This is a genomic window from Nonomuraea glycinis (genome assembly GCF_014646515.1).
Taxonomy (GTDB): Bacteria; Actinomycetota; Actinomycetes; order Streptosporangiales; family Streptosporangiaceae; genus Nonomuraea; species Nonomuraea glycinis.
The window spans coordinates 198,303-254,362 of sequence record NZ_BMNK01000011.1 but is presented as its reverse complement, the minus strand read 5'-3'; the positions used below and the strand labels follow the sequence as shown (position 1 = coordinate 254,362).

Below are 56,060 nucleotides of genomic sequence, written 5' to 3'. Positions count from 1 at the left end.
TCCCGCCCGTCTGGTGAAATATCTGGATAAGGCGCCCGAGCCTAAGGTGGTGCACGTCACGACCGGGCTCATCGAGCACGGCTTCATCACCCCCGGCCTGGCCGTGCTCACCCACCTCGACCTGGTCGGCCAGAAGGCGTCCACCAAGGACATGCGCCGCCTGCCGTCGCGCCGCCGCAACATGGTCGACCCGCTGCAGCTCAAGGTCGGCGACCACGTCGTGCACGAGCAGCACGGCGTCGGCCGCTACATCGAGATGGTGCAGCGCACCGTCCAGGGCGCCACTCGCGAATACCTGGTCATCGAGTACGCCAAGGGCGACCGGCTCTACGTGCCCACCGACCAGCTCGACGAGGTCACCCGCTACGTCGGCGGCGAGGCGCCCTCGCTCAACCGGATGGGCGGCGGCGACTGGGCCAAGGCCAAGTCCCGGGCGAAGAAGGCGGTCAAGGAGATCGCCGGCGAGCTCATCCGCCTCTACTCGGCGCGGATGGCCTCACCCGGCCACGCCTTCGCCGCCGACTCGCCGTGGCAGCGCGAGATGGAGGACGCCTTCCCCTACGCCGAGACGGGCGACCAGCTCGAAGCCATCGACGAGGTCAAGCGCGACATGGAGCGCGGCGTCCCGATGGACCGGCTGATCTGCGGCGACGTCGGCTACGGCAAGACCGAGATCGCGGTGCGGGCGGCGTTCAAGGCGGTGCAGGACGGCAAGCAGGTGGCCGTGCTGGTGCCGACCACCCTGCTGGTGCAGCAGCACCTGTCCACCTTCGCCGAGCGGTTCTCCAGCTTCCCCGTCGCGGTCCACCCGGTGTCGCGCTTCCAGAGCGACGGCGAGGTCAAGGGCACTCTCGAAGGGCTGCGCACCGGCGCCGTGGACCTGGTGATCGGCACCCACCGGCTGCTCAGCCCCGAGGTCAGGTTCAAGGATCTGGGCCTGATCATCATCGACGAGGAGCAGCGGTTCGGGGTCGAGCACAAAGAGGCCATGAAGCACCTGCGCACCCAGGTCGACGTGCTGGCCATGTCGGCCACGCCGATCCCGCGCACGCTGGAGATGGGGCTGACCGGCATCCGGGAGATGTCGACGATCCTCACCCCGCCGGAGGAGCGCCACCCCATCCTCACCTTCGTCGGGCCGTACGACGAGAAGCAGATCACCGCCGCCATCAGGCGCGAGCTGATGCGGGACGGGCAGACCTTCTTCGTGCACAACCGGGTGGCCTCGATCAACCGGGTGGCCGCCCGGCTGCGCGAGCTCGTCCCTGAGGCCCGGGTGGCGGTCGCGCACGGGCAGATGAACGAGCAGCAGCTCGAAAAGATCATGGTCGGGTTCTGGGAGCGCGAGTACGACCTGCTGGTCTGCACCACGATCGTGGAGTCGGGCCTCGACGTGCCCAACGCCAACACGCTGATCGTCGACCGGGCCGACAACTACGGGTTGTCGCAGCTCCACCAGATCAGAGGCCGCGTCGGGCGGGGCAGGGAGCGGGGCTACGCCTACTTCCTCTACCCGCCGGAGAAGCCGCTCACCGAGACCGCGCACGAGCGGCTGGCGACGATCGCCCAGCACACCGAGATGGGCGCGGGCATGTACGTCGCGATGAAGGACCTGGAGATCCGCGGCGCCGGCAACGTGCTGGGCGCCGAGCAGTCGGGCTTCATCGCGGGCGTCGGCTTCGACCTCTATGTGCGGCTCATGTCCGAGGCGGTCCAGGAGCAGAAGGCCAAGCTGTCGGGCGAGCCCGTGCAGGAGGAGCAGCACGACGTCAAGGTCGAGCTGCCGATCAACGCGCACATCCCGCACGACTACGTCACCTCCGAGCGACTGCGGCTGGAGGCGTACAAGCGCATCGCCGCGATCTCCAGCGCCGACCACATCGGCGAGGTCCGCGACGAGCTGACCGACCGGTACGGCAAGCCGCCCGCCGAGGTGGAGAATCTGCTGGAGGTCGCGCGGTTCCGGATCATGGCCAGGCGGGCCGGGCTGACGGATGTCACGCTGCAGGGCCAGAACATCAAGTTCGGTCCCGCGAGCCTGCGCGAGTCGCAGCAGGTCCGGCTGGACCGGCTCTACAAGAAGGCCATCTACAAGCAGGCGGCGCAGACGCTGCTGGTGCCGGTGCCCAAGACCAAGCCGCTGGGCGGCCGGCCTTTGCGAGACCTGGAGTTGCTGACATGGTGTGGCGATCTGGTCGAGGCGATGTTCCTCGAGCCGGCACGGGTAAGCTAGCGGCGATTTTTGGCGGAAAGGGAAGCATGTGAAGTCGATTCGAGTGGCTCTGGCCGCTACCGCCGCGGGGGCGAGCCTGTTCGCGCTGACGGCCTGCGGGACGGCTGTCGAGGCCGGTGCCGCGGCGGTCGTCGGGGACCAGCGCGTCTCCGCCCAGGATCTGAAGACCAACGTTCAGGAGTTCGAGGCCGCACTGCGCAAGGCCCAGATCGATCCGGGGCAGCTCGGCGTGCCGATCTCCCAGTTCGTCCTGTTCCGGATGACGAACCAGATCCGCTACCAGCAGATCGCCGACAAGCACGGCGTCACGGTGAGCGAGACGGAGATCGACCAGGCGCTCAAGCAGCCGGGCCAGCAGCAGTCGCCCGAGATGAACCTGCTGACCAAGGGCGTCTCGCCGGCCAACCCGCGCCCCTACCTGCGGGCCGAGCTCGGCGCCGCCAAGGTGATCGAGAAGTGGGGCGGCACCCAGAGCCAGGCCGCCGCGGCGAAGTGGAACGAGGAGTACAACGCGGTCAAGCCCGTCTTCAGCCCCCGCTACGGCACCTTCACGCCGGACCAGGGCTTCGTCGACGCGGGCCGGTTCGGCACGCCCGCGCAGCCGCCACAGCAACAGCAGCCGCCACAGCAACAGCAGCAGCAGTAGGGCCGGGCATGCCGCTCGTCGTCGTCACCACCTCGCCGCGCGTCCCGCCGGGCCTGCTGAGCCACCAGGCCTGGCAGGCGTTGCGGTCCGGCCAGGTGCTGACCGGCTCACCCGCGCACCCGCAGCTGCCCTACCTGGCGGAGGCGGGCGTCGAGGTCACCGTCGTGACCCCGGACGCGGGGGAGCTGGCCGGCCGGGCGGTGCGGGAGACCGTGGTCTGGCTCGCCGCCGGCGACGACGCGGACTTCATGCGCGCGCTCGGCCACGCCGCCGTCGCGCTCGCGGACCCGCCGCTGATCGAGGTGGTGCCCGGCTCCTACGACCTGCCGGGCGCCCGGGTGCTCGACCTGGTGGCGGTGATGGACCGGCTGCGCACCGAATGCCCGTGGGACCGTAAGCAGACGCACGAGTCGCTCGTGCCGTACCTGCTCGAAGAGGCCTACGAGGTGCTGGAGACCATCGAGGACGGTGACTATCCGGCGCTTCGTGAGGAGCTCGGTGACCTGCTGCTCCAGGTGGTGTTCCACGCCCGGGTGGCCGACGACTTCGACATGGACGACGTGGCCGCCGGGATCGTCGAGAAGCTGGTGCGCCGCCACCCGCACGTGTTCGGCTCGGTCCGGGCGGAGACGGCCGACGAGGTGAACGACAACTGGGAGACGATCAAGGCGGCCGAGCGGGCGGCCAAGGGCAGCCGGTCGCTGCTCGACGGCGTGCCGATGGGGCAGCCGGCGCTCTCTCTGGCCGCCCAGCTCGTACGACGGGCCGAGCGGGCTGGAGTGCCCCCCGGGCTCGCGTCGGCGATCGGCCAGGGGATCGCCCGGGAGCTGTTCGACCTGGTCCGTCGCGCCCAGGAGGCGGGCTTGGACGCCGAGGCGGAGTTGCGCGCGGCCGCCCGCTCCTACCGCGATCGGGTGCACGCCTGGGAGTCCCGGCAGTCCTGAGTCGGTAGCGCCACGCATCCCGAAATGCCAGGATTTACCCGTTACGGGGGAGGTCTCTGATGTCTCGGTTACGCCAGTTGCACCATGGCGAGCTGCGCGAGGTCGCGGGCTATCGCATCCTGCACGGCCTGGGGGACGGCGGGCAGGGATCGGTCTACCTCGGCGAGGACCACGGCGGGCGGCAGGTGGCCGTCAAGATCCTGCACGCCAGACTGCTCGACGACCGGCGGGCGACCCGCAGGTTCCTCCAGGAATGCGAGCTGGCCGAGAAGGTCGCCGCCTTCTGCACGGCCAAGGTGATCGGCTCCGGCCTCGTGGCCGGCCGGCCGTTCATCGTGAGCGAGTACGTCCCCGGCCCCTCGCTGCACGAGGCGGTGGCCAAGGACGGCGCCAGGGCGGGCGGCGCGCTGGAACGGCTGGCCGTCGGCACCGCCGCCGCGCTGAACGCCATCCACCGCGCGGGCATCGTGCACCGCGACTTCAAACCGGCCAACATCCTGCTGAGCCCCGACGGTCCGAGGGTGATCGACTTCGGCATCGCCAAGGCCATGGAGGCGGGCACCACCGCCAGCAGCGTGGTCGGCACCCCCGGCTACATGTCGCCCGAGCAGATCGCCGGGAAGGCGGCCACCGCCGCCTCCGACATGTTCAGCTGGGCCTCCACCATGGCGTACGCGGCCACCGGCAGAGCCCTGTTCGCCGGCGAGTCGATTCCGGCGGTCATGCACCGCATCCTGACCGAAGAGCCCGACCTGCCGGAGGTGGCCGAGCCGCTCCGCTCGTTGCTGGCCGGCTGCCTGGACAAGCGGCCCGCCGCCCGCCCGACGGCCGCCGACGTCCTGCACACGCTCATGGAAGGCGACGAGGGCCTGCGCCGGTACGGCGGCGGGCTCCCCGGCGCGGCGACCCGCCGCCCCGCCCGCGCCCGCCGCCTCGCGACGGGCGCACGAGCCGAGATCCGGCCGGTACGCACAAAGCCGCCCCAGCGGCGTCGGCCCGCGACCGGCGAGGTGCCGAAACCGTCCCAGGGGGCGCGGCCCGCCTCCCCGGTGCGCCGCAGGCGGGCCAAGGCGGCGGGGGCCGTGGCGGTCACGCTGGTCGGCGGTGTGACGGTGGGCCTGCTGTGGCGCGGGTCGGTCAGTCCTCCTGCCAACACGTCTCCTTCCAACGCCGCCGTGGCCGAGCAGTACGGCAGGCCGTTCGGCCTCGGCAAGCTCGTCGACGCGCTGGCGGTCGGCGTGCTGGACGGCAGGACCGTGGTGGCCGCCGCCGCTCCCCAGGCGCGCAACGTCCAGCTCTGGGACCCCGCCACGGGTGAGCGGCTGGCCGTCTCGCCGTCGTCGACCGCCGCCTCGGGCGTCACGGCTCTGGAGTTCGTCCAGGTCGGCGGGGTTCCCTCGGTCGCCTGGTCCAGCGCGGACGGATCCGTCTCGCACTGGGCGCCCGGCTCCGCGGTGGTGACCGCCAAGGTGTGCGGCAGCGACGCCGTGCTGGCCGTCGTGCCGGGGCAGGACGACCCGGTCGTCGCCGTCGGCTGCGCCGATGGCCGCCTGCAGGGCTGGGACCTGCGTACCGGAGAGAAGGCCGGCCCGTCGCGTGCCTCGAAGGAGCCCGTCTCCCAGCTCGCCTGGACGGGGGAGGGGGACCTGGTGGCTTTCAGCTCTCGGTGGAACGGCCTGCGGCTGGCCCCGTTGCGAGGCGGCGCCAAGGAGGTGACGGGTGACGTGACGGGCGACGTGCCGGGTGACGTGACGGGCGAGGTGACGGCGATCGCCGCCGCCGCCGGACAGCCGGTGGCGGTCGGCGTCCGCGGCCGGGGCGCCGACCTCTTCGACCACCGTACGGGCCGGCGGACGTGCGCCGTCAGCGCGCCGGAGCTGACCAGGCTGGCCATGACCGGCCGTGGGCTGCTGTTCGGGGGCGGCGGTGCCGTGCTGCAGGTGTGGGACACCGCCTCCTGCGCGCCACTGGCCTCCCTGCCCGTGCCGGACCAGGTCACCGCCCTGGCCACAGGGGTGATCGGCGGTCGTCAGGCGGTGGTGGCGGCCGCCGGGGGCATGATGCGCGCGTGGACCGTGCAGGGTGGACGCTGAGCGTACCGATAGGCTCAGAACGCATATTGCCTTTCGAATTAGGAGCGCATCCCGTGGCTACCATCGAGGTCGTTTACGCTCGCGAGATCCTCGACTCCCGGGGCAACCCCACGGTTGAGGTCGAGGTGATTCTCGACGACGGCAGCACCGGCCGTGCGGCGGTGCCCAGCGGCGCGTCCACCGGCCAGTTCGAGGCCGTCGAGTTGCGTGACGGCGACGCGCGTTACGGCGGCAAGGGCGTGCAGAAGGCCGTGCTGGCCATCACCGACGAGATCTTCGACGAGGTGCACGGCGTCGAGGCCGAGGACCAGCGCATCGTCGACCAGATCATGATCGACCTGGACCGGACGCCCAACAAGGCCAAGCTCGGCGCCAACGCCATCCTGGGCGTCTCGCTGGCCGTGGCCAAGGCCGCCGCCGACAGCGCCGACCTGCCGCTCTTCCGATACGTCGGCGGTCCCAACGCCCACGTGCTGCCCGTGCCGATGATGAACATCCTCAACGGCGGCGCGCACGCCGACACCAACGTCGACATCCAGGAGTTCATGATCGCGCCGATCGGGGCGGAGACGTTCCGTGAGGCCGTGCGCATGGGCACCGAGGTCTATCACGCGCTCAAGGGCGTGCTGAAGGAGAAGGGCTACGCGACCGGCCTGGGCGACGAGGGCGGTTTCGCCCCCAACCTGCCCTCCAACCGCGACGCGCTGGACCTGATCCTGGTCGCCATCGAGCGGGCCGGCTACACCCCCGGCACGGACATCGGCCTGGCGCTGGACGTGGCCGCCTCCGAGTTCCACAAGGACGGCGTCTACACCATCGACGGCAAGGGCCTGTCGGCCCAGGAGCTCATCGCCTTCTACGCCGACCTCGTCGACAACTACCCGCTGGTCTCCATCGAGGACCCGCTGGACGAGAACGACTGGGAGGGCTGGCACGCGATCACCGAGGCGCTCGGCAGCAAGGTCCAGCTCGTCGGCGACGACCTGTTCGTGACCAACCCGGAGCGGCTGGCGCGCGGCATCAAGGAGGGCACCGCCAACTCCCTGCTGGTCAAGGTCAACCAGATCGGCACGCTGTCGGAGACGCTCGACGCGGTCGCCCTGGCCCACCGCAGCGGCTACACCTGCATGATGAGCCACCGCTCCGGCGAGACCGAGGACACGACGATCGCCGACCTGGCCGTCGCGGTCAACTGCGGGCAGATCAAGACCGGCGCCCCGGCCCGGTCCGACCGGGTCGCCAAGTACAACCAGCTGCTGCGCATCGAGGAAATCCTCGACGACGCCGCACGCTACGCGGGTCGCGGGGCTTTCCCGCGTTTCCAGCGCTAGTTTCGGGTACGGCCCGCGGCGGGGCGACATGCCCGGCCGCGGGCCGCGCCGGAGCCGTACGACGGATTGGGGGGTGCTCAGCATGGCGAAGAGGCCGCAGCTGACCGGCAGGGCCGCCATCCTCGCGATCGTGGTCTGCGCGATCGCGATGAGTCTCGCCTACCCCGTGCGCGAATACATCGCCCAGCGCCGCAACATCGCCGAACTTCGCGAGGAGAAGGCCAAGGTCGAGGCGGAGCGGCAGAAGCTGGTCGCCGAGAGCGAGCAGATCCGCGATCCCAACTGGATCAAGCGCACGGCCAAGGAGCGGCTGCACTACTGCGGGCCGGGCGAGAAGTGTTACGTGGTGATGGACGCGACGCCGGGCAAGGGCGAGACGGCCGTGAAGCAGGCCGCCGTGCTCCCGCCGTGGTATCAGACGCTGTGGGAGTCGGTCGAGGCGGCCGACACCGGCAAGGGACGCAGAGCGGGAGCAGAGGAGAAGGCAGGCGTTGGAGAGCAGTGACGTGGAGGCGGTCGAGCGGCAGCTCGGGCGGCCGCCCAGAGGGCTGCGCGGCGTGGCGCACCGCTGTCCGTGCGGAAATCCGGACGTGGTCGAGACCGCGCCGCGGCTGGCGGACGGCTCGCCCTTCCCGACCCTCTACTACCTGACCTGCCCCAAGGCGGCCTCCGCGATCGGCACCCTGGAGAGCTCGGGGCTGATGCGGGAGATGCAGGCCAGGCTGGCCACCGACGACGAGCTGGCGGCGGACTACGAGGCCGCGCACCACGACTATGTCGCCAGGCGCGACAAGGTCGCCGAGGAGGCGGGCCTGGAGCCGCTCCCGCGCGACATGCAGAGCACCGGCGGCATGCCGAAGCGGGTCAAGTGCCTGCACGCGCTCGTCGCGCACGAGCTGGCGGTGCCGGGCGCCAACCCGTTCGGCCGGGAGGCGCTGGACGCCCTCCCCGACTGGTGGAGTGACGGACCATGCGTGTAGCGGCCATCGACTGCGGCACCAATTCGGTGCGCCTGCTCGTCGCCGACGTCGAGGACGACACGCTGACCGAGGTCGAGCGGCGGATGGAGATCGTACGACTGGGTCAGGGGGTCGATGAGACCGGCCGGCTGGCGCCTGAGGCGCTGGAGCGGACGTTCGGCGCGATGCGCGGCTACCGCAAGCTGATCGACCAGCACCGCGCGACGGTCACCAGGGTGGTCGCGACCAGCGCCACCCGCGACGCGGCCAACCGGCAGGAGTTCGCCGACGGGGTGCGGGCGATCTTCGGGGTCGAGCCGGAGGTGGTCTCAGGGGCGGAGGAGGCCGAGTTGTCGTTCACCGGCGCGACCAGGGGCCTGGTGCGGCTGTCGCCGGAGACGGAGGTGCCGCAGGGACCGCTGCCCCCCTACCTCGTCGTGGACATCGGCGGCGGTTCGACCGAGTTCGTGGTCGGCTCCGCGCACGCCGAGGCGGCAGTCTCGGTCGACATCGGGTGCGTCCGGCTGACCGAGCGGCATCTGCGCGCCGCCGGGGATCCGCCCTCGGCCACGGCGCTGGAGGCCGTGGTGGCCGACATCGAGGCGGCCCTCGACCGGGTGGAGGCCGAGGTGCCCGTACGGCGGGCGCACACGCTGGTGGGGCTGGCCGGTTCGGTGACGACGGTCGCGGGCATCGCGCTCGACCTGCCCGCCTACGATCCGGAGCGCATCCATCACTCCCGGATATCGGCCGAGCAGGTGCACGAGGTGACGCGCAGGCTGCTGTCGATGACCCATGGTGAGCGAGCGGCCGTCCCGGTCATGCATCCCGGACGAATTGACGTGATCGGCGTCGGTTCCCTGATTCTTGACCGCGTTGTGCGACGCTTCGAGTTTCCGCAGGTAGTAGTCAGTGAACATGACATTCTTGATGGAATTGCCTGGTCTATAACTTAAGAAAAGCGGCTAAATCGGGACATATCCCCTTAGGGGGATGTGTTGAGTATGCAATCCGTTTTGTGCTTTAGTGAGCGCGTGCATTGCGGGGGCTTTGCCATATTGTCGGACACTGATGATGTCGACGTGGCAACCGTTCCCGGGTGCGTCCTCCCCTCCACGGAACGGAGCACTCCTGTCATGAAGTCCTCTGCGTTAGCGCGGAAGGCGGCGGCGTTCGGCGCCTCCACCGCCATGCTCGCCGGTCTGGTGGCCGGCCTGGCGGTCAGCCCCGCCCAGGCGGCCACGGCCGGGCCGGCGGCCAAGCCCGCCACCGGCGCCAAGGTGTCGGTCTCCAAGCCCAAGGTGTCGACCGGCGACTACCAGGGCTCCTGTCCCGTCGACGTGAAGTTCACTTCGACGATCAAGGTCAAGCCCGGCAGCAAGAGAACGACGGTGGCCTACCGCTGGCTGCACGGCGACGGTTCCAAGGGCAAGGTCAAGACCGTCACCTTCAAGGGCACTCGCACCAAGTCCGTCACGGTGAGCGAGCGCGCCACCATCGGTGACGAGCTCAAGGGCTGGCAGGCCCTGCAGGTGCTGAGCCCGCGTAAGGCGACCTCCAAGAAGAGCTACTTCTCGGTGTCCTGCCTCAAGCTGGACGCCAAGAAGCCCGAGGCGCGGGTCTCGGCCCGGGCCTGGGCGAGCCCGGCTCACTACGCGGGCGCCTGCACCCCCGGCACGAAGATCGACATCGTCGGCAGGATCACGGTCGACCGTCCGTCGTGGGTTCGCTACCGCTGGCTCGTCAACGGTGAGGTCGCGGACTACGGCAAGATCAGAGTCCGGGACTCGCGTACCGTCAGTGTCGGCGTCTCGCCCCGCCACAGCCAGCGCGGCTCGGCGGTCCTCGAGGTGCTCAGCCCTGACCGCACCACCTCCAACCGGGCCTACTACAAGGTCTGGTGCAAGGACTACACCCCGCACCCCGTTCCGTCCGCGAAGGTGGGCGTCAGTGGTCTGGCCACCTCGACCGACCGGAACGCCTGCGAGGTCGGTGCGAGCGCGACCATCCACAGCACCGGTTCCGCCCGCGTCCAGTACACCTGGTCGCTGAACGGCCGGACCGTCTCCAGCGGCCAGAGCTTCTTCCACCGCCGTGGCTCCGAGAGCGTCGCGCTGCCCAAGCAGGCGCTGAGGGGTCCGGCGAAGGACGGCGGCGCCATCATGCTGTCGGTGCAGGGTCCGAACAACAGCGACTCGATCCTGCAGCGCTACGAGGCGTGCGCCAAGCCGGTGCCCGTGGCCACGGCCTCGGCGACTCCCTCGGCGACTCCCTCTGCGTCGCCTACGGCGTCCGGGCTTCCTTCCGACGCGCCGACCAAGTAGATGTGCCACGGCTGATCGACGTCTCCGGCAAGGTCACGACGATCCGCTTCGGCAGCCCCTGCCGACAGGGGTGAGCGGTTTCCGACCGGGTGGTGCCCCGTGCGCCACCCGGTCTTCCCTGTCCGGCGGTTCCCCTCATCGGGCACCATCGGTGTCATGAGTTTCGCGGGCGGCTCCCCCGATCGGGCACCATCGGTGTCATGAGTTTCGTTCCGCCCGGCACCGGCTGGCCCGACGATCCGGCGACCGCCGACACCCCGATCGCGCACGACCCGGCGGACGTGCGCCGGCTCGCGGCCGGCAGCGACTCCCTCGCGGAGCTCACGGCCAGGCAGTCGGTCTGCCGGGCCTGCCCCCGCCTGGTGACCTGGCGCGAGGACGTGGCGGTGGCCAAACGGCGGGCGTTCGCCGAGGAGACCTACTGGGGCCGGCCCGTCGCCGGCTGGGGCGACGAACGTCCCCGCATCCTGATCGTGGGGCTGGCCCCGGCCGCGCACGGCGGCAACAGGACCGGGCGGATCTTCACCGGCGACCGCAGCGGTGACTGGCTGTTCGCCTCGCTGCACCGCACCGGTCTGGCCACGCAGGAGACCAGCACGTACGCCGGCGACGGGCAGCGCCTGATCGGCGCCAGGATGCTCGCGTCGGTGCGCTGCGCTCCGCCCGCCAACAAGCCGCTCCCGCAGGAGAAGGCGACCTGCCTGCCGTGGATGGCGCGCGAGATCACGCTGGTCGCGCCCACCGTCCGGGTGATCGTGGCGCTGGGCGGCTACGCCTGGCAGGCCATGTGGCCGGCGCTCAAGGACGCCGGCTACGCCCTGCCGCGTAGCAGGCCGCCGTTCGGGCATGGGGTAGAGGTCCCGATACGGCACGGGGAGGCGAGGGTCACGCTGCTGAGCTGCTATCACCCCAGCCAGCAGAACACCTTCACCGGCAGGGTCACCGCCGCGATGCTCGACGAGGTCTTCACCAGAGCGGGGGAGCTGGCAGTGTGACGCGTTGCATCATCCCGGCATTGGCCTTTTGCCCGACGGAGACGTAGTCTGCTTGTGAAAGCTTTCACAAGCCTTTCGGATGGGGCCTCAGGATGAGTCAGCACATTTTGATCGTCGGCGGCGGCTACGTCGGCCTCTACACAGCACTGCGCCTGCAGCGCAAGCTCGCCAAGGAGTTGCGCAGCGGCGAGGTGCGCATCACGATCATCGACCCCCAGTCCTACATGACCTACCAGCCGTTCCTGCCAGAGGCCGCCGCGGGCAACCTCTCGCCCCGGCATCTGGTCGCCCCGCTCCGGCGGATCCTGCCCAAGGTGCAGATTCTCAACGGTCTGGTCACCAAGGTGAACCACGCGGGGCACACCGTCACCTTCCAGCCCGCGGAGGGCGCGGCGCGCGACATCGCCTACGACGTGATCGTCATGGCGGCCGGCTCGATCTCCCGTACGCTGCCGATCCCCGGTCTCACGGACATCGGCATCGGCTTCAAGACCGTGGGCGAGGCCATCGCGCTGCGCAACCGCGTGCTGCACCTGCTGGACGTGGCCGAGTCGACCGACGACCTGGAGGTGCGCCGCAGGGCGCTGACCTTCGTCGTGGTCGGCGCGGGCTTCGCCGGCGTGGAGGCGCTGGCCGAGCTCGAGGACATGGCCAAGGACTCCACGCGCTACTACCGCAACCTCACGCCGGCCGACGTCCGCTGGGTGCTGGTCGAGGCCACCGACCGGGTGCTGCCCGAGGTGGGGCCGGAGATGGGCAAGTGGACGCTGGAGCAGCTGCGCGAGCGCGGCATCGACGTCAAGCTGAACACCCGGCTGGAGTCGTGCGAGGGCGGCCATGTGGTGCTCTCCGACGGCTCGGAGTTCGAGGCCGAGACGCTGGTGTGGACCGCGGGCGTCAAGCCCAGCCCGGTCGTCGCCGACAGCGACCTGCCGCTCGACGAGCGCGGCCGGCTCAAGGCCACGACCAAGCTCACCCTCGCGGGCACCCGCGACGCCTTCGCCGCCGGTGACGCGGCAGGGGTGCCCGACGTGACCAACCCGGGCCAATACTGCGCGCCCAACGCCCAGCACGCGGTCCGCCAGGCCAAGGTGCTGGCCGACAACATCATCCGGTACCTGCGCGGGCAGGAACTGGTCGATTACCGCCACAAGTATGTCGGGTCGGTCGCCGGTCTCGGCCTGCACCAAGGCGTCGCCAACGTCTACGGGGTCAAGCTTCGCGGATTCCCTGCATGGTTCATGCACCGCACCTACCATCTGTCGCGGGTGCCGACGCTGAACCGCAAGGTTCGTGTCGTCGTCGACTGGACCCTGGCTCTGTTCTTCAAGCGGGAGACCATCTCGCTCGGCGAGATGGAGCACCCTCGCGAAGGATTCAGGGCCGCGGTCAAGACGATGCGTCGCTAGCCCCTCGCGTGCAGCGCCCCGGCGATCGCTCACGCCGGGGCGCTTTCGGCACCCACCGAACCGATCGGAAGGGGATCCACCGGTGGGGCTATCAGCGGTGACCGTGCTAGGGGTGGACAGGCCGGGTGTGATCGCCGCGGTCACCGGTTCGCTCGCCGACTGCGGGGCCAACATCCAGGACTCGACGATGACGTTGCTCGGCGGCCATGTGGCGATGATGCTGCTGGTCTCGGGCGATCTGAGCCCCGACGAGCTGATGAAACGGCTCTGCGCCCCCGATCTGGTGGTGACGGCCTCCGCCGTGCAGGTCCACCGCCACTTCCGCGGGCACAGCGACGGCCTCGGCTACGTGCTGACCGTCCACGGCCCCGACCGGCCGGGCATCATCTCCGGCATCAGCGCCGTGCTCGCCGCCGACGGCGGCAACATCGCCGGCATGAGCACCCGCCTCACCGGCCGCCTGTACGTCCTCATCGCCGACGTCGAGCTGCCCGAGAACGTCGACGTGGCCGCGCTCATGCGCAGGCTGGCGGCCGTCGGCACCGGGCTCGACTCCGAGATCACCTTTCGCCCGGTCGAGCCGGACGTGCTCTGAGCCCACCGGGGGACCGTGTCACCGACACCGTCAGGAGGATCGACGTGCCCGACCGTCCAGCTCCCCCCAGCGTCGGGAACGCCCGGTGAACGGCCCGCCAGGGACGGTCCGTCAGGTGCTGGGCGCCCCCGACCCTGTCCTGTCCACCCCGGCCGAGCGGGTGGACCCGACGGCCCCCGAGGTGGTGGCCGCCGCGGCCGATCTCCTGGCCACCCTCCGCGCCGAACCGGCGAGAACCGGCCTGGCAGCCCCCCAGATCGGCCTGAGCTGGCGTCTCATCGCCTTTGACGCCGGTCGCCACCCCCGGAGCCGCTCCTGGGCCGGAGAGCTCGTCGTGGTCAATCCTCGCCTCACGGAGGCCTCCCGCTGGCACTGCGGCCGCGAGAGCTGCACGTCCGTGGAGGGGCTTATGGCAGATGTACGCCGAGCGTCCCGTATCACGCTGGATGGGCGTTTGCCAGGAACCGGGAAGCCCGTCACCATCGAAGCTGATGCTTTCGAAGCTCGGTGTATTCAGCACCAACTGGACCATCTGGACGGCGTACTCTTCCTGGACAGAGTGTCTGGAGCCCTATCACTTCATCGCAGACTTCACAGTTGTGACGCCTGATACGAAGTTGTGCTCCTCGGAAGCATGGTCCGTTTCGTATGATTGCGGCGCCCCCGTAGCCCAATGGCAGAGGCAAACCCCTTAAAAGGGTTGCGGTGCGGGTTCGAATCCCGCCGGGGGCACCGACCATCTACCATCGGAAATGCTCTCGAATTGGCCCCGTTGACCTTGGGAACTTCCCGGCGGGCACGTTCGTTGACCACCTGCTTGGAGTCTCGAAACCACATAGATCATGAGTGCGAGTTGACCTAGGTGCCGTCCGGTCCCATAGGCTCGGCGCACAGGAGGCAGCGATGCAGAGCAGAAACCCCGTTTTCAGTAGGTCACGGCAGTCGGCGGGCTGGGGCGCCCCGTCTCCGACCCCCGACCAACTGCGGAACATGTACGACGCCCCTTCCTACGCCCCGCCGACCGAGCCCGCCTTCCGGGCCATGACGCTGGACGACGTCGTCGTCCGCAGCTTCATGACGCTGGGCACCCTGGTCGTGGCCGCGGCCGCCGCCTGGTATCTCGATGTGTCCCCCGGTGTGGCCATCGGCGCCGCCATCGTGGCGCTGATCCTCGGTTTGATCGTGTCCTTCACGCAGAGCAGCAACCCGGCTCTGATCCTGGGCTACGCCGCCTTCGAAGGCGTCTTCCTGGGCACCATCAGCAGCCTGTTCGAGGGCCAGATCAGCGGCATCGTGATCCAGGCGGTCCTCGGCACCGCCATGGCGTTCGGCGGCGTGCTGGCCGTTTACACCCTGAGGATCGTCCGCGTCACCCCGAAGATGGTCAGGTACGTCATCGCGGCGGCCATCGCGGCGCTCGGCCTGATCCTCGTCAACCTGGTGGCCGGCTTCTTCGTCCCCGGCGGGCTCGGCCTGCGCGACGGGGGCACGCTCGCCATCGTGTTCAGCGCCGCGATGATCCTGCTCGGCTGCTTCTTCCTGCTCCTCGACTTCGACTCGATCGAGCAGGGCGTCAAGCAGGGCGCCCCGGCCAAGTTCGCCTGGCAGTGCGCCTTCGGGCTCACCCTGAGCCTGGTCTGGATCTACCTTGAGGTGCTCCGCCTGCTCAGCTACTTCACCAGTAGCGACTGATCCCGCGTCACGACGACGACAGGGCCCCGCCACACTTGGCGGGGCCCTCTCGCTGTGCTAGTGGAAATTTACCTGCATAACGAAATGATCACAGCTTGGGGCCTTGTCATTCGGCAACCGGTGTTGCAGGGTCAAGCAAAGGACCTTATTCCGCGGAGGTGCCCATGTCCTTGAACCACTCAATGGAGACGCAGACGAAGCTCATCGCAAGGGTCCCGACCATAACGGGACGCGAACTCCCCGAGTGGTTCCTAGCCATCGACAACGGTCCATCCTTCCTGAGGTGTGACGAGCGGGCCAACTGGCTCGCCGACGAGCACGGCCTGACCCACGGGTACGCGGCCGCGATCGTGCACGAACACGAGCGGTTCCGCCGTAACCGCATGGGCTTCATCTAAGCCCACGGCCGTCCTGCGCCCGTGTCGCCCGGCACGGGCGCAGCGCCATGACTACGGCCGACCGCCGCAGATGACCGTCACGTACGGAAGAGTCGGCCCCCACGTACAGCAGCACCGGCCCCGGCCGCCACGGATGACCGTACGTGCGGCGGGGCCGGTGCGCTGGTCAGCTCAGGCGCTCCAGGATCATCGCCATGCCCTGGCCACCGCCCACGCACATCGTCTCCAGCCCGATGCTCTTGTCGTGGTGCTGCAGGCTGTTGATCAGGGTGGAAGTGATGCGGGCGCCCGTCATGCCGAACGGGTGGCCGACCGCGATGGCGCCCCCGTTGACGTTGAGGCGGTCGAGGTCGATGCCGAGGTCCTGGTAGGACGGGATGACCTGGGCGGCGAACGCCTCGTTGATCTCCACGAGGTCGATGTCCTCGATCGCCATCCCGGCGCGGGACAGCGCCTGCCGGCTCGCGCCGACCGGGCCGAGGCCCATGATCTCGGGCGACAGGCCGGTGACGCCGGTCGAGACGATCCGGGCCAGTGGCGTGATGCCCAGCTCCGCGGCCTTCACATCGCTCATGATGACGACCGCCGCGGCGCCGTCGTTGAGCGCGCAGCAGTTGCCCGCCGTCACGGTGCCGTCGGGGCGGAAGACCGGCTTGAGCGCGGACACTTTCTCGTAGGTGGTGCCGGCGCGCGGCCCGTCGTCCTTGCTGACCACGGTGCCGTCGGGCAGCGTGACCGGGGTGATGTCCTTCTGCCAGAAGCCGTCGGCCAGCGCCTTCTCGGCCAGGTTCTGTGAGCGTACGCCGAACTCGTCCTGCTCCTCACGGCTGACGCCCTTGAGCTGGGCGAGGTTCTCGGCCGTCTGGCCCATCGCGATGTAGATGTCGGGCACCGTGTCGTCCTCGCGCGGGTCGTGCCAGCTGTGGCCGCCCTGCCCGGCCGTCTTGGTCCTGGTCATGGCCTCGCTGAAGACCGGGTTCATGGTGTCGGGCCAGCTGTCGGAGCTGCCCTTGGCCAGCCGGGACACCGTCTCCACCCCGGCCGACACGAACACGTCGCCCTCGCCCGCCTTGATCGCGTGGAACGCCATCCTGGTGGTCTGCAGCGACGAGGAGCAGTAGCGGGTGATCGTGGTGCCGGGCACGTCGTCGAGGCCCAGCATCACCGCCACCACGCGGGCCATGTTGAAGCCCTGCTCGCCGCCGGGCAGGCCGCAGCCCAGCATGAGATCGTCGATCGTGTGCGGATCCAGCTGGGGCACCTTGGCCAGCGCCGCCTGGATCATCTGCACGGTCAGGTCGTCGGGGCGGATCTCCTTGAGCGACCCCTTGCCTGCCCGCCCAATGGGCGAGCGGGCGGTTGCGACGATGACTGCCTCGGGCATGGCCCCTCCTTTGTCAGCACAGCACTAGAACTATATTCCGATATCCCTTCTGTCATGACATCCGCGCGATGGTTTTTCGGTAGCGGGGCGTCAGCCGTACATGCCGGGGGCGGTGGCGGTGCGGTCGTTGGTGGCGTGCACCCCGCCCTTCTCGTCGCGCCACAGCCGCCAGCCGAGCTGGCTGCCGGTGAACCACGACGGTGGGGCGGCGGCGTCGGCGATCCGCTTGCCGGTGGCGAGGTCGTACTCGCACAGGGCCGCGGTGGAGTAGAAGCCGGGGGCCTGGCCGCGCAGGGGGAGAGGCTTGGGGTCGGTCACGCAGAAGGACCATCCCCGCTGCTCCTCGACCGGCACCGGCTTGCCGGTGGCGAGGTCGAAGGTGCTGCCCTGGTGGTCGTGCTTGAGGAAGCCGAGCTTGTCCATGCGGTTGGGGAAGGCGAGCCACCAGCCGGAGCCGGGGACGTCGGCGGCGGTGATCTGACCCACCACGCGGCCGGTCCCGGAGTCGAGCCTGGCGAAGCCGCCGTAGGCGCCCTGCCGGTCGACCGGGCGGACGACGGGGGCGAAGCCGGGGCTGCCGCTGGGGTAGACGCGCACCACCGAGGGGCGCATCCAGTTGATCGTGCCGTCGCCGATCTTGACGGAGAACAGGCCGAAGGTGGAGACCTTCTTGGTCTTCGGGTTGGTGTACGGGGCGACGTAACCGATGAGGTCGTCGCCGGTGGCGCCGAAGGCCCAGCCGCCGGACATATCGATGCCGGGGCCGAGCGCCTGCTCGATGGGCTGCTGCCACTGGAGCTTGCCGGTCTTGAGGTCGTAGGACTCGATCATCGGGTTCTTGGCCAGGCGCAGCATCAGGACCCGTTCGCGGTCGGACCACTCGACCTCGGCGATGCCGGGCAGCTTCCACTTGAGCTCGCCGGTGTCCGGGTCGAGCACGACCACGCGGGCGCCCGCCGTGGCGGTGTGCTCCGACAGGCAGACGTACGGGCCGCAGCGCTGGGGGCCGAAGGTCGAATGGATCGGCCTGGTCCACTTCTGCTTGCCGGTGCGGGCCTCGCGGGCGACGAGGGTGGCGTTCCAGCGGCCCTTCCTGGCCGGGTCGAGGGCGACGATCGTCGATCCCTTGGCCGTCTCGACGAGGGCGGGGGCCGAGACGCCCATGCCGGGCAGGCGGCCCGCCATGGTGGCGGGGTGGGCCCAGAGTTTCTTGCCGCCCGCGAGGTCGAGCGAGATGGTCTCCAGTGCGCCGTCGGGCTTCATGGCGGTGGTGGTCACCACTCCGCCGGCCGCAGCCATCCGGCTGACGGCGTTGATCTCGGTGTTGTGCCAGGTCGGATAGGTGGCGGTGGCTGCGTCGCTGTTGGAACAGCCGGCCAGGGCCAAGGTCCCGGCGAGTGCGAGGGCCGGTTTCGCGAGAGGCCGGAGCACGGGCAATTCACTCCAAACTGGGGAACACGAGTGACGGCTCCAGCGCGGAGGGTGACCGGTTTCAGGCGTCGTTGAGCCCCTCCCCGAGTCGCCGGCGGAACAACGTCGCCCACTTTCCGTGGGTGCCGCTGGTCCGCCCGGCGACCCGGGTCGCGGACACCTCGGTGCCGGGCTCCTCCGCGGCTGTCGCCGCCGCGAGGTAGATCGGTTGCAGTCCTTCGCCGCGCGCGGGTCGCGGCTCGGGCCACAACGCCAACGCAGCGCACACCGAAGGTAGCACCGCGTAAGCGGCCTGTGCGTAACCTCGGGCAGATGGATGGAAACGATCCGGTCCGAACATTTCGCCCGGGTTTGTGTGGAATTCCGGTCCAAGAAGGTCGGCGAACGCCACCGTGCGGCCGCCCGCGTCGACCACCGCGACCGTCTGCGCGGCGGCGATCTGGCGGCTCCAGCGCCGGGCCACCCAGCGCAGCGGCTGGGCGAGCGGCCGGACCGTGCCCAGGTCGGGGCAGGTGCCGACGATCACCTCGGCGCCCGCCTCCCGCAGCCGCCGGACCGCTTTGCTCAGATGCCGGACGGCGGTGGCGGGCGAGGTCGCGGTGATGACGTCGTTGGCGCCGACGAAGAGCACGGCCACGTCCGGCTCCATCGCCAGCGCGGTGTCCACCTGCTCGTCCAGCTCGGCGGAGGGCGCCCCCGACTTGCCGACGACGCAGAGCCGGACCGGGCGCTCGGCGACCGCGGCCAGCCCGTGGGCGAGCATGACCGCCGGAGTCTTGGCGGCATCTGTCATGCCGAGCCCGATAGAGGTGGAATCGCCCAGCATGGCCAGTTTGATGGGCGTACCAGGGTAGTCCCCGTAGTCGCCGTCGGCCGGCGGGCCGTCCAAGCCGTGCGGGCGCCCGATGGTCTTCCTCGCCAGCAGGCTCTCGGCGAGCAGCAGTCCGTAGGCGGTGGCGCCGAGCGCCGTGAGGCCGCCGCCACCCAGCGCGGCGGCCGTGGCGATGCGTCGTGCCGCGCGTGCCGTACCCGCTGCCCAGACCACGTGTGCCCTCCTAGCCGAACACGGCGGTAGCGTTTGCATGAAACTAGCCGAGGGCCTGCCACCTGCACGGGATCTCGGCCTCTGATCTGCTGACAAAGCTTTGGCAAAGAAGGTGAACACCTCGGTGCGCGTTTATGATTCCCTGGTCGAGTTGATGGGCAACACCCCACTCGTCCGGTTGCACAAGGTTTCGGCGGGATTGCCGGCCCAGGTGCTCGCCAAAGTCGAGTACTTCAACCCCGGCGGGTCGGTCAAGGACCGCATCGCCGTCCGCATGATCGACGCCGCCGAGGCCTCGGGCGAGCTGCGGCCCGGTGGCGTCATCGTCGAGCCGACGTCCGGCAACACCGGCGTCGGCCTGGCCATCGTGGCTCAGCAGAGGGGCTACCGGTGCCTGTTCGTGGTGCCGGACAAGGTCGCCCAGGACAAGATCTCGGTGCTGCGCGCGTACGGCGCGGAGGTGGTGGTCTGCCCGAGCGCCGTCGCGCCCGAGCACCCGGAGTCCTATTACTCGGTCTCCGACCGGCTGGCCCGCGAGATCCCCAACGCCTGGAAGCCGGACCAATACTCCAACGTCAACAACCCCGACTCCCACTACCACTCCACCGGGCCGGAGATCTGGGAGCAGACCGAGGGCAGGATCACCCACTTCGTCGCGGGCATCGGCACCGGCGGCACGATCAGCGGCACCGGCCGTTACCTCAAGGAGGTCTCCGGCGGCAGCGTGAAGATCATCGGCGCTGACCCGGAGGGCTCCGTCTACTCGGGCGGCTCCGGCAGGCCGTACCTCGTGGAGGGGGTCGGCGAGGACATCTGGCCGGCCACGTACGACACCAAGATCTGCGACGAGATCATCGCGGTGTCCGACAAGGACTCCTTCAACATGACCCGCAAGCTGGCCCGCGAGGAGGCGCTGCTGGTCGGCGGCTCCTGCGGGATGGCCGTGGTGGCGGCGCTCCAGGTGGCGGCCACGGCCGGACCGGACGCCGTGGTCGTGGTGCTGCTGCCCGACGGCGGCCGCGGCTACCTGTCCAAGATCTTCAATGACGACTGGATGGCCGACTACGGCTTCCTGACCACCTCCTCGGATGAGGGCCTGGTCCGCGACGTGCTCGCCCGCAAGGGGGAGAGCCTGCCCAACTTCGTGCACGCGCACCCGCACGAGTCGGTGGGCACGGCCATCGCCACCATGCGCGAATACTCGGTGTCCCAGCTTCCGGTGATGAACGAGGAGCCGCCGGTGATGGCGGCCGAGGTGGTCGGCTCGATCGTCGAGCGCGACCTGCTCGACGCCCTCTACCACGGCAAGCTCACCTCCGACGACCTGGTCTCGCAGCACATGTCCGCGCCGCTGCCCATGATCGGCAGTGGCGAGCCGGTGGCGATGGCGGTCGAGGCGCTGAAGTCGGCGGACGCCGCGGTGGTGCTCGAAGACGGTAAACCCGCCGGCCTGCTCACCCGCCAGGACCTGCTCGCGTTCCTGGCCGACCACTAGCGGTGATGTCCCCCGCCCGGCCCGGGCGGGGGAGTCAGTGGAGGAAGCGTCCCCCTCGCGGTCAGTGGAGGGGGAATTCGGCGCGGATCTCCCAGGCGCCTTCGGGGGTGAGGCCGGCGTCGAGGTGGCCGCCGAGCGCCTCGACCCGCTCCGCCATGCCCACGAGACCGAAACCGCCGCCTAAGCGGGCGACCCTGGGGTCCGAGGCCGAGTCGAAGTTGCGCACCCGCAGGACCACGGTGGCGTCGTAGCGGCGCAGGTCGGCTTCCACCCAGCCGGCGCGCGGCGCGTGCTTGCGTACGTTGGTGAGCGCCTCCAGCAGCACCCGGTGCAGGGTCGTCAGCACCTCGGGGGCGAGCGTCCGGCCGTCGATGCCCTGGCCGATCTCGAACGCCACCTTCGGGCCCTCCGCGGAGAACCGGTCGGTGAGCAGCCGCAGGTCGGCGAGCGAGGTGCCGGGGCTGCGGGACGCCTCGTCGGCTCTCAGCACGGTGACCATCCGGCGCATCGAGGTGAGCGCCTCGCTGCCGGCCGTGGCGATGGCGTCGAGCGCGGGCACCACGGCCGTCGGGCTGGTCTCGGCGACGGTGCGGGCGGCCTGAGCCTGTACGACGATGCCGGTGATGTGGTGGGCGACCAGGTCGTGCAGCTCCCTGGCCAGCTCCAGTCGCTCGGTGCGCCGTACGGAACGGACCGCCTCGTTGCGGCGCTCCTGCTGGAAGCGGAGGTAGCCGCCGACGCCGGCGATCGTCGACCAGGCGGCGAACAGCAGGAACGCGAAGGCGAGGGCTTCGACGCTCTCGGCGCGGGCGAAGGCTTCGGCCATCAGCACGATGAGGCCGGCGCAGGCGAGGATCGCCGCCGTCCGGACCGGCTCCACGTGCCTGATCACGCCGAGGACGAGGACGAGCAGGGCCCCCGTCTCCGCCGCGCCCGGAATGCCGGTGGTGCCCGTGCTCGTCATGACCACCGAGGTGAGCATGGAGAGGCCGGCCAGGATGACGAAGCTCTCCACCCGGTAGCGGCGGCGCAGGGCCATGGCCACGATCCCGGCGATCCCACAGGCGAACACCATGAACTGGAGCGGAGGGGAGCTGGCGGCGACGGTCAGGTCGGCCAGGAGCATCAGGCCGAGCCAGCCGAACATGGCGATCTCGCTCAGCCGGCGGATCCAGTAGACGACGCGTTTGGAGTCCCGCACGGCTCCGAGCCTAAGCCGCAAGTCCTATAGGTCGGATCGGCCATTCGGCCGAGCACGGCGGACCGGGACCGGCTCTTCAGCCGAGGCGGAGACAGGAGCCCCGGGCCGATCCTGGATAGGCCGGAAGGGGGCGACGATGATGGTCATCGGATTCGTACTGCTGGGTGTCGGACTGGTCATCGGGGTGCTGCTGGCGCTGACCGACCCGGTGTTGCTCTCGCGCATCAACGGGGAACCCGCCGAGGGGGCCAGCGGGCGGCACATCAGGGTGCGCGAGGCGAAGGTCGTACGACTGCACGGCAGGGCCGATGACCGCCGGGGGGCCACCGCCGCCTGAGGCCGGCTCGCGCGGTATGGCGCGTGAGCTGCGGGGCATCGCGGGGGATGGTGCCCCGGCGCGGCCCGCACTCCGTTGGGGAACGGAGTGCGGGCCACGTCAGTTACGGTGGCGGTATGACCAACGGTTTCGAAACCCTGGCGATCCACGCAGGTCAGGAGCCTGATCCTGTGACCGGCGCGGTCGTGCCGCCGATATATGCGACCTCCACCTACAAGCAGGACGGTGTGGGCGGTCTGCGTTCCGGATATGAGTACAGTCGCTCGGCCAATCCCACGCGGACGGCGCTCGAAGAGGCGCTGGCGGCGGTGGAGGGCGGGGCGCGCGGACTCGCGTTCGCCTCCGGGCTGGCCGCCGAGGACGCCCTGCTCCGCACGGTCTGCGCGCCGCAAGACCACATCGTCATCCCGAACGACGCCTACGGCGGCACCTACCGGCTGTTCGCCAAGGTGCACCAGCGCTGGGGCCTGCACTACGACCCGGTGCCGCTCGGCGACCTGGACGCGGTGGCGTCGGCGCTGACCCAGAAGACGAAGATCATTTGGGTGGAGACGCCCACCAACCCGCTGCTCGGCATCGCCGACATCGCGGCGCTGGCCCAGCTCGCCCATGACAACGGCTCGCTGCTGGTCGTCGACAACACCTTCGCCTCGCCGTACCTCCAGCAGCCGCTGGCGCTGGGCGCGGACGTCGTCGTGCACTCGACGACCAAATACGTCGGCGGCCACTCCGACGTGGTCGGCGGCGCGCTCGTCGCGGCCGACCGGGGGCTCGGCGAGGAGCTCGCCTACCACCAGAACGCGATGGGCGCGGTCGCGGGGCCGTTCGACGCGTGGCTGACGCTGCGCGGGCTCAAGACGCTCGGCGTACGCATGGACCGTCACTGCGACAACGCCGAACGCGTCGTAGACCTGCTGCTGGCGCACCCGAGAGTGACCCAGGTGCTCTACCCGGGGCTCGGCGAGCACGCCGGCCACGAGGTGGCCGCCAAGCAGATGAAGAGGTTCGGCGGCATGGTGTCGTTCCGGGTGGCCGGCGGCGAGGACGAGGCGGTCGAGGTGTGCAACCGGACCAAGCTGTTCACCCTCGGCGAGTCACTCGGCGGCGTCGAGTCGCTCATCGAGCATCCGGGCAGGATGACGCACGCCTCCGCGGCGGGCTCGCCGCTGGAGGTTCCCGGTGACCTGGTGCGCCTGTCGGTCGGCATCGAGACGATCGACGACCTGCTCGCCGACCTGACGCGGGCACTCGCCCGGTAGTCCACGGCACCCGAACGCGTCCGCCCGTCACTTCGCCGGCTTGACGGGCGGACGTGGGTCGTCGGCTGCCGCTGACCTGCGTCCGCGATAGAGCACCGTCATGATGGCCGGGATGTGCTTGGCATCGGCCTTGTCCAGGGCCTTCGAGGCCAGACGGAGCAGGACCAGTTGCCTACATATGTAGGCCAGAAGCCAGGCGACGCCGCCGATGAGGTAGCCCCACCACGGCACGCCCGACAACAGTGCGCTGCTCATCATGTGTCCTCTTCCACGGGCATGACCTTGTAGTGGCTGGTGTAGGTGGTGCGGTAGGCCATGGCCAGCCGCCTGACGGCCGGCACGATGCCGCCGGCGCAGATGCACAGCGAGATCAGGCCGACAGGCCCGTGCGCCAGGGTCATCACCAGGGCGCAGACCGCCGCGGCGCCGGTCAGCGTGCCACCCAGGGCCGCACGGACGACGGTGTCGTCGGTGGTCGTGTCGAGCAGCTCGCCGATGACCACCTTTCCGGCGCCGCCGAAGTAGAGGCCGCCGGCGATCCCGAGCAGCACCGACGCCACCAGGCCCACGGCAGCCGATTTGACCACCATGCCGATGAAGACGCCGACGGCGAAGCCCGCGCCCGTGGCGAGGACGGTGATGACGCCCGCGCCCACGCCGCCGACGGTGCCGAGGACGAAGGCGATGGCGGTCAGGCCGATGAGCAGGCTTCGCGAGCTACGCCTGCGGCTGCCCTGGGGAGCCAGCTTGCGCACGCTTCGGTGCTGGTCGAGCGCGAAGGTGAGCGCCCGGAGCATGCGTATCGAAGGGCTCCGGACCTCGTGATCCTCCAGGATGGCCGGCAGCTCCGCCGTCCACTCCCGGTAGTAGCTCGGCGCGATGTCGATCGGCAGCTTGAGGCAGGCGCTGCGGATGAGGCGCTTGGCCTGCCTTAACGTACGGGGATGGAGTGGTGCCATCACGCCGCCCCTTGCGGCGAGGGCCTGGACGGCTGGAAGCCGCTACCGGTGGCGTCCAGGGATGCCCGGGCCAGCTCCTCCCGGGCGATGCGAATGCCGTCCCCCGTCAGGCGGTAATACTTTCGCGGCGGCCGTCCCGCCTCGTCGGCCGGCTGCGACTCCCACTCGGCGGTCACCAGCCCCTCGTCCATGAGTCTGGCGAGCATGGGATAGAGCGTGCCGCTGGCCAGCCGGGCGGCCTTCATCAGGTCGTAGCCGTAGCGTTGTTCCGTGGGGTCTGCCAGGAAGGCCGCCAGCACCCGTGCCAGGGGCCCGGTTAGCTTCATGTTTTGGAAACTACCTATGTAGGCTACATATGTCGAGGTTACATTTCCCTACCGAAAGACGGCACCCGTCGGGAAGGGGTGACCGTCGCCTGGCGCACGATCACAGGTGCCTAGCCGGGCACCACCATCAGGAAAAGGATCACCAGCCAGATCACGGTGAGCAGCCCGCTGATGGCGGCGATCCGGCCGTTCTGCACCTTCGCGTCGTCCTCCTTCTCCTCGCTCTGGAGGGCCTGAACGGCGCCGCGCAGGTCGCGGTCGATGATGAAGAGCAGCACGATGCCGACGATGAACAGCGTCATCGACGCCGTCATGTACCACTTGCCGAGCACGCCGCCGCCCAGCACCACGCCGAGCACCACCCCGAACACGAACACGCCCAGGGACGCCACGCTGTAGATGCGGGTCGTGCGCTGGATGTTGCGGAGCACGGGCAGGTTGGTGTCGCGGATAGCGCGCGGCGCGGCCATGGTGGCGGCGGTGAGCGGCCCGATGGTGAAGACCGCGAAGGCGATGTGCAGCCAGAGAAACAGGGACGACATGCGGGAGAGACTAGTCCCCGGCGATCTCGGCCGGGGACTCGACACTCTCTTCGCTTACGGCGGAGCAGCGCATGATCAGCTCGCTGGTGACAATGGCGACGATCATCAGTGCGACCAGAATGATGGCGATCATAAACACCACCTCCTTCCCCGTGGCGGGCGGAAATACCGTCCGTAATGACTAGACGCTTGGGCTTCGGCATGAGTTCAGCCCAGGTATCGTTACTCACCGCTGGATTTTCCTAACCTTCTGGGCACAAGGGGGTGCCGTCCGTGACCATCAGGCACGTCGAGCCGTATTCCGATGAGTGGCTGCAGCAGCCGGTCTGCTACGTGCGGCTAGTCGTCGAGCTGCTCGGAGCCGAGGTCGCCGACTGGTGGGAGGGCCCCTGCGATCCGCGTGAGGCGACCGTTCGCCTGGCGGACGGGGCCGCGCTGGTGTGGGACGAGGAGAGCGGATGGCGGCTGGGCCGCTTCGTCTCCGGCGGTTCCGGCGAGCGCACCGAGCTGACCGGGTCCCGCTATCTGGGCGGCGGGCTGCTGCCCAGGCCGGAGCGGGTGCCCGCGGCGCTGGCCGACGCCCGCGCGGGCGTCGGCGCCTGCAGCGCGTGGCGTCCCTGTTATCGCTCCCACCGCAGCTGCCACGACGGCTTCGACGTGGCGCTCGACTTCTACCGCCGCCTCATCGACGCCTGACCGCCGGCCATCGGGCCCGGCATCGACCTTGACCGCCGGTCAGCGTGCCTGGCATCGACGCCTGACCGCCGGCCATCGGGCCCGGCATCGACCTTGAGCGCCGGCCATCGGGCCCGTGATCGACGCCTGAGCGCCGGTCAGCGTGCCTGGCATCGATGCCTGTGCGCAGGTCAGCGGGCCCGGCGTACGCGCAGGAAGTCACTCACCACATATTCGCCCAGCCGGTCGGCGTCGGGCGAGAAGACGCGCCCGCCGTTGCGCCGGGCGACCTCGTCGACGAACTCCTTGAGCCGGTCGTCGCCCGCCAGCATGAAGACGTTGAGCGTGGCGCGGCGGCGGGTCATCTTGTCCACTTCCGCCAGCGTCAGCTCCAGCGTCTCCGACGACGGCGGCCATTCGAAGGCGGAGCGGCCGTTGCGCATCAGGTGCGCGGTGGGCTCGCCGTCGGTGACGACGAGCACCACCGGCTCGAAGTCGGGGTGGCGGTCCAGGTGCCGTCCCGCGATCAGCAGCGCGTGGTGCAGGTTGGTGCCCTGCACCATGTCCCAGTCGAGGCCGGCGAGCTCGTCCGGCTGCAGGACCCGCGCATAGTTGGAGAAGCCGATGATCTGTACGGCGTCCTGCGGGAACTTGGCGGCCACCAGCGCCTGCAAGGCCAGCGCCGTCTGCTTGGCCGCGGCCCAGGTGCCCCGCAGGGCCATCGAGTAGGACAGGTCCACCAGCAGGCAGATGGCCGCGGCGCTGCGCCGCTCGGTCTCGGCCACCTCGAAGTCGTCCACGGACAGGCGTACGGACGTGCCGGCGCCCGCCTCGGTGCGCAGGCCACCGCCGCGCACGCCGTTGACCAGGGTGCGGACCACGTCGATCGGCTGCTCGTCGCCGAACCGCCAGGGGCGTGAGGAGCCGGTGAGCTCGCCGGCCGAGCCCGCGTCGTGCTGGTCGTGGTCGCCGCGCCGTCCGGCGTCCAGCGAGGTGAACACCCGGCGCAGCGCGGTCTCGCCGAGCCGCCGCACGGCCTTGGGGGTGAGCTCCAGCTTGCCGCGGCGGCGCAGCAGATAGCCCTGCTCCTCCAGCTCCCGCTCGATCCGCTTGAGCCCCTCCAGGTCGTCGACGGCCGAGCGGCCGAGGGCGCGGCGGACCGCGGCCTCGTCGATGTCGTCCAGCCTGGCCCCTGGGTAGTCCTGGCGCAGCGCGGTCTCCAACTGGGAGAGGTCGGCCAGCTCCTCCAGGGCGGTGACGGCGTCGCCCATGCCGAGCGGCTGCTCGCCGGTCATCCGCTCGTCCGCGTCCCAGGCGAGGTCGGGGCGGCGGGCGGCGAGGGCCTCGCCGAGGCGGCGCATCTGGTCGGCGAGCCCGGACTGGTCGAGGGTCTCGTTGATCAGATTGCCGAGCTCCTCGCGCTGGCGCGGGGTCATCGAGGCGAGCATGCGCTGGGTGGCGGCGGCGCGGCGGGCGAGAGTGTCGACGAGCTCCTCGAGGTTCCGCGGCTTCTCCGGAAACATGTCGCCATATTTCGCCATAAAAGCGTCGAAGTCGGCTTGCTGGTGCTCGCCTCGGGCGTCCCTGTCCAGCATGTCGTTCAAGTCCGACATCATCTGGCGGACTCGCTCCATCGCCTCCGGGTCAGGGTGGGCCAGCGCGTCGCGCAGCCCCTTGAACTGGCTGTCGAGCACCTCCCGCCGCAGCAGGTCACGCAGCTCCTCGAAGGTCTGCCTGGCCGCGGCCGAGCGCCATTCGTAGGGCGTCAGCGCCTGGATGGCGCCGGCGGTGTCGTCAGGCAGCGTGTCGAGCTCGGCCTCACGCAGCCGGGCGTCGTCGGACGGGTCCGGGAACAGCTCGGCCCGCTCCTGCCCGATCGCCTTGTCCAGCAGCGCCCGTGCCCGCTCCAGGGTGCCGTCGAGCCGGCCGCTCTCTCGCAGCTCGCGGCGGCGTCGGCGTACCTCTCTGAGCATGTCGTCGAGACCTCGGCGGTCCTGCGCGCCCGGCAGGCCGCGCTTGAGCAGGTCGCGCAGGGCGTGCACGGGCGTGGAACCGGACAGGATGGCGTCGCCCATCTCGTCGAGAGCCGCACGCACGTCGTACGGCGGGGCGAGGGGGTCCGGGCCATCGTGGAACTCGCCATAGCGGTAGGCCATCACGAACCCACGCTAACCCCAGATGCACCACTATGCGGACGCTGAGCCCGTACGGGTGGCTCCGCCTGTGGTGAAACAGCACCGAGGCGACCCCGCTGACGCCCCGAACCGCTGGTCCGTACAGGAGCAGAGACCGAGGGCAGGTCTCCCGGAAGAGGCCCGCCGGAGCAGGCCCTTCCGGGGAGACCTCCGCCGGGGTCAGGTCCGGTAGACGGCGACTCCGTCCAGGTCATCCTTCGACAGCCGGCGCATGAGGTAGAGGCCCTCCAGAGCGAACTCCAGGGCCGCCGCCGCGTGCCCCGGGGACTCCTCGCCCGCGCCCATGCCCAGCGCGGTCATGATCTTGGCGAGGCCGTTGACCGGGCCGATCCGGTGCAGCAGCTCGCCCGCGCCGATCAGCTCGCCCGACTCCACCTGGTTGCCCTCGGCGAACTTGTCGGTGAGCGGGGACAGGTCCATGCCGCCCAGCCGGCTCCTGAACGTCTCGGCCGTGGCCCGGCGCAGCAGGTGGGCCAGGATCTCGGTCTCCCTGCCCTCCTCGCTGACCTCGAACTCGACCTTGCCGCGCAGGCTGTGCACGACCGGGGCCAGGTCGCACACCCGGGTCACCGCCTGCTCCTCGCCGGCGATGGCGGCCCTGCGCACGGCCGAGGCCGAGGCGGTCTCGGCGGCCGCGATGGAGAAGCGCGCCGACACGCCGGAGCGGGCGTCGACGGCCGTGGACTCGCGGACCAGCCGGGTGAACCTGGCGATCGCCTCGATGAGGTGCTCGGGGATGTCGGCCCCGATGTCCGGCACGGTCTCCTGCCGGATGAGCGTGAGCTCGTCCTCGATCGTGAGCGGGTAGTGGGTGCGGACCTCGGCGCCGAAGCGGTCCTTCAGCGGGGTGATGATCCGGCCCCTGTTGGTGTAGTCCTCGGGGTTGGCGCTGGCGATGAGCAGGATGTCGAGCGGCAGCCGCAGGTTGTAGCCGCGCACCTGGATGTCGCGCTCCTCCAGCACGTTGAGCAGCGAGACTTGGATGCGCTCGGCCAGGTCGGGCAGCTCGTTGACGGAGAAGACGCCCCGGTTGGTGCGCGGGACCAGGCCGTAGTGCACGGTCTCGGGGTCACCGAGCCGCCGCCCCTCAGCGATCTTGATCGGGTCGATGTCGCCGATCAGATCGCCCACGGAGGTGTCGGGGGTGGCGAGCTTCTCGCCGTAGCGCTCGTCGCGGTGTTTCCACGCCACGGGGAGCTCGTCGCCCAGCTCGTCCGCCAGCGCGCGGCAGCGGCCGCAGACAGGGGCGTAGGGATGGTCGTTGATCTCACATCCCTCGACGACGGGAGTCCATTCGTCGAGAAGGCCGGTGACCGTGCGGATGAGCCGGGTCTTACCTTGGCCGCGCTCACCGAGCAGGACCAGGTCATGCCCGGCGATGAGGGCTCGTTCGAGATGGGGCAGGACGGAGTCGTCGAAGCCCACGATGCCTGGGAAACGGGGCTCGCCCGCTCGGAGTTTGGCCAGCAGGTTTTCGCGGACCTCGGCTTTGACGGTGCGATGAACGTGGCCGCTCTCTCGCAACTCGCGAAGAATACGAGGCTGATGCACGGGATCGAGACTACGTCCCTCCGGGATGATGCGGGGAGAGTTTCGCAGCTGGCGGAGATTTCGGATCTCGACCATTAGGTGACGGTTCGTGTGCGTGCTTGTCCTTTTACGGGGGAGAATCGGGCCTAGGGGACTTGGACCTGCTGAGGGAGGCGAGAGGCGTGGCACTGATGACGACCCGCTTCGCCGACGGCCTCGCCGTGGATTCCGATCTGGTGACGGCCGCGGAGAAGGCCGTCGGTCAAGCTCTGGCGAGACTCAACGGCCAAGCCGACCTGGTCTGCTTCTTCATCTGCGGTGAGGATCCCGACGATGTGGCCAGGGCGGGCGAGCGCGCGATGCGGCTGGCGCCGGAGGCGCAGGTGATCGGCTGCAGCGCCACCGGGGTGATCGGCGACGGACAGGGCGTCGAGTTGACGCCCGCCGTGAGCGCCTGGGCGGCCACTCTCGACGGGGCCGAGATCACCACGTTCGCGCTGGAGACGCTGACCGCCGAGGACAAGTTCGTGGTGGTCGGACTGCCGGAGCGCGGCACCGACGACCATGTGGCGATCATCCTCGCCGACCCCTACTCCTTCCCGACGGACGCCTTCGTCGAACGGTCCGTGGAGGTGCTCGGCGACCTGCCGCTGATCGGCGGCCTGGCCAACGGGCTCCAGGGCCGCGGGTCGGTCCGGCTGTTCGCCGACGGCGAGGTCTACACCGAAGGCGCGATCGGCGTGCTGATCAGCGGGGCCGTCCGGGTCAGCACCGTGGTCAGCCAGGGCTGCCGTCCGATCGGCCCCAGCATGGTCGTCACCCGCAGCGAGGAGAACCTGCTGCTGGAGCTGGCCGGGCAGCCCGCGCTCTCCCGCCTTGAGGACATCGTCAGCGATCTCGACGAGGACGACCGCGAGCTGGTGGCGGCCGGACTGCAGATCGGCGTGGCCATGGACGAGTACGCCGAACGCCACGAACGCGGCGACTTCCTGATCAGAGGCGTGATCGGCATCGACCCCGAACGCGAGGCCGTGGCCATCGGCGACATCGTGGAGATCGGCCGGACCGTGCGCTTCCAGGTGCGCGACGCCGCCACCGCCGACGAGGACCTCTACGACCTGCTCGACGCGCACCGTGAGGAGCTCGGCAGGGTCGACGGCGCGCTGCTGTTCTCCTGCAACGGCCGCGGCTCGGCGATGTTCGGCACCGCCGACCACGATCCCGTCGCGCTGCGCGACACGCTCGGCCCCATCGGCATGGCGGGCTTCTTCGCCGCCGGCGAGGTCGGCCCGGTCGCCGGCCACAACCACGTACACGGGTTCACCGCCTCCGTGCTCGTCTTCTCCTCCTCCGGGTCGGCGGGCGGCACGTGATCCTCGCGATCGACGTCGGCGGCACCAAGATGGCCGCCGCCCTCGTCGGCCCCGACGGCGTGCCCCGGCGGATCACCCGCGTCGCCACCCCGCAGCACGCGGACGCGCAGACCCTGTGGAAGACGCTCACCGACCTGATCGACCCGCTCTCCGGCGGGGTGGCCGGGGTGGGGGTCGGCTGCGGCGGCCCGATGACCTGGCCGGACGGCGAGGTGTCACCGCTCAACATCCCCGCCTGGCGCGGTTTCCCACTGCGCGCCAGGCTGGCGGCCCGCTTCCCCGGCCTTCCGGTACGGATACACAACGACGCCGTCTGTGTGGCCGTGGCCGAGCACTGGCAGGGCGCGGGCCGTGGCAGCGCCGACATGCTCGGCATGGTGGTCTCGACCGGGGTGGGCGGTGGTCTGATCCTCGGCGGGCGCCTGATCAACGGCGGCACCGGCAACGCCGGGCACATCGGGCACGTCGTGGTGGAGCCCGAGGGCGGGCCTCGGTGCGGGTGCGGCGGCCACGGCTGCCTGGAGGCGGTCGCCAGAGGCCCCGCCCTGACTGAGTGGGCCCTGTCCCAGGGCTGGACCCCCAGCACCACCACCCCGGACCGCCCCCTGGCGGAAACCCCAGGGCTGAGGGGCGAGGGTCGCGCGGTGGCCGGCCCTGGACTCGGTGATCCGTGTGTGGCCGGGCCGGGGATGGCCAATCTGGGAGCCGCCGGGGTGGGGGTCGTCGGCTCGGTGGGTGTTGAGCCGTATCGGGAGGATCGGGCGGTTACCGGGCGTGTGCTGGCGGCGGACGCCCGGGCGGGTGTCGAGGTGGCGGTGGCCGCGATGCGGCGGGCCGGCCGGGCGCTGGGCATCGCGATCGCGTCCGCCACCCACCTGTGCGACCTGGACCTGGTGACCATCGGCGGCGGCCTGTCGCAGGCGGGCGAGCCGCTGTTCGGGCCGCTGGAGGAGGCGCTGCGCGAGCACGCCCGGATGGACTTCGCCCGCCGGGTCCGGGTGGTGCCCGCCGCCCTGGGCCAGGAGGCCGGCCTGGTCGGCGCGGCCGCCCTGATCCTGGCGGGGGAGAGCTACTGAGACGCAGCGCCCCCCGGTGTCAGATGGCGGGACGCCCGGGCTGGAAGAGCCAGGTGTCGAAGAGGGTGTCGAGCTGCTTGCCGGACAGGCGCTCGGCCAGGGTGACGAACTGCTCCGTCGTGACGTTGCCGTACTGGTGCTCGCTCGTCCAGGTCTTGAGCAGTTTGAAGAACGTCTCGTCGCCGATGGCCCCGCGCAGCGCGTGCAGCGTCATGGCGCCACGGTTGTAGACGGACTCGTTGAACAGGTCGCTGGGCTTGGCGCGGCCGGGCGGGTAGGTCCAGATGGGGTCCTTCGCCGGGCGCTCGTAGAAGGCCCGGAAGGAGGCGTCGGAGGTGCCGGTGCCCTTGTGCTCGGCCCAGAGCCACTCGGCGTAGGTGGCGAAGCCCTCGTTGAGCCACAGGTCCCGCCAGCGCTCGATGCTCAGGCTGTTGCCGAACCACTGGTGCGCCAGCTCGTGGGCGATGATGTCCTCGCCGGGGTCGAAGCCGCCGTAGAGGGGCTTGGTCTGGTTTTCCAGCGCGTAGCCGGCCGTGAAGTCGTCGATCACGCCGCCCGTCGAGGAGAACGGGTAGCGGCCGAACACGGTGCCCCAATAGTCGGTGATCTCGGCGGAGAGCTTGTAGAGCTTGTCCAGCGAGCGGGTGAACTTGGGGTCGACCGCCGCCAGGGCGCGGATGCCGCCGGGGGTCTTGCCCTCGCGGAGCTGGAACCTGCCGACCGTGGCCGTCGCCAGATAGGTGGCCATCGGGTGCGCCTCCCGCCACTTGAAGGTGGTCAGGTCGCCCGAGGTCTGCGGCTTGCCGGTGAGCTCGCCGTTGGCCAGCGCGGTCGCGCCCTTCGGCACGGTGATCTCGAAGTCGAAGGTGGCCTTGTCGGCGGGGTGGTCGTTGCCCGGGAACCAGGTCCTGGCGCCGTTGGGCTCGCAGGCCACGAACGCGCCGTCGGGGGTCGGGATGAATCCGTATCTGCCGAGGTTGGAGGAGTCCACGACCGGCTGGGGGACGCCCGCGTAGGCCACCTTGACGTTGAAGGCCGATCCCTGCCGCAGCGGCGCGGCGGGGGTGACGGTCAGCTCGTGGCCGGTGCGGGAGAACGTGGCGGCCGCCCCGTCGACGGAGACCTCGCCCACCTTGAAGCCCTTGAGATCCAGGTTGAACTGGCTCAGCCCCTGCTTGGCCGTGGCCTGGATGGTCGCCACGCCGTCGAGCCGCCGGCTCGACGGCGTGTAACCGAGCTTGAGCGCGTAGTGGGAGACGTCGTAGCCGCCGTTGCCGTCGAGGGGAAAGTCCGAGTCGCCGATGCCCGGTGCGCCGGCCTGGCCGGAGAGCCGCTCGACCGGGCGGGCCACCCCCTCGGACGGCCCGCAGGCGAGCGTGCTCATCAGGATGGCCAGCAGAACGGCGACTTGCCGGTTAGTGGACCTCATCTGTGCCGCGTCCCCCTTCGATGCGTGACCGCAAGCTTACGCTGAGTCAGGCATCGTTGGAGACGCCCTCGCGTCAGAGGTTGCCTCTGCGCTCCTGTTCGCGCTCGATGGCCTCGAACAGCGCCTTGAAGTTGCCCTTGCCGAAGCCGAGCGAGCCGTGCCGCTCGATGAGCTCGAAGAAGACCGTCGGCCGGTCCTGCACCGGCTTGGTGAAGATCTGCAGCAGGTAGCCGTCCTCGTCCCTGTCGACCAGGATCTTGCGCTTCTTCAGCTCCTCGATCGGCGCCCGCACCTCGCCGATGCGGCCGCGCAGCTCGGGGTCGTCGTAGTAGGAGTCGGGCGTGTCGAGGAACTCCATCCCGGCCGCGCGCATGTGGTCGACCGTGGTCAGGATGTCGTTGGTGGCCAGCGCGATGTGCTGCACGCCGGGCCCGCCGTAGAACTCCAGATATTCGTCGATCTGCGACTTCTTGCGGCTGACTGCCGGCTCGTTCAGCGGGAACTTGACCTTGCGCGAGCCGTCCGCCACGACCTTGGACATCAGCGCGGAATACTCCGTGGCGATGTCGTCGCCGACGAACTCCGCCATGTTCGTGAAGCCCATGACCGTGCGGTAAAAGTCCACCCATTCGTCCATCTTGCCCAGCTCGACGTTGCCCACGCAGTGGTCGACGGCCTGGAACAGCCGCCCGGTCCTGGTGGCGGGCGGGGCGACGAGCGGCGTGGCGGGCAGGTAGCCGGGCAGGTACACGCCGCCGTAGTTGGCCCGGTCCACCAGGGTGTGGCGGGTCTCGCCGTAGGTGGCGATCGCCGCGAGCACGACCTTGCCGTGCTCGTCCTCCATCGTGTACGGCTCAGCCAGCCCGCGGGCGCCGTGGGCCACGGCGTGCTGGTAGGCCGCCTCCACGTCCGGGACCTCCAGCGCCAGGTCGGTCACCCCGTCGCCGTGCTCGGCCACGTGCCTGGCCAGGTCGGTGCCGGGCCTGATCGAGGAGCGGAGCTCGAACCTGGCGCTGCCCGAGGTGAGCACGTAGGCCACCTCGTCGCGGCTGCCGTTCTCCGGCCCGCGGTAGGCCACCAGCTTCATGCCGAACGCCGTCGAGTAGTAGTGGGCTGCCTGCTTGGCGTTGCCGACGGCGAACACCACGGCATCCATTCCATTGACCGGAAAGACATCGCTCATACGGCCCATGCTCGATATATATGGGCGTGTTGTGCAAGAGTTGCTCGAATGAGTGGACAATATGTCCAGTGTGAGTCCCGATCCGCCGAGGAAGCCGTACACCATGACGATCGATGAGCTGGACGCCCGGTTGATCGCGCTGCTGTCCGCCGAGCCGAGGCTGGGTGTGCTGGAGTGCTCGCGCCGGCTCGGCGTCGCCCGCGGCACCGTTCAGGCGCGGCTGGACCGGCTGGCCGCCAGGGGCGTCATCACCGGGTTCGGGCCGGACATCTCGACCGAGGCGCTCGGCTACGACGTCACCGCCTTCGTCATGATGGAGATCCGCCAGATCGCCGGGCACGACCCGGTCGCCGACCGGCTGGCGCTCATCCCCGAGGTGCTGGAGGTGCACACCATCACCGGCGGCAGCGACCTGCTGTGCCGGGTGGTGGCCCGGACCAACGCCGATCTGCAGCGGGTCATCGACGGGATCGTGGACGTCCAGGGCGTGCTCAGAACGTCGTCCATCATCGCGCTGGACACCCCGGTTCCGTACCGGGTCCTGCCGTTGGTCGCCGACGTCCCTCGACGGGCGCCGCGCGAGCCGTAGCATCGGCGAAGGGGCGATGCACCGTTATCGATCGTTTACCCTTGACCTTCTCGCAGGTGACGGGGGGATCGGCGGACGTGATCGAGGGGGTGACGGCATGCGGAAGCGACGGTGGCTCCGTATCTCACTGATTGTCGGTGGCTCGGGGTTTCTCGTGCTGGCCGCGCTGTTCGGCATCGCGTGGGCGATGACCCCCATCCCGGACAGCACCCAGAAGGACGCCACGGCACAGGGCTCGGTCATCTATTACCGCGACGGCAAGACCGTCATCGCCCGGCAGGGCGTCGACCGCCGCACCGTGGAGCTGGCCAAGGTGCCCGAGCACGTGCGCGACGCGGTGATCGCGGCGGAGAACCGCTCGTTCTACGACGACAGCGGCGTCTCGGCCAAGGGCACCACGCGCGCCCTGTGGTCGACGCTCACCGGCCAGCAGCTCCAGGGCGGCTCCACCATCACCCAGCAGTTGGTGCGCAATTATTACAGCGGCCTGAGCCAGGAACGTTCCATCACCCGCAAGTTCAAAGAGATCATGATCTCGATCAAGGTCGACCAGTCGAAGTCCAAGGACTGGGTGCTGGAGCAATATCTCAACACGATCTACTACGGCCGCGGCGCCAACGGCGTCCAGGCGGCGGCCCACGCCTACTTCGGCAAGGACGTCGACGAGCTCGGCGTCGCCCAGGGCGCCTACCTCGCCGCGGTCATCCAGCAGCCCAGCCGCTTCGCCGACCCCAAGGGCGCCGACCTCGCCGCGGCCGAGGTCCGCTGGCGCTCGATCGTCCAGGCCATGGTCGAGACCGGCGCGCTCACCCCAGGGGAGGCCGCCGAGCAGAGGTTCCCCAAGCTGACGGCGCCGAAGAAGCCGTTCCAGCTCAAGGGGCAGGGACAATACATGCTGGAGCAGGTGACCGCGGAGCTCAACCGGCGCGGCTACACCGACGAGGACATCAACGGCGGCGGCCTCAGGATCGTCACCACCTTCGACAAGAAGCTCATGGAGGCGGCCGAGCGCGCCGTCAAGGAGACGCTGCCGGAAGCCACGCCCAAGCAGGTGCGCACCGGCCTGGCCGCCGTCGACCCGGCCAACGGCGAGGTCGTCGCCTTCTACGGCGGAAGCCCCCACCAGACCGAGTACGACAACGCCTTCTCCGCCAAGGTGATGGCCGGCTCCACCTTCAAGCCGTACACGCTGGCCGCCGCGCTGGACAACGGCTTCGACCTGTCCACCAGGGTCAACGGCAACTCCCCGATGCGGGTGGCCTCCGCCCCCGACACCCCCATCCCCAACGACAGCGGCCGCTCCTACGGGCTGATCAACCTGGTGAGCGCCACCCAGAACTCCGTCAACACCGCCTTCGTGGACCTCGCCCAGAAGGTGGGCACCGACAAGGTCGCCGCCACCGCCACGGCCATGGGCATCCCGGCCAAGCAGCTCGACCCGCACGTCGCGGCCGCCACCTTCCCGCTCGGCGTGGCCTCCGTGAGCGCGGTGCAGAACGCCTCCGGCTTCTCCACCCTCGCCAACGGCGGCGTCCACATGGAGGCGCACGTGGTCAAGCACGTCACCCGCGCCGACGGCGGGAAGGACACGATCGAGCCGGCCGCTACGCAGGCCGTCAGCAAGCAGGCGGCGGCGGACGCCACCTACGCGATGCGGCAGGTCGTGCAGTACGGCACCGGCACGGCGGCGCGGCTCTACGACCGTCCCGTGGCGGGCAAGACGGGCACCACGGACGATTCCAAGTCGGTCTGGTTCAACGGCTTCACCCCGCAGCTCGCGGTCGCGGTGGACATGTTCCGCTCGGACAACAAGCCGGTCACCGTCCCCGGTTACGGCGTGCAGTTCGGCGGTCAGCTGCCCGCGCAGATCTGGCGGGCGTTCATGACCGAGGCCATGCGCGGCGAGCCGGTCGAGGACTTCCCCGAGCCGTCCGGTCTCGGCTACACCTCGGACTACTCCGCGCCGGAGCGCGACTACGACGAGCGCCCCAGCACCACCCCCACCCGGCAGCCGGAGCCGTGGGACGACGGCGGCGAGCCCGAGGCCACCGAGCCGCCCTTCATCGACGACCCGCCCGTCGACCAGGGCCCCGAGGAGGAGCAGGGACCCCCGGAGCAGGACACCGACCAGCCGGCCCCGCCGGACCTCCAGCCGTCCGCCCGCCCCGACGACAGCGAGGCCGACCCGGCCCCACTCGGCTGACCGTTCCGACGATCGACCGGCCCGGCCGCGTGGATCTAGTGGTCGGCCAGCTGGGCCCGTAGGTCTTCGGGGGTGGTGACGGGCAGGCGGCAGGTGAAGCCGCGGCACACGTAGGCCGCCGGCGCGCCGGCGATCAGCGGCCGCCCGTCCAGCAGCGGCGCCCCGCCGTTCGCGGTCTCCCCGCCGCCCAGCGCGACCACCAGGCCGGGCACGTCGGCGAGGTAGGCCTCCCGATGCAGGATCTCGGTACGGGGGTCGCCGGGCGGGCCGACGACCGCCACCTCGACCGGCCCGTCGAGTGCCGCTCGCGCCACCGCGAGCCCCCAGCCGGCGAAGCGGGCGTGCTTGGCCGCCAGCACCGAGACGGTGCCGAGGGCCGCGTGCGCCGCCTCCCGGTGCCGGCTGGAGCCGGTCAGGGCCGCGTACGACAGCAGGGCCCCCGCCGCGGCGTACTGCCCCGAGGGGGTGGCGTTGTCCGTGGGGTCCTGCGGCCGCTGGAACAGCCTCTCGGCGTCGTCCGCGGTGTCGTAGAAGCCGCCCGCCCCGTCGGCGAACCGGTCGAGCAGGGTGTCCAGCAGGGTGCCCGCCAGCCGGAACCACCGCGTCTCCCCGGTCGCCCCGTAGAGGGCGATCAGCCCTTCGGCGAGGTTGGCGTAGTCCTCCAGCACTCCCGCGTTCGTGCCCGCCCGGCCGTCGCGCGAGGTGCGCAGCAGCCTGCCGTCCACCACGTGCACTCGCTCCAGCAGGGTCGCGGCGGCCTCGGCGGCCCGCACGAGGTCGGGCCGGTCCAGCGCCATGCCGGTCTCGGCCAGGGCCGCGATGGCGAGCCCGGTCCAGCCGGCCACCACCTTGTCGTCGCGTCCCGGTCGTACCCGATGCTCCCGGGCGGCGAGCAGGCGCTCGCGCACGCTCGCCAGCCGGGCGGGGTCGGCGGGGTCCTGGTGGAGCTGCAGGACGGACGTGCCGTGCTCGAACGTGCCGGTCACGTCGAAGACCTCGGCCGCCCACGTCCCGTCGTCGTCGCCGAGCACCTCGCGCAGCCGCTCGGGCGTCCAGACGTAGAAGCGGCCCTCCTCGCCCTCGCTGTCGGCGTCCAGCGCGGAGGCGAAGCCGCCCTCGGCCGTGCGCAGCTCGCGCAGCAGCCAGTCAGCGGTCTCCAGGGCCACCCGGCGGGCCAGCGGGCCGCCGCCGGCGCGCCACCAGTGGGTGTAGACCCGCAGCAGCAGCGCGTTGTCGTACAGCATCTTCTCGAAGTGCGGCACCACCCAGCCGGCGTCCACGCTGTAGCGGGCGAAGCCGCCGCCGAGCTGGTCGTAGATGCCGCCGCGCGCCATCGCCTCGAGCGTCGTGCCGCTCATCTCGCGCTCACCGGAGCGCAGCAGGAACTCCAGCACCATCGACGGCGGGAACTTCGGCGCGCCGCCGAACCCGCCGCGCACCGGGTCGAACGACTCGCGCAGGTTGCGCAGGGCCGTCTCCAGCGTCTCCTCGGTGGGCAGCGGCCCGCTGGGCAGGGAGGTGCCGGAGCTGAGCACCTCCACCACCTTCGCGCCCTGCTCCAGCACGGTCGCCCGGTCGTTGGCCCACGCGCCGGACAGGCCCTGCAGCAGCCGCTGGAACTGCGGGCGCGGGAAGTAGGTGCCGCAGTAGAACGGGTGTCCCTCGGGGGTGGCGAACACGGTCATCGGCCAGCCGCCCTGCTGGGTCATGGCCTGGGTGGCGCTCATGTAGACGGCGTCCACGTCGGGGCGTTCCTCGCGGTCCACCTTGATGTTGACGAAGTTGTCGTTCATCAACTGCGCGGTGCCCGGGTCCTCGAAGCTCTCGTGCGCCATCACGTGGCACCAGTGACACGCCGAGTAGCCGACGCTGATCAGCAGAGGCACGTCGCGGCGGCGGGCCTCGGCGAACGCCTCCTCGCCCCACGGGTGCCAGTCGACGGGATTGGCCGCGTGCTGCAGCAGGTAGGGGCTCGTCGCGTCCTGCAACCGGTTCATCACCTCACTTTAGTCGGTGGGGAGGTGAGGGTCGGGGTGACCTGGCGTTCTCCGGCCCGCTGTGTGCGGAGGGGAGCGGGGGCGTAGTTTACGGATCGTGGACCTCGACTTCGTCAGTGCGCACGCCGGCCGTCCCGCGGCCGCCCTCACCCGCAGGGACGTCGCCCGCGCGCTGCTCGGCGTGCCCTCCGGGGTGGCGCTCGTGGCGCTGCCCGACCTGCGGCGGGAGCTCATGGCCGCCGGCAACCCCCTGTCGCCGCCGTTCTGGGAGTCGGCCAGGGCGACGCTCGGCTCCATCGAGTCGGGCGTCGCCACCGTCGGCGACGTGCAGCGCTGGGTCGAGTCGACGGGGAGCGAGCCGATCCTGATGACGCCGAGCTACTTCGTGTGGGCGGAGGAGAGCGAGCGCGGGCCGGTGGCCGAGGAGATGTTCGACCTGCTCGTCGCCCATCTGGAGGAGCGGATGCGGGCGGGGGAGATCGACCCGGACGCGCTGGCGACCGGCGACCACCGGGCCCGCCGCGCCTACGAGGAGTTGCAGGAGCGCTGGCTCGGCACGCCGCTGCCCGACGGGCGGGTGCCCGGCTTCGTGGTCAGCGACGAGCAGGACGAGGAGCTGTACGCGGCGGTGGACGAGGAGGAGGCGCTGGCGCTGTCGGAGCTGCACCGGATCATGGGCGAGCTGGACAAGCAGCCGGAGCTGCCCGTGGCCGACCTCGTGCGGGCCGGGACGCGGCTGCGGGAGTTGCTCGGCCGGCCCGGTTATCCGGCCAACGTGCTGCGCGCCTGCGCGGGGTTCGAGGACCGGCCGCTGCCCGAGGCCGACGCGGAGCTCTGGCTGGCGGTCGCGGCGGGGATCGCCGGGCCGCTGTCCGACCTGCCGGAGGAGGCGGACCTGCTGGAGGAGTTCGTGGACCTCTACCGTGAGCTCAACGATCGTGAGCTCAACGACGGTGAGCCCGACGACGAGGACACGGTGCTGGCCAATCTGTTCGCCATTCAGTACGCCGACTGGCTGGCGGTGGTCGCCGCCCTGGCCAGGCTGGGGCCGGGAGTCCTCGCCTCACCCGAGCGGATCGCCCGGATGATCTCCGAGTCCGAGGACATCGACGCCTACGACGAGAGTCCCGACGACCTCGACGCGACCGAGGTGCTGTTCGGCCCGGTGGTGCGCCTGTGGGGGCACCTCGGCATCGTCGACGCGGACGGCGTGCTCACGCCGCTCGGCTGGTGGGGCCTGCCCCAGGCGCTGGAGCGCGCCTGGTCACCCGCCGACTGAGACCTCGCCTGCCTCAGCAGCTGGAGCGCCTGGCCACCCGCCGCGCCTGCCTCAGCCGCTGGAGCGTCTGGCCACCCGCCTCGTCTGCCTCAGCCGCCTCGGACTCTGGAGGGCCTGGTCACCCGCCGGCCGGGGCGTCGACGAGGTCGCTGTATTCCGGGTGGCGCTCGATGTAGGAGGCCACGTAGGGGCACAGCGGCACGACCCGCAGGCCGGCGTCGCGGCTCTCCTCCAGGGCGTGCTTGACCAGCCGGCCCGCCAGCCCCTTGCCCGAGTGCTCGGGCTGGACCTCGGTGTGCGTGATCACGATCTTGGTGGGCAGCAGGCGATAGTCGGCGAACCCGGCGACCTGGCCGTCCACGAGAAGCTCGAACCGGCTCCGCGCCGGGGCGTCGACCACCTCAATTGTCGGCATTGAGCTCGGATTTCTGGTCGAGGTCGGCCTCGTGCGGCACTTCGATCTTGGAGATCTGCTTGTTCATGGACTTGACCAGAACGTACAGGGCCAGGCCGATGAGGGCGACGACGGTGAAACCGAGGATCCCCGGGCTGATATCACCTGCTGCTAGGACGTTCACACCACCAGTCTGCCACCTGGGGGTCATGCTCCGTCCGGCGGCTCAGTGGCAGGCCGGCGTGGTCTCCTCGGCGTGGATCCCGGTGAACAGGTCGTCCTCCGGCAGTTCGGTGTCGACCAGCGAGCGCGCCAGGTGATAGTCCTCGGTCGGCCAGATCTCCTCCTGCACCTCACGCGGGCACTGGAAGAACCAGCCGTCGGGGTCCACCTGGGTGGCGTGCGCGAGCAGCGCCTCGTCGCGGATCTGGAAGTAGTCGGCGCAGCGCACCTGGGTGGTCACGTGCCACTTGGTGGGCCGGTCCTCCCACCGGGAGATCCAGTCGGCGTACGGCGAGCCGAGGCCGCGCGCGGTCATCGCCTCGTGCAGCGCCTCGAACCGGTCCTTGCTGAAGCCCATGTGGTAGTAGAGCTTCAGCGGCTGCCACGGGTCACCGGTGCCGGGATAGCGGTCGGGGTCGCCCGCCGCCTCGAACGCCTCCACCGAGACCTTGTTGGTCATGATGTGGTCGGGGTGCGGGTATCCGCCGTCGTCGTCATAGGTGATGATCACATGCGGCCTGAACTCGCGCACCGCGGCGACCAGCGGAGCCGAGGCGTCCTCGAGCTTCTGCAGGGCGAAGCAGCCCTCGGGCAGCTCCTCCTCCTCGCTCTCCGGCAACCCCGAGTCGATGAAGCCCATGAAACGCTGCTCGACACCCAGGATCTCGCGGGCCCTGGCCATCTCGGCTCTGCGCACCTCCGCGATGTTCGCCACAATCTCGGGGCGATCCATCTTAGGGTTCAGTACGGAACCACGCTCACCGCCAGTGAGCGTACAGACCAGCACGTCCACGCCTTCACGGACATAACGCGCCATCGTCGCAGCGCCCTTGCTCGACTCGTCGTCGGGGTGGGCGTGGACGGCCATCAGCCTCAGCGGTGCACTCACGGGCTCGATGTCTCCTCAGTAGGGACCGATCAGTCGCCCAGAGAGGTTAGTTTCTGCTGGGCGGTCGCGAGGGCGTGGCCCCCGCAGGCGACAATTGTCTCGGATAACGCTCAGGGAGTGCAGGGAGATTCCGCCATGGCCACCAGAGATGTCGAGAACGGTCCCGTTCTCGGCACACCCGACGACTTCCCGGACCGTCCAGAACGCGGCGGGCGGCTCGTCGTGCACGTCGTGATCGGCGTGCTCGTGGCCATCATCGCAGGCGGATGGGGTTATGTGATGTGGTCGATGACGGGCAGCAACACCGGCGCGGTGGCGCAGGTGGTGTCGTTCGACGTCGACAGGGCCCAAGCCGAGATCACCTTCACCGTCAGCAAGCCCTCCGACAGGGCCGCGGTCTGCCGGATCCGGGCCACGGACGTGGACCACGCAGAAGTCGGCAGCAGGGAAGTAAGAATTCCCGCTGGTGAGGGTAGTAAGCAGCTCAAGGAACGCCTGGACACCAGTGTCCAGGCCACTTCCGTGCATGTGCAGTACTGCAATCTCGTATAGTGAGACATTTGGGGAAGCGTTCGGGCGGCCGGCTTGTTAGTCTTTCGCGATTCACCGCACGTAACCTTCAGTGATCTCAGGGCCCCCTAGCTAGCAAGGAGAACCCGTGGCCGACTCTCGCGATGAGAACGTCACATGGCTGACGCAGGAGGCGTACGACCGCCTGAAGGCCGAGTACGAGTATCTCTCGGGGCCCGGGCGCGTCGACATCGCCAAGAAGATCGAGGCCGCCCGCGAAGAGGGTGACCTCAAGGAGAACGGCGGCTACCACGCGGCCAAGGACGAACAGGGCAAGATGGAGGCGCGGATCTTCCATCTCCGCCAGATCCTGGACGCCGCGCAGGTCGGTGAGGCCCCCAAGACCGAGGGGGTAGTGGGTCCCGGCATGACGGTGACGATCCGCTTCGTCGGCGACGACGACGAGGTGACGTTCCTGCTCGCATCCCGCGAGGAGAGCGGCTCCCCGATCGACGTCTACTCGCCACGGTCCCCGCTCGGCTCGGCGATCAACGGCAAGAAGATCGGTGAGAAGGCGACGTACAGCATGCCCAACGGCCGCCAGAACACCGTCGAGATCCTCGAGGCTGTGCCGTACATCGGCAACTGACCCCCGAAGAACAGCTCCGCCGGGCCCACGCTGGCCCGGCGGAGTTCGCGCGTTCCTCGGCGATCCGCCAGGACCTCGGCTTCCTGGTGAGCACCAGGAAGCGGCGTGACACCCGCAAGCTGATCCCGTTCATCGTGGTGGCGCTGGTCGCCGTGCTGACGGCCGACGTGCTGCTGCTCGCCGAGAGCAGGCAGCCGGCCCAGCCGGTCGCCGCGGACCCCGTCCGCGTCCGCCCGGCTCCGCAGCAGAGCCTGATGGCGCAGTCGAAGACGGTGCAGCCGGTGAAGCCGCTCGCGGGCCTGCACAAGCCCAACCTGTTCGTGGTGACGCGCAAGCCGCTCACCCGGGCGCACTTACAGAGGATCGCCCGGCTGCCGGGAGTGCGCGCGCTGGAGGTGGCCGACGCCGCCAGTGTCACGCTCGACGGCAAGCGGGTGCAGACCCTCGCCGTCGAGCCTTCCTCCTTCCGCGCCTACACGCCGAAGGTGACGGCCGCCTCGGACGCGCTGTGGAGCAACGTGGCGGCGGGCGACGTGGCCGTGTCGTTCGTGCTGGGCAATGACGGCGGGCTGGCGCTGCACAGCAAGGTGAGCGGGCCGGCCGGGCCGCTGCGGATCGGCGCCTACGCGACCACCGGCTTCGGCGGGGTGGACGCGGTCGTGTCCAAGCAGACCGGCCGCGCGCTGGGCCTGCCGCGCGACAACGCGCTGATCGTCAGCGCGCCGAAGGCCAACTCGGCCAGACTCCGCGACCGGTTGGAGAAACTGCTGCCGAAGGGCACCCAGACGGCCATGGTCAACCCGGTGCTGCCCGCGCCGCAGATCAGGCAGCAGAACTGGCCGACCGGGTCGTTCATGTCCGCCGCGCAGCTCACGGTGGCCTTACGGGCCGCCGCCTCCAAGCTCGGCATGCCGTACGTGTGGGGCGCCGAGGGGCCGACCACCTTCGACTGCTCGGGGCTGGTCCAGTGGGCCTACGCCCAGGCGGGGGTGCGCATGCCGCGCGTGACGCACCAGCAGTGGGTGACCGGCCCGCAGGTGGAGCTCAGCCAGGCCCAGCCCGGTGACCTGCTGTTCTGGCGCAACGACCCCACAAATCCGGCCTACATCTCGCATGTGGCGATTTATTGGGGTAACGGCAAGATGCTGCACGCCCCTCGCACCGGCGACGTGGTGAAGATCGCCCCGGTGAACACCCGCAACCTGGCCGGCGTGGTCAGGGTGAGCCCGCAGGCCGCCACCCAGGTTCGCTGAGAGTCCGTCCGTACCAGACCTTTTAGTTCTAGTACGTGCCATTTCTCGGCAACTGTGTAATGTTGATTACATGGTAAGCGACGACATGACAGCGCAGATGCGCGGCTGGTTCACCGGGCGGCTCCCGCAGGGCTGGTTCACCGGCCCGCCGCAGGTCACCAGGGACCGTGAGGAGATCGCGGTCGTCGGCACGCTGCCGGAGCCTCCGGCGGGCGTGGAGGAGGTCGAGCGCGGCGCCCTCATCGACGGGCTGATCGGCCGGTTCAGGGAGGAGACCAGGGAGCGGCGCATCGAGATCGCCAAGGAGGCCGAGCACAAGTTCCGGCAGAAGGTCTCCTGGGGTGTCGCCTGCGGTGGCGAGACTGTGATGTTCACCACACTCTCCGTGCCCGTCATGACGAGGTTGCGCCAGTCCGAGCGCCAGGTGCTCGACACCCTCGTGGCCGCCGGCGTGGCCCGCAGTCGCAGCGACGCCCTCGCCTGGTGTGTACGCCTGGTCGGCCGCAACACCGACACCTGGCTGGGTGAATTGCGCGACGCCCTGCAGCATGTGGACCGGGTGCGGTCCGCCGGGCCCGACGTGAATGCATGAATTTCCCGCACCGGATTGGACTAAACCATTCGGCGCATTGGTTTAGACCATCCCGATTGGCCTAAACCAGTGCGCCGGTGACTTTCTTTTAAAACGTGTCCCGGTGGGTAGGCTCCCCCAATCGTCAAGGCCGCTGCCTGCGGCGACAGCCGCGTCAGAGGTCTACGCCAATTGGCTTTCCGGCGTCGTCGTCGTCAATGATGAGCGGGCCCTGAGAGAGTGGAGGAGCCGCAGCCGTGTCTGTTTCCGTGGAAGTTCCCACGCCTACCGCCAATGCCGAATTGGCCGCCTGGGTGAAAGAGATAGCCGCTCTTACCGAGCCGGACCGGATCGAGTGGTGCGACGGCTCCGAGGAGGAGTGGACGCGCCTGACCAACCTCCTGGTGGACCAGGGGACGTTCACCCGGCTGGCCAAGCGGCCCAACAGCTTCTACGCGACCTCCGACCCGAGCGACGTGGCCAGGGTCGAGGACCGCACCTTCATCTGCTCCGAGCGGGAGCAGGACGCCGGGCCGACCAACAACTGGATCGCGCCGGCCGAGATGCGCGAGACCTTCGGCAAGGTGTTCAAGGGCAGCATGCGCGGCCGCACGATGTACGTCGTGCCGTTCTGCATGGGGCCGCTCGGCGGTGACATCTCCCAGCTCGGCGTGGAGATCACCGACTCGCCGTACGTCGCGGTGTCGATGCGGATCATGACCAGGATGGGCGAGCGGGCGCTGCGCCTGATCGAGCAGCGCGGCGAGTTCGTCAAGGCCGTGCACAGCGTCGGCGCGCCGCTGGAGCCTGGCCGGCAGGACGTCCCGTGGCCGTGCAACTCCACCAAGTACATCAGCCACTTCCCCGAGACCCGCGAGATCTGGTCCTACGGCTCCGGCTACGGCGGCAACGCCCTGCTCGGCAAGAAGTGCTACGCGCTGCGCATCGCCAGTGTGATGGCCCGGGATCAGGGCTGGCTGGCCGAGCACATGCTCATCCTCAAGCTCACGCCGCCCTCGGGACAGGCCCGCTACGTCGCGGCCGCCTTCCCGAGCGCCTGCGGCAAGACCAACCTGGCCATGCTCCAGCCGACCATCCCCGGCTGGAAGGTCGAGACGATCGGCGACGACATCGCCTGGATGCGCTTCGGCGACGACGGCCGGCTCTACGCCATCAACCCCGAGGCGGGTTTCTTCGGCGTCGCGCCCGGCACGGGTGAGACCACCAACGCCAACGCGGTCAAGACGCTCTGGGGCAACAGCATCTTCACCAACGTCGCGCTCACCGACGACGGTGACGTGTGGTGGGAGGGCCTGACCGACCAGCCGCCGGCGCACCTGACCGACTGGAAGGGCCGCTCCTGGACCCCGGACAGCGACGAGCCCGCGGCCCACCCGAACTCCCGCTTCACCACGCCCGCCTCCCAGTGCCCGATCATCGCTTCCGAATGGCAGGACCCCAAGGGCGTGCCCATCTCGGCGATCCTGTTCGGCGGCCGCCGCGCCACCGCGGTGCCGCTGGTCACCGAGTCGCTGAGCTGGCAGCACGGCGTCTTCCTCGGCGCGAACATCGCCTCGGAGAAGACCGCGGCGGCCGAGGGCAAGGTCGGCGAGCTGCGCCACGACCCGTTCGCGATGCTGCCGTTCTGCGGCTACAACATGGGCGACTACTTCGCCCACTGGCTGGACGTCGGCCGCCGCCAGGGCGCCGAGCTGCCGCGCATCTACTACGTGAACTGGTTCCGCAAGAACGCCGACGGCACGTTCATCTGGCCCGGCTTCGGCGAGAACAGCCGCGTGCTCAAGTGGATCGTGGACCGCCTCAACGGCCAGGCCAACGCCGTGCCGACCCCGATCGGGCTGCTGCCGGACGCGCTCGACACCGGAGGGCTCGACCTGGCGGAGGAGGACCTGCGCACGCTGCTGAGCGTCGACCGCGAGGTGTGGCGCGAGGAGGCGGCGCTGATCCCGGCCCACTTCGAGACGTTCGGCGAGCAGCTGCCCAAGGAGCTGTGGGAGGAGTACGACGCCCTGGTGGACCGCCTGGGCTGACCTTGTGCGACGCGGCGGGCCCGGCTAGCTTGGCGGGCCTGTCGTGCTGCCGAGGGGGCCGGGGTGGACAACGTCTTACTGATCGCGGCCGTCTGCGTGGTGGGCCTGGTCCTGGCCGCCGACCGAGCCGCCCAGAACGCCGCCGACAGGGCCCGGGGCAGGGCCAGGCCCGGCGGCTCCGGTCATGACCTGTCGGCCTACGAGCTGGCGTACCTCTTCGGCGGGCCGAGACGCGCGCTCAACGCGGCGCTGGCCGTCCTCGCGACGGCCGGCGCCGTTCGCGTCTCACGCGGCGCGTGGGTGACCATCGTGTACGGCGCCCGCCCGTCGCCGGTGCCGATCGAACAGGCGGTGCTGGACTTCCTCGGCATCCGGCAGGGCGGCTGCACGGCGGGTGAGCTGCGGCACGCGCTGGCGGAGCAGCCTGCGCTCACCGAACTGGGCACCGCGTTCGGGGTGTTCGTGGGCGCCCAGGCGATCTTCAAGCAGCGCCGCAAGCTGGGGGACCGGGTCAGCCACGAAGGGCGCAGGGTGCTCCTGTCCGCGTTGCGCCGGCATCCGCGCGGCCTGCGCGACCGGACCTCGCTGAGCCTGGCCGTCGGTATCCCCGTGGCGCTGTACGGCCTGGGCGCGGTGGACGACCGGATCATCGCCGAGGAGCTGTCCACCGGAGATCCGGGCGGTGACATCGCCGGAGCCTGCGGAACCCACGGGGACTTCTCCTCGGGGTTCGGCTCCTCGGACTCCTCCTCGGGCTTCGGGGACGGCGGGGGCGGTTTCGGGGGCGGCGACTTCGGCGGCGGATCGTCCGGCTGCGGTGGGGGCGGCGGGTCAGGTGGTTGACACCTTTTGGTGGGAAACTTTCCGCCGATCGCGGTCGTCTAGTGGTTACATGCAGAGGAGGCGGCTATGGGGGTCCTCGTAACACTCATCCTGGTCTGCGCCGTGTTGATCGCGGCCGTGATCGCGAACGCCACGTCGCTCAAGAGCAGATACGCCCGCATACGCCAGGCCGTGGACACGGGGGCGCGCGAGCTCGGCGCCTACGAGGTCGCCTATCTCGCCGGCGGCTCGCTGCGGGTGGTCAACACCGTCCTGGCCGTGCTGATCCGTACGGGACTGCTGCGGGTCTCCCGAGGCGGCCTCCTGCACCCCGTCGCGGGCGTGGACCGTCCCGGTGACGACCTCGAACGGGCCGTGCTGGCGGCGGCGGGCGGCCGGCCCGGCGGGACCCCGGCGGCGGAGGTGCGCCACGAGGTCGGCAAGGGCCAGGAGATGGGCGCCGTCGAGCATCGGCTCATCGCCGCCGGGCTGATCCTCCCCGGGGCGGCGAACGGGATGGCCCGCACCCGGCTCGGACTCCTGGCGCTGCTGTCGGCGCTGTGCCTGATCGTCGCGCTGGTGAGCCTCTTCTGCGTGCTGTTCCTGCCCGAGCCGGCCGCCATGGCGCGAGGGCTGCTGACCGTGGCCGCGGTGGCGCTGCTGGTGACCGGCTTCGTCGGACTGCGTACGTACGGACGGTTACGGCGGGCGCTGCGGAGCCTGGTCACCGAGGCGGGCCGCGACCGGCTGCGCACGGCGAGGACCTCGTATCGGCCTGGCGCGCCGGTGACGGCGGCGTCGGACATCTCCATGCCGGTCGCGCTGTACGGCATGGGCGCGATGGGCGACCCCGCGACCGAGGCCGAGCTGAACGCCCGGAACAACTCGGTGCCGGCCACCGGCGGCTGCGCGGGGGGAACCTGCGGCGGCTCCTACGACAACACCCACAGCTTCGGCGGCGGTGACTTCTCCAGCAGTTCCAGCAGCTCCGGCAGTTCCGGCAGTTCCGCCAGCTCGTGCGGCGGTGGCAGCAGTTCGTGCGGCGGCGGTGGCGGCTGCGGCGGAGGCTGCGGTGGCGGCTGACCACCGGCCGGAGCAGGCCCGGATGGAGCGGCTGGGGCTGGGCATCGGGTGGCGTTCGGAGATCGATCTCACGGTGGAGAGGCTGGCCGGCGTCGAGTTCGTCGAGGTCATCGCCGAGAACATCCGTCCCACGTCCCTGCCCACGTCGCTGCGGGTGCTGCGCGAGCGCGGGCTGCCGGTGATCCCGCACGGCGTGAGCCTCGGCGTCGGCGGCGCCGAACCGCCGTCCGCCGCGACCCTCGCCCACCTGGCCGCCTGTGCCCAGGCGCTGGACGCCCCGCTGGTCAGCGAGCACCTCGCCTTCGTCAGGGCGGGCGGCGTCGAGGCCGGTCACCTGCTGCCCGTGCCCCGCACCCGCGACGCGCTCAAGGTCGTCGCGCAGAACGTGCGCCAGGCCCAGGACGCGCTGCCCGTCCCGCTGGCTCTGGAGAACGTGGCCGCCATCTTCGGCTGGCCCGAGGACGAGCTCACCGACGGGCAGTTCCTCGGCGAGCTCGTCGAGCTCACCGGCGTGCGCCTGCTCATCGACGTCGCCAATCTCTACACCAACGAGGTGAACCTCGGGCTGCCGGCGGTCCAGGCGCTGGACGACCTGCCGCTCTCGCAGCTCGCGTACGTGCACGTCGCCGGCGGGGAGGAGCACGGCGGCGTCTGGCACGACACGCACACCGCCTCGGTGCCCGAGCCCGTCCTCGACATCCTCGCGGCCCTGTGCGCCCGCACCGACCCGCCAGGGGTCCTGCTGGAGTGGGACGACCACTACCCCAGCGACGACGCACTCGCCGCCGAACTCTCCCGCATCCGAGCCGCGACCACCAGACCCCCCACATGACTCCCGACCCGCCCGCCGGGCTTGGCCGGGACCTTGGGGTGGGCGCTGGGGTGGATGGTGAGGCTCGGCGGAGGCTGGGTGCGGCGCAGGCGCGGGTGGTGGCGGCGCTGGTCGGCGGGGCTGAGCCGCCGGAGGGGTTCGACGCCGAGCGGCTGAGGGTGCAGGCGGGGAGCCTGGTGGCCAAGCGCCGCAGCGTCGTGGCCAGGCTGCGGCCCGACGCGGCCAGGGCGGCGGGGAAGGACCTGGTCGCCGACTTCGCCGCCTACGCCCGCTCCCGGACGGCGCCGCCGCCCGGCTATCGCGCGGACGCCGACGACTTCGCGGCCTGGCTCCGTACCCAAGGGAAGATGCCCGCCGCGCCCGGTGAGCCCGCTCAGTCCGGTGAGCTCGCTCAGTCTCGTGAGCTCGCTCAGTCCGGTGAGCTCGCTCAGTCGGGGGAGTCCGGCGCGGTCCGTGGGTCGGTCAAGGGGGCGTGGTGGCGGTGGTTACGGCGGGGTGTCGGCTGATCAGAGGAAAGATCACGCCGGTGGCAGACCCTCTCCGGAGGACGGTTACGCTGTCAATTACGCGCTATTCCCCTCGGTGCCCGAGCGGCCACGGGTGGCGAGTGGCGGCTGCCCCCGCAGGCCCTGTGAAAGACCTGGAGGACGGCCGGGCTGAGCATCCAGGCGGTGCGCACGCCGGCGGCGCCGACCGGATTCGCGCACGGGCCCATGGACGGGCTCGTGGACGAGGCGGAAGGTCGCGTGGAGCCCGTTCTGGACACGGGCACGGGCGAAACGCGGTGATAATGGCCTGTTGGGTCGTCCGACCTGAGGTACTGCAGCGCTGGGGAGGGACTCCGTGGGCCTGCGCGATCTGGTCTACCGGGTGTACGAACGCCGGTTGGAGGCCAAGCTGTCGAAAGACAGCATGCCCCGGCACGTCGGGGTCATCATCGACGGCAACCGCCGCTGGGCGCGCGCCATGGGGATGCGGGACGTCGCGACGGGACACCGCAAGGGCGCCGACAAGATAGCCGAGCTGCTCACCTGGTGCCGCGAGACCGGCGTCGAGGTCGTCACGGTCTGGATGCTGTCCAACGACAACCTCAACCGTCCCAGCGAGGAGCTCGAGCCGCTGCTGGGCATCATCGAGGACGTCACGCGGGAGCTCGTGGAGCAGGGGTGGCGGATCAGCCCGGTAGGCGCACTCGACCTGCTTCCGGACAGGACGGCCAATGTCCTGAAAAACGCGAAAGAAGTGACATCACACCGTCCGGGCCTGATTGTGAACGTTGCAGTTGGGTATGGAGGAAGGCGTGAGATTGCCGATGCGGTGCGCTCACTCCTCCAGGAGCATGCGAGCAAGGGCGCGAGCATCGAGGACCTCGTCGAGGTGCTCGATGTCGAACATATCGCGGAGCATCTCTACACTCGCGGCCAGCCCGACCCGGATCTGCTCATCCGGACCTCGGGCGAGCAGCGTCTGTCGGGTTTCATGTTGTGGCAGAGCGCTCACTCAGAGTTCTACTTCCACGAGGCTTACTGGCCCGACTTCCGCAGGGTGGATTTCCTGCGGGCGCTGCGAGACTACGCTGCGAGACACCGACGTTACGGTTCCTGACGGGACATCTGGGTATCCAGAACGTAACGTTGGAAGTGTCCGGTCGCAGACCGGACACTCCGGAGAGGTCCCGCCTTTGCGCCAACACTTGCCAAGGGGGGCCGGAACCCGGCGCCGCCGGCAGGTCGCGGTGGCAGATCCGGGTCCGGTCCGAATCCCGCCTCGTCTGCAGGGTGCCCGACCGCTAGGGCGCCCGGGGGAGAACGTGTGGCAGTGTCCTCGAGCAACCCTTCGACCAAGCCCGCCAAGCGCACCTACGTGCTGGACACCTCGGTCCTGCTGGCCGATCCAGCGGCGATGACTCGCTTCGCGGAGCACGATGTCGTCCTGCCGATCGTCGTGATCACGGAGCTGGAGGGAAAGCGGCACCATCCCGAGCTGGGCTATTTCGCCAGAAAAGCCCTGCGCTACTTCGACGACCTGCGCGTGGAGTACGGCAGGCTGGACGAGCCCATGCCGACAGGGGACGGCACGATCAGGGTTGAGCTCAATCACAGCGATCCATCCATCCTGCCCGTCGGGTTCCGCCTGGGCGACAACGACACGCGCATCCTCACCGTGGCCCGCACGCTGGCCGCCGAGGGTTGCGATGTCGTGCTCGTCTCCAAGGACCTGCCCATGCGGGTCAAGGCGGCCTCGATCGGCCTGTCGGCGGAGGAATACCGCGCCGGGCTGGTCGTCGAGTCCGGCTGGACGGGGATGGCCGAGGTCCAGGTGACCGCGGAGCATGTCGAGACGCTGTTCGAGCACGGCACGGCCGACCTGGAGGAGACCAGGGAGCTGCCCACGCACACCGGTCTGCGGCTGCTGTCGGCGAAGGGATCGGCGCTCGGTCGGGTGCAGCCCGACAAGTCGGTCAGGCTGGTGCGCGGTGACCGTGAGGTGTTCGGGCTGCACGGCCGCTCCGCGGAGCAGCGCATCGCGCTGGATCTGCTCATGGACCCGGAGATCGGCATCGTCTCCCTCGGCGGCCGGGCCGGCACGGGCAAGTCCGCCCTGGCCCTCTGCGCGGGCCTGGAGGCGGTCCTGGAGCGCCGCCAGCACCGCAAGGTGGTCGTCTTCCGCCCGCTGTACGCGGTCGGCGGTCAGGAGCTCGGCTACCTGCCCGGCGGCGAGGGCGAGAAGATGGGCCCGTGGGCGCAGGCGGTCTACGACACCCTGGGCGCGGTCACCACGCCGGAGGTGATCGACGAGGTGCTCGATCGCGGGATGCTGGAGGTGCTGCCGCTCACCCACATCCGCGGCCGGTCGCTGCATGACGCCTTCGTCATCGTGGACGAGGCCCAGTCGCTGGAGCGCGGGGTGCTGCTGACCGTGCTCAGCCGCATCGGCGCCAACTCGCGGGTGGTGCTCACCCACGACATCGCCCAGCGGGACAACCTTCGGGTCGGGCGGCACGACGGCGTGGTCGCCGTGGTGGAGAAGCTGAAGGGGCATCCGCTGTTCGCGCACGTCACGCTGACCAGGTCCGAGCGCTCGCCGATCGCCGCACTGGTGACGGAGATGCTGGAGGACCTGTCCATCTAGTCACTTGAACTCGCCGCACGTGAGCCGCCCCTCCGTGGTGCTGGAGGGGCGGTCCACGTACCGGCGGACGATCTTGACTTCCTCGACGGTCGTGTCCTGCTGGGCGGTGCACACGATCTGGGCCTTGCCGGGCTCGGTCAGCGTGCCGTCACCCCTGATGAACACGGTCAGCGTCGAGGTGCGCGGCAGCTTGACCTCGTCGCGCTGGACGGGGTTGAGCGAATCCTCGGTGCCCTCGAAGGCGAAGCCGCGCAGGGCGGTGTCCCGGTCGCCGAGCGGCTGGGTGGAGGCGTCGAACAGGGCGGTGAGCAGGCTGCTCACCGAGTCGGAGTCCACGTCGGCGGGCTCCAGCGCGAGCTCGCCGTCCTTGAGCAGGTAGATGGTCTTGGACGGGGGCGGCACCCGGACGACGGGCGGGCCGCCCCGCTCCATCACGTCGGTGGGGGAGATGCCGCACGCCGCCGCCAGGAGCAGCGCGGCCACCGCGAGCGCGGGTCTCCTGCTCATGCGTGCGGGAGCCAGACCGTGAAGAGCGTGCCGGGACTCTGCGCCCGTACGGAGATCGTGCCGCCGTGCAGGTGCACGTTGGCGCGCGCGATGGCCAGCCCCAGGCCGCTGCCCTGACTGCGGGAGCGGCCCGCGCCCGCCTTGTAGAAGCGGTCGAACACGTACGGCATCGCCGCCGCCGGGATGCCCTGGCCGTGGTCGCGCACCTTCACCTCCAGGCCGTTCTGCGTGGCTCTCGCGCTGACCTTCACCGGGGGGCCGCCGTGCTTGATCGCGTTGCCGACCAGGTTGGCCACGATGACGTCGAACCTGCTCAGGTCGAGGGTGACGGTCAGGCTCCGGGAGGAGCTGACCTGGACCTGCTCGCTCCAGCCGCGCACCTCCAGGCATTCCTGGATGGCGTCGGACACGTTGACCGGCTCCAGGTTGAGGGTGGCCGTGCCCGCGTCGAAGCGGCTCACCTCGATGAGGTGCTCGACCAGTTCGCGCAGCCGCTCGATCTCGTGCAGCACCAGCCGCACCGCCTCGGCGGGCGCGGGCGGCAGCCGGTCGGCCTCCTCCGAGAGCATGTCCGCCACGGCCGTCATCGCGGTGAGCGGGGTGCGCAGCTCGTGCGAGACGTCGGCGACGAACCTGCGGGACATCGCCTCCAGCGAGCGCAGCTCCGACACGCTCAGCTCCAACGCCGCCGCCGCGTCGTTGAACCGGGACGTGAGCTCGGCGAGCTCGTCCTGTCCGTGCACCGGCAGGCGGGTGTCCAGGCGGCCCTGGCCGAGCGCCTGAGCGGCCGCGCTGAGCCGCCGGACGGGCAGCAGCACCTGCCTGGCCGACAGCACGGCCACCACCAGGGCGATCAGCACGACGGCCGCGCCGCCCTGGGCGAGGGTGGCGCGCAGCGTGGCCAGCTGGCTCTCGTCGTTGCGCAGCGGGAAGAAGACGAAGGCCCGTAGCCCGGTGGCCTCGGGCGCCTCCGCGGTCTCGCGGTGGACCTCGGCGCCGACGATGAGCCAGAGCTCGCCGCGCAGCTCCTTGCGCTGGGTGACGATGCTCTGCTTGGCCCGGCCGTGCAGCTCGTTGGGCACGTCGTTCATGGTCATCGGGCCGTCGGTGTGCGTCAGCCTGCCGTACTCCAGGACGACGCTGCGGCCGGGCCCGTCGAGTGCCTGGGACAGGTTGGTCAGCTCTCTGGTGCCGGGTTCGGCCTCGCCCGGCCTGAGCCTGCCGATGGGGAAGCTGATCTGGTTGAGCTGCCTGGTCACCAGGTCGACGGCGGAGTCCTCGGCCCGCTTGATCAGCGCCGCCTTGGCCAGCTCGAACCCGATGGTCGCGACGAGGGCGGAGGCGGTGACGGCCACCAGGGTGAAGGTGATGATCAGACGCGCGCGGAACCCGGTGGGTAGCCAGATCACGGAGGACTGAACCGGTAGCCGAAGCCGCGCACGGTGTGGATGAACACCGGCTCCGCCGGTCTCGGCTCGATCTTCGCCCGGACCCGCTGCACGCAGGCGTCGACCAGGCGGGAGTCCGCGACGTGCGTGTGGTCCCAGACCGCGCGCAGCAGGTAGCGCCGGTTGAGCACCTGGCCGGGATGGCGTACCAGCTCCAGCAGCAGTCGCAGCTCGGTGGGCGTCAGGTGGATCTCCTTGCTGGCCAGCATGACCTTGAGCGCGCCTCTGTCGATCATGAGGTCGCCGAACGAGATGCGGTCCGAGGCGGCGGATTCGGCCCTGCGCAGTATGGCGCGGATGCGGGCGTCCAGCACCCGCGGCTCCACCGGTTTGACCACGTAGTCGTCGGCGCCGGCCTCCAGGCCGACCACCACGTCCAGGTCGTCGCCCCGCGCGGTGAGCAGGATCACGGGGAGCTGGTCGAGCTTGCGGATGCGCCGGCACACCTCCACGCCGTCGATGCCGGGCAGCATGACGTCCAGGATGACGATCTCGGGACGGCGGGAGCGGATGTGGTCCAGAGCCTCCTCGCCCGTCGCGTAGGCCGTGACGGAGTGCCCCTGCCTGGTC

The 56,060-nt window shown here is 70.2% G+C and carries 55 protein-coding genes and 1 tRNA gene (2 of these 56 cut by a window edge); 36 read left to right on the top strand and 20 right to left on the bottom strand.

All coding sequences use genetic code 11. The features are described 5' to 3' along the window. The 16 genes from mfd to IEY87_RS28835 form a co-directional block, all read left to right on the top strand. Positions 1–2,233 carry the 3' portion of a transcription-repair coupling factor gene (gene mfd, locus IEY87_RS28910; protein ID WP_189141948.1) on the top strand. The gene continues 1,256 nt to the left of window position 1, outside the view, so 2,233 of the gene's 3,489 nt are visible here — the last part of the coding sequence; the start codon falls outside the window, past its left edge; the stop codon is at positions 2,231–2,233. A 28-nt stretch (positions 2,234–2,261) separates the two neighbouring features. Next, entirely contained in the window at positions 2,262–2,879 is a 618-nt protein-coding gene (locus IEY87_RS28905) for a SurA N-terminal domain-containing protein (RefSeq protein WP_189141947.1), read from the top strand. Between the two features lie 8 nt (positions 2,880–2,887). Continuing rightward, complete coding sequence (locus IEY87_RS28900) at positions 2,888–3,823, top strand: nucleoside triphosphate pyrophosphohydrolase (RefSeq protein ID WP_189141946.1); 936 nt, start codon at positions 2,888–2,890, stop codon at positions 3,821–3,823. Between the two features lie 59 nt (positions 3,824–3,882). Continuing rightward, entirely contained in the window at positions 3,883–5,916 is a 2,034-nt protein-coding gene (locus tag IEY87_RS28895) for a WD40 repeat domain-containing serine/threonine protein kinase (protein WP_189141945.1), read from the top strand. 53 nt (positions 5,917–5,969) lie between these two features. Next, positions 5,970–7,247: a phosphopyruvate hydratase gene (gene eno, locus IEY87_RS28890; RefSeq protein WP_189141944.1), complete on the top strand. Its 1,278-nt coding sequence runs from the start codon at positions 5,970–5,972 to the stop codon at positions 7,245–7,247. Positions 7,248–7,329: 82 nt separating this feature from the next. Next, the gene (locus tag IEY87_RS28885; protein ID WP_189141943.1) at positions 7,330–7,752 is read left to right on the top strand and encodes an FtsB family cell division protein; all 423 of its coding nucleotides are present in this window, start codon (positions 7,330–7,332) and stop codon (positions 7,750–7,752) included. Next, on the top strand, positions 7,739–8,227 hold the full coding sequence (locus IEY87_RS28880) for a DUF501 domain-containing protein (RefSeq protein ID WP_189141942.1): 489 nt from the start codon (positions 7,739–7,741) through the stop codon (positions 8,225–8,227). Before IEY87_RS28885 ends, IEY87_RS28880 begins: the two co-directional genes overlap by 14 nt. Beyond that, positions 8,218–9,162 carry a Ppx/GppA phosphatase family protein gene (locus IEY87_RS28875; protein WP_189141941.1) on the top strand — a complete coding sequence of 315 codons (945 nt, stop codon included), beginning with the start codon at positions 8,218–8,220 and terminating at the stop codon, positions 9,160–9,162. Before IEY87_RS28880 ends, IEY87_RS28875 begins: the two co-directional genes overlap by 10 nt. 180 nt (positions 9,163–9,342) lie before the next feature. Next, positions 9,343–10,530: a hypothetical protein gene (locus tag IEY87_RS28870; protein WP_189141940.1), complete on the top strand. Its 1,188-nt coding sequence runs from the start codon at positions 9,343–9,345 to the stop codon at positions 10,528–10,530. Positions 10,531–10,730: 200 nt separating this feature from the next. After that, positions 10,731–11,525: a uracil-DNA glycosylase gene (locus IEY87_RS28865; RefSeq protein ID WP_189141939.1), complete on the top strand. Its 795-nt coding sequence runs from the start codon at positions 10,731–10,733 to the stop codon at positions 11,523–11,525. 92 nt (positions 11,526–11,617) lie between these two features. Then, the gene (locus IEY87_RS28860; protein ID WP_189141938.1) at positions 11,618–12,934 is read left to right on the top strand and encodes an NAD(P)/FAD-dependent oxidoreductase; all 1,317 of its coding nucleotides are present in this window, start codon (positions 11,618–11,620) and stop codon (positions 12,932–12,934) included. 112 nt (positions 12,935–13,046) lie between these two features. Continuing rightward, positions 13,047–13,529, top strand: a complete 483-nt coding sequence (locus IEY87_RS28855) for a glycine cleavage system transcriptional repressor (protein WP_225277744.1) — start codon at positions 13,047–13,049, stop codon at positions 13,527–13,529. Between the two features lie 85 nt (positions 13,530–13,614). Then, a complete protein-coding gene (locus tag IEY87_RS28850) occupies positions 13,615–14,139 on the top strand; it encodes a peptide deformylase (RefSeq protein WP_189141936.1) in 525 nt (174 codons plus the stop codon). A 49-nt stretch (positions 14,140–14,188) separates the two neighbouring features. Then, positions 14,189–14,261, top strand: a tRNA-Leu gene (locus IEY87_RS28845). Positions 14,262–14,432: 171 nt separating this feature from the next. Next, positions 14,433–15,221 (top strand): Bax inhibitor-1/YccA family protein, encoded by a 789-nt coding sequence (locus IEY87_RS28840; protein ID WP_189141935.1) that lies wholly within the window; start codon positions 14,433–14,435, stop codon positions 15,219–15,221. A gap of 164 nt (positions 15,222–15,385) precedes the next feature. Then, positions 15,386–15,619, top strand: a complete 234-nt coding sequence (locus tag IEY87_RS28835; RefSeq protein ID WP_189141934.1) for a DUF4287 domain-containing protein — start codon at positions 15,386–15,388, stop codon at positions 15,617–15,619. 166 nt (positions 15,620–15,785) lie between these two features. Here IEY87_RS28835 and IEY87_RS28830 read toward each other — a convergent pair whose 3' ends face one another. From IEY87_RS28830 to IEY87_RS28820, 3 genes are all read right to left on the bottom strand, one after another. Beyond that, the gene (locus tag IEY87_RS28830) at positions 15,786–17,003 is read right to left on the bottom strand and encodes an acetyl-CoA C-acetyltransferase (protein WP_189141933.1); all 1,218 of its coding nucleotides are present in this window, start codon (positions 17,001–17,003) and stop codon (positions 15,786–15,788) included. 90 nt (positions 17,004–17,093) lie between these two features. Beyond that, complete coding sequence (locus IEY87_RS28825) at positions 17,094–18,434, bottom strand: outer membrane protein assembly factor BamB family protein (protein ID WP_189141932.1); 1,341 nt, start codon at positions 18,432–18,434, stop codon at positions 17,094–17,096. Positions 18,435–18,495: 61 nt separating this feature from the next. After that, the gene (locus IEY87_RS28820; protein ID WP_225277746.1) at positions 18,496–19,479 is read right to left on the bottom strand and encodes an SGNH/GDSL hydrolase family protein; all 984 of its coding nucleotides are present in this window, start codon (positions 19,477–19,479) and stop codon (positions 18,496–18,498) included. A gap of 124 nt (positions 19,480–19,603) precedes the next feature. On the opposite strand from IEY87_RS28820, the gene IEY87_RS28815 reads away from it, so the two are divergent. Next, positions 19,604–20,974 (top strand): cystathionine beta-synthase, encoded by a 1,371-nt coding sequence (locus tag IEY87_RS28815; protein WP_189141930.1) that lies wholly within the window; start codon positions 19,604–19,606, stop codon positions 20,972–20,974. A 61-nt stretch (positions 20,975–21,035) separates the two neighbouring features. On the opposite strand, the gene IEY87_RS28810 is transcribed toward IEY87_RS28815, so the two are convergent. Then, entirely contained in the window at positions 21,036–22,175 is a 1,140-nt protein-coding gene (locus tag IEY87_RS28810; protein ID WP_189141929.1) for a sensor histidine kinase, read from the bottom strand. Positions 22,176–22,311: 136 nt separating this feature from the next. On the opposite strand from IEY87_RS28810, the gene IEY87_RS28805 reads away from it, so the two are divergent. Beyond that, positions 22,312–22,512 carry a hypothetical protein gene (locus tag IEY87_RS28805; protein ID WP_189141928.1) on the top strand — a complete coding sequence of 67 codons (201 nt, stop codon included), beginning with the start codon at positions 22,312–22,314 and terminating at the stop codon, positions 22,510–22,512. A 116-nt stretch (positions 22,513–22,628) separates the two neighbouring features. Beyond that, positions 22,629–23,771: a cystathionine gamma-synthase gene (locus tag IEY87_RS28800; RefSeq protein WP_189141927.1), complete on the top strand. Its 1,143-nt coding sequence runs from the start codon at positions 22,629–22,631 to the stop codon at positions 23,769–23,771. A 27-nt stretch (positions 23,772–23,798) separates the two neighbouring features. Here IEY87_RS28800 and IEY87_RS28795 read toward each other — a convergent pair whose 3' ends face one another. From IEY87_RS28795 to IEY87_RS46785, 5 genes are all read right to left on the bottom strand, one after another. Beyond that, positions 23,799–24,029, bottom strand: a complete 231-nt coding sequence (locus IEY87_RS28795; protein ID WP_189141926.1) for a hypothetical protein — start codon at positions 24,027–24,029, stop codon at positions 23,799–23,801. Next, positions 24,026–24,730 carry a hypothetical protein gene (locus tag IEY87_RS28790; protein WP_189141925.1) on the bottom strand — a complete coding sequence of 235 codons (705 nt, stop codon included), beginning with the start codon at positions 24,728–24,730 and terminating at the stop codon, positions 24,026–24,028. The genes IEY87_RS28795 and IEY87_RS28790 overlap by 4 nt, the downstream gene beginning before the upstream one ends. After that, positions 24,730–25,056, bottom strand: a complete 327-nt coding sequence (locus tag IEY87_RS28785; RefSeq protein WP_189141924.1) for a PadR family transcriptional regulator — start codon at positions 25,054–25,056, stop codon at positions 24,730–24,732. Before IEY87_RS28785 ends, IEY87_RS28790 begins: the two co-directional genes overlap by 1 nt. Positions 25,057–25,166: 110 nt before the next feature. Continuing rightward, the gene (locus IEY87_RS28780; protein ID WP_189141923.1) at positions 25,167–25,598 is read right to left on the bottom strand and encodes a hypothetical protein; all 432 of its coding nucleotides are present in this window, start codon (positions 25,596–25,598) and stop codon (positions 25,167–25,169) included. A gap of 10 nt (positions 25,599–25,608) precedes the next feature. Further along, positions 25,609–25,731, bottom strand: a complete 123-nt coding sequence (locus IEY87_RS46785) for a hypothetical protein (RefSeq protein ID WP_263652776.1) — start codon at positions 25,729–25,731, stop codon at positions 25,609–25,611. A gap of 140 nt (positions 25,732–25,871) precedes the next feature. Between IEY87_RS46785 and IEY87_RS28775 the strand changes: the two genes are divergently transcribed. Continuing rightward, positions 25,872–26,294 carry a DUF6292 family protein gene (locus tag IEY87_RS28775; RefSeq protein WP_225277747.1) on the top strand — a complete coding sequence of 141 codons (423 nt, stop codon included), beginning with the start codon at positions 25,872–25,874 and terminating at the stop codon, positions 26,292–26,294. Positions 26,295–26,464: 170 nt separating this feature from the next. Here the strand turns inward: IEY87_RS28775 and IEY87_RS28770 are convergent, their stop codons facing one another. Together IEY87_RS28770 and IEY87_RS28765 are read right to left on the bottom strand one after the other, a co-directional pair. Next, positions 26,465–28,429, bottom strand: a complete 1,965-nt coding sequence (locus IEY87_RS28770; protein ID WP_189142020.1) for a vWA domain-containing protein — start codon at positions 28,427–28,429, stop codon at positions 26,465–26,467. A 198-nt stretch (positions 28,430–28,627) separates the two neighbouring features. Further along, entirely contained in the window at positions 28,628–30,094 is a 1,467-nt protein-coding gene (locus tag IEY87_RS28765) for a sigma 54-interacting transcriptional regulator (RefSeq protein WP_189141921.1), read from the bottom strand. 95 nt (positions 30,095–30,189) lie between these two features. Here IEY87_RS28765 and IEY87_RS28760 point away from each other — a divergent pair, with 95 nt between their 5' ends. Both IEY87_RS28760 and IEY87_RS28755 read left to right on the top strand, forming a co-directional pair. Beyond that, on the top strand, positions 30,190–31,371 hold the full coding sequence (locus tag IEY87_RS28760; RefSeq protein WP_189142019.1) for an FIST signal transduction protein: 1,182 nt from the start codon (positions 30,190–30,192) through the stop codon (positions 31,369–31,371). Further along, positions 31,368–32,447 (top strand): ROK family protein, encoded by a 1,080-nt coding sequence (locus IEY87_RS28755; RefSeq protein WP_189141920.1) that lies wholly within the window; start codon positions 31,368–31,370, stop codon positions 32,445–32,447. The genes IEY87_RS28760 and IEY87_RS28755 overlap by 4 nt, the downstream gene beginning before the upstream one ends. A 19-nt stretch (positions 32,448–32,466) precedes the next feature. Here IEY87_RS28755 and IEY87_RS28750 read toward each other — a convergent pair whose 3' ends face one another. Next, positions 32,467–33,876, bottom strand: a complete 1,410-nt coding sequence (locus IEY87_RS28750; RefSeq protein WP_189141919.1) for a M1 family metallopeptidase — start codon at positions 33,874–33,876, stop codon at positions 32,467–32,469. 73 nt (positions 33,877–33,949) lie between these two features. Then, positions 33,950–35,059, bottom strand: a complete 1,110-nt coding sequence (hppD, locus tag IEY87_RS28745; RefSeq protein ID WP_189141918.1) for a 4-hydroxyphenylpyruvate dioxygenase — start codon at positions 35,057–35,059, stop codon at positions 33,950–33,952. A gap of 103 nt (positions 35,060–35,162) precedes the next feature. On the opposite strand from hppD, the gene IEY87_RS28740 reads away from it, so the two are divergent. Both IEY87_RS28740 and IEY87_RS28735 read left to right on the top strand, forming a co-directional pair. Continuing rightward, the gene (locus IEY87_RS28740; RefSeq protein WP_189141917.1) at positions 35,163–35,648 is read left to right on the top strand and encodes an Lrp/AsnC family transcriptional regulator; all 486 of its coding nucleotides are present in this window, start codon (positions 35,163–35,165) and stop codon (positions 35,646–35,648) included. Positions 35,649–35,745: 97 nt separating this feature from the next. Beyond that, on the top strand, positions 35,746–37,851 hold the full coding sequence (locus IEY87_RS28735; protein WP_189141916.1) for a transglycosylase domain-containing protein: 2,106 nt from the start codon (positions 35,746–35,748) through the stop codon (positions 37,849–37,851). Positions 37,852–37,886: 35 nt separating this feature from the next. On the opposite strand, the gene IEY87_RS28730 is transcribed toward IEY87_RS28735, so the two are convergent. Continuing rightward, entirely contained in the window at positions 37,887–39,848 is a 1,962-nt protein-coding gene (locus tag IEY87_RS28730) for a thioredoxin domain-containing protein (RefSeq protein WP_189141915.1), read from the bottom strand. A 97-nt stretch (positions 39,849–39,945) separates the two neighbouring features. Between IEY87_RS28730 and IEY87_RS28725 the strand changes: the two genes are divergently transcribed. Further along, positions 39,946–41,127: a hypothetical protein gene (locus IEY87_RS28725; protein WP_189141914.1), complete on the top strand. Its 1,182-nt coding sequence runs from the start codon at positions 39,946–39,948 to the stop codon at positions 41,125–41,127. Positions 41,128–41,245: 118 nt separating this feature from the next. Here IEY87_RS28725 and IEY87_RS28720 read toward each other — a convergent pair whose 3' ends face one another. From IEY87_RS28720 to mca, 3 genes are read right to left on the bottom strand one after another with little or no spacing between them, the layout of a single operon-like run. Beyond that, positions 41,246–41,542 (bottom strand): GNAT family N-acetyltransferase, encoded by a 297-nt coding sequence (locus IEY87_RS28720; protein ID WP_189141913.1) that lies wholly within the window; start codon positions 41,540–41,542, stop codon positions 41,246–41,248. Then, the gene (locus IEY87_RS28715; protein WP_225277749.1) at positions 41,529–41,705 is read right to left on the bottom strand and encodes a hypothetical protein; all 177 of its coding nucleotides are present in this window, start codon (positions 41,703–41,705) and stop codon (positions 41,529–41,531) included. The genes IEY87_RS28720 and IEY87_RS28715 overlap by 14 nt, the downstream gene beginning before the upstream one ends. A 42-nt stretch (positions 41,706–41,747) precedes the next feature. Then, on the bottom strand, positions 41,748–42,632 hold the full coding sequence (mca, locus tag IEY87_RS28710) for a mycothiol conjugate amidase Mca (protein ID WP_189141911.1): 885 nt from the start codon (positions 42,630–42,632) through the stop codon (positions 41,748–41,750). A 135-nt stretch (positions 42,633–42,767) separates the two neighbouring features. Here mca and IEY87_RS28705 point away from each other — a divergent pair, with 135 nt between their 5' ends. The 11 genes from IEY87_RS28705 to phoH2 all read left to right on the top strand — a co-directional run bounded on the left by IEY87_RS28705 (position 42,768) and on the right by phoH2 (position 53,535). Beyond that, positions 42,768–43,184 (top strand): DUF4307 domain-containing protein, encoded by a 417-nt coding sequence (locus IEY87_RS28705; protein WP_189141910.1) that lies wholly within the window; start codon positions 42,768–42,770, stop codon positions 43,182–43,184. Positions 43,185–43,290: 106 nt separating this feature from the next. Then, positions 43,291–43,791 carry a transcription elongation factor GreA gene (greA, locus tag IEY87_RS28700; RefSeq protein ID WP_189141909.1) on the top strand — a complete coding sequence of 167 codons (501 nt, stop codon included), beginning with the start codon at positions 43,291–43,293 and terminating at the stop codon, positions 43,789–43,791. A gap of 86 nt (positions 43,792–43,877) precedes the next feature. Then, positions 43,878–45,044: a C40 family peptidase gene (locus tag IEY87_RS28695; protein WP_225277750.1), complete on the top strand. Its 1,167-nt coding sequence runs from the start codon at positions 43,878–43,880 to the stop codon at positions 45,042–45,044. 70 nt (positions 45,045–45,114) lie between these two features. Next, the gene (abmR, locus tag IEY87_RS28690) at positions 45,115–45,636 is read left to right on the top strand and encodes an ATP-binding transcription factor AbmR (protein WP_189141908.1); all 522 of its coding nucleotides are present in this window, start codon (positions 45,115–45,117) and stop codon (positions 45,634–45,636) included. 236 nt (positions 45,637–45,872) lie between these two features. Further along, the gene (locus tag IEY87_RS28685; RefSeq protein WP_189141907.1) at positions 45,873–47,666 is read left to right on the top strand and encodes a phosphoenolpyruvate carboxykinase (GTP); all 1,794 of its coding nucleotides are present in this window, start codon (positions 45,873–45,875) and stop codon (positions 47,664–47,666) included. Between the two features lie 63 nt (positions 47,667–47,729). After that, positions 47,730–48,509 (top strand): TIGR04222 domain-containing membrane protein, encoded by a 780-nt coding sequence (locus tag IEY87_RS28680; RefSeq protein WP_189141906.1) that lies wholly within the window; start codon positions 47,730–47,732, stop codon positions 48,507–48,509. A 66-nt stretch (positions 48,510–48,575) separates the two neighbouring features. Next, positions 48,576–49,571, top strand: a complete 996-nt coding sequence (locus IEY87_RS28675; RefSeq protein WP_189141905.1) for a TIGR04222 domain-containing membrane protein — start codon at positions 48,576–48,578, stop codon at positions 49,569–49,571. Beyond that, positions 49,561–50,403 (top strand): MbnB/TglH/ChrH family RiPP precursor modification enzyme, encoded by an 843-nt coding sequence (locus IEY87_RS28670; protein ID WP_225277751.1) that lies wholly within the window; start codon positions 49,561–49,563, stop codon positions 50,401–50,403. The genes IEY87_RS28675 and IEY87_RS28670 overlap by 11 nt, the downstream gene beginning before the upstream one ends. Then, positions 50,400–50,909 carry an SCO6045 C-terminal-like domain-containing protein gene (locus IEY87_RS28665; protein ID WP_189141904.1) on the top strand — a complete coding sequence of 170 codons (510 nt, stop codon included), beginning with the start codon at positions 50,400–50,402 and terminating at the stop codon, positions 50,907–50,909. The genes IEY87_RS28670 and IEY87_RS28665 overlap by 4 nt, the downstream gene beginning before the upstream one ends. Positions 50,910–51,246: 337 nt before the next feature. Beyond that, the gene (locus tag IEY87_RS28660; protein ID WP_189141903.1) at positions 51,247–52,008 is read left to right on the top strand and encodes an isoprenyl transferase; all 762 of its coding nucleotides are present in this window, start codon (positions 51,247–51,249) and stop codon (positions 52,006–52,008) included. A gap of 207 nt (positions 52,009–52,215) precedes the next feature. Beyond that, a complete protein-coding gene (phoH2, locus tag IEY87_RS28655) occupies positions 52,216–53,535 on the top strand; it encodes an RNA 5'-3' helicase PhoH2 (protein WP_268241363.1) in 1,320 nt (439 codons plus the stop codon). Here the strand turns inward: phoH2 and IEY87_RS28650 are convergent, their stop codons facing one another. The 3 genes in view from IEY87_RS28650 to IEY87_RS28640 are tightly spaced (each overlapping or abutting the next) and all read right to left on the bottom strand, a layout consistent with a single transcriptional unit that may run on beyond the window. Further along, positions 53,536–54,042: a hypothetical protein gene (locus IEY87_RS28650; RefSeq protein ID WP_189141902.1), complete on the bottom strand. Its 507-nt coding sequence runs from the start codon at positions 54,040–54,042 to the stop codon at positions 53,536–53,538. After that, positions 54,039–55,451, bottom strand: a complete 1,413-nt coding sequence (locus IEY87_RS28645; protein ID WP_189141901.1) for a sensor histidine kinase — start codon at positions 55,449–55,451, stop codon at positions 54,039–54,041. Before IEY87_RS28645 ends, IEY87_RS28650 begins: the two co-directional genes overlap by 4 nt. Beyond that, on the bottom strand, positions 55,448–56,060 hold the 3' portion of the coding sequence (locus IEY87_RS28640; protein WP_189141900.1) for a response regulator. 62 nt of this gene lie beyond the right edge of the window; only the last 613 of its 675 coding nucleotides appear in the window; its start codon lies beyond the right edge, outside the window; its stop codon occupies positions 55,448–55,450. Before IEY87_RS28640 ends, IEY87_RS28645 begins: the two co-directional genes overlap by 4 nt.

What these genes read in the sequence shown, in the direction of transcription:
- IEY87_RS28900 (WP_189141946.1), top strand. Translation starts at nt 2,888, where the DNA reads ATGCCGCTCGTCGTCGTCACCACCTCGCCGCGCGTCCCGCCGGGCCTG.
- IEY87_RS28895 (WP_189141945.1), top strand. Translation starts at nt 3,883, where the DNA reads ATGTCTCGGTTACGCCAGTTGCACCATGGCGAGCTGCGCGAGGTCGCG.
- IEY87_RS28885 (WP_189141943.1), top strand. Translation starts at nt 7,330, where the DNA reads ATGGCGAAGAGGCCGCAGCTGACCGGCAGGGCCGCCATCCTCGCGATC.
- IEY87_RS28875 (WP_189141941.1), top strand. Translation starts at nt 8,218, where the DNA reads ATGCGTGTAGCGGCCATCGACTGCGGCACCAATTCGGTGCGCCTGCTC.
- IEY87_RS28870 (WP_189141940.1), top strand. Translation starts at nt 9,343, where the DNA reads ATGAAGTCCTCTGCGTTAGCGCGGAAGGCGGCGGCGTTCGGCGCCTCC.
- IEY87_RS28865 (WP_189141939.1), top strand. Translation starts at nt 10,731, where the DNA reads ATGAGTTTCGTTCCGCCCGGCACCGGCTGGCCCGACGATCCGGCGACC.
- IEY87_RS28860 (WP_189141938.1), top strand. Translation starts at nt 11,618, where the DNA reads ATGAGTCAGCACATTTTGATCGTCGGCGGCGGCTACGTCGGCCTCTAC.
- IEY87_RS28840 (WP_189141935.1), top strand. Translation starts at nt 14,433, where the DNA reads ATGCAGAGCAGAAACCCCGTTTTCAGTAGGTCACGGCAGTCGGCGGGC.
- IEY87_RS28835 (WP_189141934.1), top strand. Translation starts at nt 15,386, where the DNA reads ATGTCCTTGAACCACTCAATGGAGACGCAGACGAAGCTCATCGCAAGG.
- IEY87_RS28830 (WP_189141933.1), bottom strand. Translation starts at nt 17,003, where the DNA reads ATGCCCGAGGCAGTCATCGTCGCAACCGCCCGCTCGCCCATTGGGCGG.
- IEY87_RS28805 (WP_189141928.1), top strand. Translation starts at nt 22,312, where the DNA reads ATGATGGTCATCGGATTCGTACTGCTGGGTGTCGGACTGGTCATCGGG.
- IEY87_RS28800 (WP_189141927.1), top strand. Translation starts at nt 22,629, where the DNA reads ATGACCAACGGTTTCGAAACCCTGGCGATCCACGCAGGTCAGGAGCCT.
- IEY87_RS28795 (WP_189141926.1), bottom strand. Translation starts at nt 24,029, where the DNA reads ATGATGAGCAGCGCACTGTTGTCGGGCGTGCCGTGGTGGGGCTACCTC.
- IEY87_RS28790 (WP_189141925.1), bottom strand. Translation starts at nt 24,730, where the DNA reads ATGGCACCACTCCATCCCCGTACGTTAAGGCAGGCCAAGCGCCTCATC.
- IEY87_RS28785 (WP_189141924.1), bottom strand. Translation starts at nt 25,056, where the DNA reads ATGAAGCTAACCGGGCCCCTGGCACGGGTGCTGGCGGCCTTCCTGGCA.
- IEY87_RS28780 (WP_189141923.1), bottom strand. Translation starts at nt 25,598, where the DNA reads ATGTCGTCCCTGTTTCTCTGGCTGCACATCGCCTTCGCGGTCTTCACC.
- IEY87_RS46785 (WP_263652776.1), bottom strand. Translation starts at nt 25,731, where the DNA reads ATGATCGCCATCATTCTGGTCGCACTGATGATCGTCGCCATTGTCACC.
- IEY87_RS28770 (WP_189142020.1), bottom strand. Translation starts at nt 28,429, where the DNA reads ATGGCCTACCGCTATGGCGAGTTCCACGATGGCCCGGACCCCCTCGCC.
- IEY87_RS28765 (WP_189141921.1), bottom strand. Translation starts at nt 30,094, where the DNA reads ATGGTCGAGATCCGAAATCTCCGCCAGCTGCGAAACTCTCCCCGCATC.
- IEY87_RS28760 (WP_189142019.1), top strand. Translation starts at nt 30,190, where the DNA reads ATGACGACCCGCTTCGCCGACGGCCTCGCCGTGGATTCCGATCTGGTG.
- IEY87_RS28750 (WP_189141919.1), bottom strand. Translation starts at nt 33,876, where the DNA reads ATGAGGTCCACTAACCGGCAAGTCGCCGTTCTGCTGGCCATCCTGATG.
- hppD (WP_189141918.1), bottom strand. Translation starts at nt 35,059, where the DNA reads ATGAGCGATGTCTTTCCGGTCAATGGAATGGATGCCGTGGTGTTCGCC.
- IEY87_RS28740 (WP_189141917.1), top strand. Translation starts at nt 35,163, where the DNA reads ATGACGATCGATGAGCTGGACGCCCGGTTGATCGCGCTGCTGTCCGCC.
- IEY87_RS28735 (WP_189141916.1), top strand. Translation starts at nt 35,746, where the DNA reads ATGCGGAAGCGACGGTGGCTCCGTATCTCACTGATTGTCGGTGGCTCG.
- IEY87_RS28730 (WP_189141915.1), bottom strand. Translation starts at nt 39,848, where the DNA reads ATGAACCGGTTGCAGGACGCGACGAGCCCCTACCTGCTGCAGCACGCG.
- IEY87_RS28720 (WP_189141913.1), bottom strand. Translation starts at nt 41,542, where the DNA reads ATGCCGACAATTGAGGTGGTCGACGCCCCGGCGCGGAGCCGGTTCGAG.
- IEY87_RS28705 (WP_189141910.1), top strand. Translation starts at nt 42,768, where the DNA reads ATGGCCACCAGAGATGTCGAGAACGGTCCCGTTCTCGGCACACCCGAC.
- abmR (WP_189141908.1), top strand. Translation starts at nt 45,115, where the DNA reads ATGGTAAGCGACGACATGACAGCGCAGATGCGCGGCTGGTTCACCGGG.
- IEY87_RS28675 (WP_189141905.1), top strand. Translation starts at nt 48,576, where the DNA reads ATGGGGGTCCTCGTAACACTCATCCTGGTCTGCGCCGTGTTGATCGCG.
- IEY87_RS28665 (WP_189141904.1), top strand. Translation starts at nt 50,400, where the DNA reads ATGACTCCCGACCCGCCCGCCGGGCTTGGCCGGGACCTTGGGGTGGGC.
- IEY87_RS28650 (WP_189141902.1), bottom strand. Translation starts at nt 54,042, where the DNA reads ATGAGCAGGAGACCCGCGCTCGCGGTGGCCGCGCTGCTCCTGGCGGCG.